General features: G+C 49.9%; 48 protein-coding genes and 1 rRNA gene (1 of these 49 running past the window's edge). 23 read left to right on the top strand and 26 right to left on the bottom strand.

What is annotated here, in order from left to right:
- The 4 genes from parC to CWI70_RS00235 form a co-directional block, all read right to left on the bottom strand.
- Positions 1-1,136: the 5' portion of a DNA topoisomerase IV subunit A gene (parC, locus tag CWI70_RS00250; RefSeq protein WP_126769509.1), read on the bottom strand. The gene continues 1,105 nt to the left of window position 1, outside the view; only the first 1,136 of its 2,241 coding nucleotides appear in the window; its start codon is at positions 1,134-1,136; its stop codon lies off the left edge, out of view.
- A 14-nt stretch (positions 1,137-1,150) separates the two neighbouring features.
- The gene (parE, locus tag CWI70_RS00245) at positions 1,151-3,043 is read right to left on the bottom strand and encodes a DNA topoisomerase IV subunit B (protein WP_126769507.1); all 1,893 of its coding nucleotides are present in this window, start codon (positions 3,041-3,043) and stop codon (positions 1,151-1,153) included.
- 76 nt (positions 3,044-3,119) lie between these two features.
- Complete coding sequence (locus CWI70_RS00240; protein WP_126769505.1) at positions 3,120-3,560, bottom strand: DUF1249 domain-containing protein; 441 nt, start codon at positions 3,558-3,560, stop codon at positions 3,120-3,122.
- Positions 3,557-4,162 carry an NUDIX domain-containing protein gene (locus CWI70_RS00235; RefSeq protein ID WP_126769503.1) on the bottom strand — a complete coding sequence of 202 codons (606 nt, stop codon included), beginning with the start codon at positions 4,160-4,162 and terminating at the stop codon, positions 3,557-3,559. Before CWI70_RS00235 ends, CWI70_RS00240 begins: the two co-directional genes overlap by 4 nt.
- A 222-nt stretch (positions 4,163-4,384) precedes the next feature.
- On the opposite strand from CWI70_RS00235, the gene tolC reads away from it, so the two are divergent.
- On the top strand, positions 4,385-5,743 hold the full coding sequence (gene tolC / locus CWI70_RS00230; protein WP_126769501.1) for an outer membrane channel protein TolC: 1,359 nt from the start codon (positions 4,385-4,387) through the stop codon (positions 5,741-5,743).
- On the top strand, positions 5,736-6,668 hold the full coding sequence (gene lpxL / locus CWI70_RS00225) for an LpxL/LpxP family Kdo(2)-lipid IV(A) lauroyl/palmitoleoyl acyltransferase (RefSeq protein ID WP_126772579.1): 933 nt from the start codon (positions 5,736-5,738) through the stop codon (positions 6,666-6,668). Before tolC ends, lpxL begins: the two co-directional genes overlap by 8 nt.
- Here the strand turns inward: lpxL and glnE are convergent.
- Together glnE and CWI70_RS00215 are read right to left on the bottom strand one after the other, a co-directional pair.
- A complete protein-coding gene (gene glnE, locus CWI70_RS00220; protein ID WP_241967792.1) occupies positions 6,665-9,487 on the bottom strand; it encodes a bifunctional [glutamate--ammonia ligase]-adenylyl-L-tyrosine phosphorylase/[glutamate--ammonia-ligase] adenylyltransferase in 2,823 nt (940 codons plus the stop codon). The two genes, lpxL and glnE, sit on opposite strands and share 4 nt — an antisense overlap.
- Positions 9,475-10,965 (bottom strand): CYTH domain-containing protein, encoded by a 1,491-nt coding sequence (locus CWI70_RS00215; RefSeq protein ID WP_126769499.1) that lies wholly within the window; start codon positions 10,963-10,965, stop codon positions 9,475-9,477. The genes glnE and CWI70_RS00215 overlap by 13 nt, the downstream gene beginning before the upstream one ends.
- Positions 10,966-11,191: 226 nt before the next feature.
- Here CWI70_RS00215 and putA point away from each other — a divergent pair, with 226 nt between their 5' ends.
- Complete coding sequence (putA, locus tag CWI70_RS00210; RefSeq protein WP_126769497.1) at positions 11,192-14,362, top strand: bifunctional proline dehydrogenase/L-glutamate gamma-semialdehyde dehydrogenase PutA; 3,171 nt, start codon at positions 11,192-11,194, stop codon at positions 14,360-14,362.
- Here the strand turns inward: putA and CWI70_RS00205 are convergent.
- The 3 genes from CWI70_RS00205 to CWI70_RS00195 are packed head-to-tail and all read right to left on the bottom strand — an operon-like array spanning position 14,359 to position 18,368.
- Positions 14,359-16,137 (bottom strand): acyl-CoA dehydrogenase C-terminal domain-containing protein, encoded by a 1,779-nt coding sequence (locus tag CWI70_RS00205; protein WP_126769495.1) that lies wholly within the window; start codon positions 16,135-16,137, stop codon positions 14,359-14,361. The two genes, putA and CWI70_RS00205, sit on opposite strands and share 4 nt — an antisense overlap.
- A gap of 54 nt (positions 16,138-16,191) precedes the next feature.
- The gene (locus CWI70_RS00200; protein ID WP_126769493.1) at positions 16,192-16,917 is read right to left on the bottom strand and encodes a general secretion pathway protein GspB; all 726 of its coding nucleotides are present in this window, start codon (positions 16,915-16,917) and stop codon (positions 16,192-16,194) included.
- The gene (locus CWI70_RS00195; RefSeq protein ID WP_126769491.1) at positions 16,917-18,368 is read right to left on the bottom strand and encodes an ExeA family protein; all 1,452 of its coding nucleotides are present in this window, start codon (positions 18,366-18,368) and stop codon (positions 16,917-16,919) included. Before CWI70_RS00195 ends, CWI70_RS00200 begins: the two co-directional genes overlap by 1 nt.
- A gap of 105 nt (positions 18,369-18,473) precedes the next feature.
- On the opposite strand from CWI70_RS00195, the gene CWI70_RS12495 reads away from it, so the two are divergent.
- Positions 18,474-19,580 (top strand): tRNA nucleotidyltransferase/poly(A) polymerase-related protein, encoded by a 1,107-nt coding sequence (locus CWI70_RS12495; RefSeq protein WP_126769489.1) that lies wholly within the window; start codon positions 18,474-18,476, stop codon positions 19,578-19,580.
- A 5-nt stretch (positions 19,581-19,585) separates the two neighbouring features.
- Here CWI70_RS12495 and CWI70_RS00185 read toward each other — a convergent pair whose 3' ends face one another.
- The 3 genes from CWI70_RS00185 to folB are packed head-to-tail and all read right to left on the bottom strand — an operon-like array spanning position 19,586 to position 21,274.
- The gene (locus tag CWI70_RS00185; RefSeq protein WP_126769487.1) at positions 19,586-20,380 is read right to left on the bottom strand and encodes an undecaprenyl-diphosphate phosphatase; all 795 of its coding nucleotides are present in this window, start codon (positions 20,378-20,380) and stop codon (positions 19,586-19,588) included.
- An 18-nt stretch (positions 20,381-20,398) separates the two neighbouring features.
- Positions 20,399-20,920, bottom strand: a complete 522-nt coding sequence (gene folK, locus CWI70_RS00180) for a 2-amino-4-hydroxy-6-hydroxymethyldihydropteridine diphosphokinase (protein ID WP_126769485.1) — start codon at positions 20,918-20,920, stop codon at positions 20,399-20,401.
- A complete protein-coding gene (gene folB / locus CWI70_RS00175; RefSeq protein ID WP_126769483.1) occupies positions 20,921-21,274 on the bottom strand; it encodes a dihydroneopterin aldolase in 354 nt (117 codons plus the stop codon).
- A gap of 98 nt (positions 21,275-21,372) precedes the next feature.
- Here folB and plsY point away from each other — a divergent pair, with 98 nt between their 5' ends.
- On the top strand, positions 21,373-21,963 hold the full coding sequence (plsY, locus tag CWI70_RS00170; protein WP_126769481.1) for a glycerol-3-phosphate 1-O-acyltransferase PlsY: 591 nt from the start codon (positions 21,373-21,375) through the stop codon (positions 21,961-21,963).
- Here the strand turns inward: plsY and tsaD are convergent.
- The 3 genes from tsaD to CWI70_RS00155 all read right to left on the bottom strand — a co-directional run bounded on the left by tsaD (position 21,947) and on the right by CWI70_RS00155 (position 25,223).
- On the bottom strand, positions 21,947-22,975 hold the full coding sequence (gene tsaD / locus CWI70_RS00165; protein WP_126769479.1) for a tRNA (adenosine(37)-N6)-threonylcarbamoyltransferase complex transferase subunit TsaD: 1,029 nt from the start codon (positions 22,973-22,975) through the stop codon (positions 21,947-21,949). The two genes, plsY and tsaD, sit on opposite strands and share 17 nt — an antisense overlap.
- A 64-nt stretch (positions 22,976-23,039) precedes the next feature.
- Entirely contained in the window at positions 23,040-24,182 is a 1,143-nt protein-coding gene (locus CWI70_RS00160) for a PilT/PilU family type 4a pilus ATPase (RefSeq protein ID WP_275540741.1), read from the bottom strand.
- Positions 24,183-24,185: 3 nt separating this feature from the next.
- Positions 24,186-25,223 carry a type IV pilus twitching motility protein PilT gene (locus CWI70_RS00155; protein WP_126769477.1) on the bottom strand — a complete coding sequence of 346 codons (1,038 nt, stop codon included), beginning with the start codon at positions 25,221-25,223 and terminating at the stop codon, positions 24,186-24,188.
- Positions 25,224-25,261: 38 nt separating this feature from the next.
- On the opposite strand from CWI70_RS00155, the gene CWI70_RS00150 reads away from it, so the two are divergent.
- From CWI70_RS00150 to CWI70_RS00135, 4 genes are read left to right on the top strand one after another with little or no spacing between them, the layout of a single operon-like run.
- Positions 25,262-25,954, top strand: a complete 693-nt coding sequence (locus CWI70_RS00150; protein WP_126769475.1) for a YggS family pyridoxal phosphate-dependent enzyme — start codon at positions 25,262-25,264, stop codon at positions 25,952-25,954.
- 10 nt (positions 25,955-25,964) lie between these two features.
- Positions 25,965-26,792, top strand: coding sequence for a pyrroline-5-carboxylate reductase (proC, locus tag CWI70_RS00145; protein WP_126769474.1), 828 nt, complete (start codon positions 25,965-25,967; stop codon positions 26,790-26,792).
- A gap of 12 nt (positions 26,793-26,804) precedes the next feature.
- Entirely contained in the window at positions 26,805-27,329 is a 525-nt protein-coding gene (locus tag CWI70_RS00140) for a YggT family protein (RefSeq protein ID WP_126769472.1), read from the top strand.
- A 13-nt stretch (positions 27,330-27,342) separates the two neighbouring features.
- Positions 27,343-27,789, top strand: a complete 447-nt coding sequence (locus CWI70_RS00135; protein ID WP_126769470.1) for a DUF4426 domain-containing protein — start codon at positions 27,343-27,345, stop codon at positions 27,787-27,789.
- A gap of 1 nt (position 27,790) precedes the next feature.
- On the opposite strand, the gene CWI70_RS00130 is transcribed toward CWI70_RS00135, so the two are convergent.
- Positions 27,791-29,530 carry a potassium/proton antiporter gene (locus CWI70_RS00130; RefSeq protein WP_126769468.1) on the bottom strand — a complete coding sequence of 580 codons (1,740 nt, stop codon included), beginning with the start codon at positions 29,528-29,530 and terminating at the stop codon, positions 27,791-27,793.
- 73 nt (positions 29,531-29,603) lie between these two features.
- Between CWI70_RS00130 and CWI70_RS00125 the strand changes: the two genes are divergently transcribed.
- Together CWI70_RS00125 and hemW are read left to right on the top strand one after the other, a co-directional pair.
- The gene (locus CWI70_RS00125) at positions 29,604-30,197 is read left to right on the top strand and encodes an XTP/dITP diphosphatase (RefSeq protein WP_126769466.1); all 594 of its coding nucleotides are present in this window, start codon (positions 29,604-29,606) and stop codon (positions 30,195-30,197) included.
- The gene (gene hemW / locus CWI70_RS00120; RefSeq protein ID WP_126769464.1) at positions 30,194-31,330 is read left to right on the top strand and encodes a radical SAM family heme chaperone HemW; all 1,137 of its coding nucleotides are present in this window, start codon (positions 30,194-30,196) and stop codon (positions 31,328-31,330) included. Before CWI70_RS00125 ends, hemW begins: the two co-directional genes overlap by 4 nt.
- Position 31,331: 1 nt before the next feature.
- Here hemW and trmB read toward each other — a convergent pair whose 3' ends face one another.
- The gene (gene trmB, locus CWI70_RS00115; protein ID WP_126769462.1) at positions 31,332-32,081 is read right to left on the bottom strand and encodes a tRNA (guanosine(46)-N7)-methyltransferase TrmB; all 750 of its coding nucleotides are present in this window, start codon (positions 32,079-32,081) and stop codon (positions 31,332-31,334) included.
- A 94-nt stretch (positions 32,082-32,175) separates the two neighbouring features.
- Positions 32,176-33,243: an OmpA family protein gene (locus CWI70_RS00110; protein WP_126769460.1), complete on the bottom strand. Its 1,068-nt coding sequence runs from the start codon at positions 33,241-33,243 to the stop codon at positions 32,176-32,178.
- A gap of 170 nt (positions 33,244-33,413) precedes the next feature.
- On the opposite strand from CWI70_RS00110, the gene mutY reads away from it, so the two are divergent.
- From mutY to CWI70_RS00090, 4 genes are all read left to right on the top strand, one after another.
- Positions 33,414-34,457 (top strand): A/G-specific adenine glycosylase, encoded by a 1,044-nt coding sequence (mutY, locus tag CWI70_RS00105; protein ID WP_241967791.1) that lies wholly within the window; start codon positions 33,414-33,416, stop codon positions 34,455-34,457.
- Between the two features lie 42 nt (positions 34,458-34,499).
- Positions 34,500-34,772, top strand: a complete 273-nt coding sequence (locus CWI70_RS00100; protein ID WP_126769458.1) for an oxidative damage protection protein — start codon at positions 34,500-34,502, stop codon at positions 34,770-34,772.
- A 189-nt stretch (positions 34,773-34,961) separates the two neighbouring features.
- Positions 34,962-36,074, top strand: a complete 1,113-nt coding sequence (gene proB, locus CWI70_RS00095; protein ID WP_126769456.1) for a glutamate 5-kinase — start codon at positions 34,962-34,964, stop codon at positions 36,072-36,074.
- Positions 36,071-37,324 (top strand): glutamate-5-semialdehyde dehydrogenase, encoded by a 1,254-nt coding sequence (locus CWI70_RS00090; protein WP_126769454.1) that lies wholly within the window; start codon positions 36,071-36,073, stop codon positions 37,322-37,324. The genes proB and CWI70_RS00090 overlap by 4 nt, the downstream gene beginning before the upstream one ends.
- 18 nt (positions 37,325-37,342) lie before the next feature.
- On the opposite strand, the gene waaA is transcribed toward CWI70_RS00090, so the two are convergent.
- Together waaA and CWI70_RS00080 are read right to left on the bottom strand one after the other, a co-directional pair.
- A complete protein-coding gene (gene waaA, locus CWI70_RS00085) occupies positions 37,343-39,364 on the bottom strand; it encodes a lipid IV(A) 3-deoxy-D-manno-octulosonic acid transferase (RefSeq protein WP_126769452.1) in 2,022 nt (673 codons plus the stop codon).
- A gap of 5 nt (positions 39,365-39,369) precedes the next feature.
- The gene (locus CWI70_RS00080; protein ID WP_126769450.1) at positions 39,370-40,110 is read right to left on the bottom strand and encodes a glycosyltransferase; all 741 of its coding nucleotides are present in this window, start codon (positions 40,108-40,110) and stop codon (positions 39,370-39,372) included.
- Positions 40,111-40,296: 186 nt separating this feature from the next.
- On the opposite strand from CWI70_RS00080, the gene CWI70_RS00075 reads away from it, so the two are divergent.
- On the top strand, positions 40,297-41,895 hold the full coding sequence (locus CWI70_RS00075; RefSeq protein ID WP_126769448.1) for a cryptochrome/photolyase family protein: 1,599 nt from the start codon (positions 40,297-40,299) through the stop codon (positions 41,893-41,895).
- Between the two features lie 47 nt (positions 41,896-41,942).
- On the opposite strand, the gene CWI70_RS00070 is transcribed toward CWI70_RS00075, so the two are convergent.
- Positions 41,943-43,736, bottom strand: coding sequence for a DEAD/DEAH box helicase (locus tag CWI70_RS00070; protein WP_126769446.1), 1,794 nt, complete (start codon positions 43,734-43,736; stop codon positions 41,943-41,945).
- Positions 43,737-44,000: 264 nt separating this feature from the next.
- Here CWI70_RS00070 and CWI70_RS00065 point away from each other — a divergent pair, with 264 nt between their 5' ends.
- The 3 genes from CWI70_RS00065 to trxA all read left to right on the top strand — a co-directional run bounded on the left by CWI70_RS00065 (position 44,001) and on the right by trxA (position 47,746).
- On the top strand, positions 44,001-45,458 hold the full coding sequence (locus CWI70_RS00065; protein ID WP_275540740.1) for an NAD-dependent succinate-semialdehyde dehydrogenase: 1,458 nt from the start codon (positions 44,001-44,003) through the stop codon (positions 45,456-45,458).
- Entirely contained in the window at positions 45,455-46,816 is a 1,362-nt protein-coding gene (locus CWI70_RS00060; RefSeq protein WP_126769444.1) for an aldehyde dehydrogenase family protein, read from the top strand. Before CWI70_RS00065 ends, CWI70_RS00060 begins: the two co-directional genes overlap by 4 nt.
- Positions 46,817-46,897: 81 nt before the next feature.
- On the top strand, positions 46,898-47,746 hold the full coding sequence (gene trxA / locus CWI70_RS00055; protein WP_126769442.1) for a thioredoxin: 849 nt from the start codon (positions 46,898-46,900) through the stop codon (positions 47,744-47,746).
- A gap of 1 nt (position 47,747) precedes the next feature.
- Here trxA and alkB read toward each other — a convergent pair whose 3' ends face one another.
- On the bottom strand, positions 47,748-48,395 hold the full coding sequence (gene alkB, locus CWI70_RS00050) for a DNA oxidative demethylase AlkB (RefSeq protein ID WP_126769440.1): 648 nt from the start codon (positions 48,393-48,395) through the stop codon (positions 47,748-47,750).
- Between the two features lie 146 nt (positions 48,396-48,541).
- Here alkB and CWI70_RS00045 point away from each other — a divergent pair, with 146 nt between their 5' ends.
- The 4 genes from CWI70_RS00045 (at position 48,542) to nspC (ending at position 54,343) form a co-directional block, all read left to right on the top strand.
- A complete protein-coding gene (locus tag CWI70_RS00045) occupies positions 48,542-49,960 on the top strand; it encodes a sodium-dependent transporter (protein ID WP_126769438.1) in 1,419 nt (472 codons plus the stop codon).
- 18 nt (positions 49,961-49,978) lie between these two features.
- Complete coding sequence (locus CWI70_RS00040; RefSeq protein WP_126769436.1) at positions 49,979-51,907, top strand: GNAT family N-acetyltransferase; 1,929 nt, start codon at positions 49,979-49,981, stop codon at positions 51,905-51,907.
- A 92-nt stretch (positions 51,908-51,999) separates the two neighbouring features.
- A complete protein-coding gene (locus CWI70_RS00035) occupies positions 52,000-53,199 on the top strand; it encodes a saccharopine dehydrogenase family protein (RefSeq protein ID WP_126769434.1) in 1,200 nt (399 codons plus the stop codon).
- Positions 53,200-53,203: 4 nt separating this feature from the next.
- Entirely contained in the window at positions 53,204-54,343 is a 1,140-nt protein-coding gene (gene nspC, locus CWI70_RS00030) for a carboxynorspermidine decarboxylase (RefSeq protein ID WP_126769433.1), read from the top strand.
- Positions 54,344-54,398: 55 nt separating this feature from the next.
- Here the strand turns inward: nspC and CWI70_RS00025 are convergent, their stop codons facing one another.
- From CWI70_RS00025 to rrf, 4 genes are all read right to left on the bottom strand, one after another.
- Positions 54,399-55,133, bottom strand: a complete 735-nt coding sequence (locus CWI70_RS00025; protein WP_126769432.1) for a type III pantothenate kinase — start codon at positions 55,131-55,133, stop codon at positions 54,399-54,401.
- Complete coding sequence (gene birA, locus CWI70_RS00020) at positions 55,120-56,109, bottom strand: bifunctional biotin--[acetyl-CoA-carboxylase] ligase/biotin operon repressor BirA (RefSeq protein WP_126769431.1); 990 nt, start codon at positions 56,107-56,109, stop codon at positions 55,120-55,122. Before birA ends, CWI70_RS00025 begins: the two co-directional genes overlap by 14 nt.
- Positions 56,106-57,107: a UDP-N-acetylmuramate dehydrogenase gene (gene murB, locus CWI70_RS00015; RefSeq protein WP_126769430.1), complete on the bottom strand. Its 1,002-nt coding sequence runs from the start codon at positions 57,105-57,107 to the stop codon at positions 56,106-56,108. The genes birA and murB overlap by 4 nt, the downstream gene beginning before the upstream one ends.
- A gap of 196 nt (positions 57,108-57,303) precedes the next feature.
- Positions 57,304-57,418 (bottom strand): 5S ribosomal RNA (rrf, locus tag CWI70_RS00010).
- Positions 57,419-57,671 lie beyond the last annotated feature (253 nt).

Here is a 57,671-nt window from a genome sequence, read left to right as displayed (position 1 = left end):
CCTTCCAAGATATGTAAACGCGCCAAAACTTTATCTAAGCGATGCTGCAGCCGACGAGTAACAGTGGTTTGGCGGAAGGTTAACCACTCTTTAAGTACCGTTAGTATCGGTTTTACCTGTGGTCGTCCATCAAGCCCCAGCATATTCAGGTTTACGCGGTACTGTTTTTCTAAGTCAGTGGTGGCAAACAAATGCTGCATCATTTGCTCCACATCTACCCGGTTTGAGCGCGGCACAATCACTAAACGCGTTGGGTTTTCATGGTCAGACTCATCGCGCAAATCTGCCACCATAGGAAGCTTTTTCGCCTGCATTTGTCCGGCGATTTGCTCTAAGACTTTAGCGCCCGAAGCTTGATGTGGGAGAGCATAAACAACGACTTCGCCATCTTCTAAGTGATACTTAGCACGCATACGAATACTGCCGCGGCCGCTCTCGTAGAGCTTCACAATTTCATCTTGCGGGGTGATAATTTCAGCATCTGTTGGGTAGTCAGGACCTCGTAAGTGCTCCATGACTTCTGCTAAATCTGCGCTTGGCTTTTCCAGCAACAATGCACAAGCATGGGCCACTTCTCGTGCGTTGTGCGGAGGAATGTCGGTCGCCATACCAACCGCAATGCCCGTTACCCCATTGAGCAAAATATGCGGTAAACGCGCCGGCAACATGCGCGGCTCTTTCATTGTGCCATCAAAATTTGGCACCCAGTCCACGGTCCCCTGCCCAAGCTCGCTTAGTAGCAACTCGCTAAAACGCGAGAGTTTCGCTTCGGTATAACGCATTGCCGCAAAGGATTTGGGATCATCTTGAGAGCCCCAGTTCCCTTGGCCATCAACCAATGGGTAGCGATACGAAAACGGCTGCGCCATCAGTACCATGGCTTCATAACAAGCACTATCGCCGTGCGGATGGAATTTACCCAACACGTCACCCACGGTACGGGCTGACTTTTTATATTTCGCGAGAGCTGATAAACCTAACTCTGACATCGCATAGATGATGCGCCGTTGCACCGGCTTAAGGCCATCACCGATATGCGGCAACGCACGATCCATGATCACGTACATGGAATAATTTAGGTAGGCGTCCTCGGTAAAGCGGCGTAGTGGAATTTGTTCAACAGTATCCATCGACATTCTTCTTATACTCCTTACAGCTCAGCCAAATCGACCAGGTTGCCTTTGCTTTCGAGCCATTCACGGCGGTCGCCTGCACGTTTCTTCGCCAGCAGCATATCCATTAATTCTTCCGTTGCCGTAGGTTCGTCAACGGTCAGCTGCACCAAACGTCGGGTGTTGGGATCCATCGTAGTTTCACGCAATTGCAATGGATTCATTTCACCAAGCCCCTTAAAGCGTTGTACATTGACCTTACCTTTGCGCTTCTCGGCATCAATACGATCTAAAATGCCCTGCTTTTCGTCTTCATCGAGTGCGTAAAACACTTCCTTACCCACGTCGACACGATACAGCGGTGGCATCGCCACATACACATGACCATGATCAACAAGTGCGCGGAAATGACGTACAAACAGAGCACACAGCAACGTTGCGATATGGAGTCCATCGGAGTCCGCATCGGCCAATATGCAAATCTTGCCGTAGCGTAATTTTTCAAGGTCGTCGGAGTCAGGGTCGACCCCTAAAGCTACGGAAATATCATGAATTTCTTGTGAACCGAGAATTTGGTCAGACTCCACTTCCCAGGTATTCAGAATCTTCCCTCGCAACGGCATCACCGCCTGGAAGTCACGATCGCGAGCTTGCTTGGCGGAACCACCTGCCGAGTCACCCTCGACCAAAAACAATTCACCGCGCGCTGGGTCTTGGGTCGCACAGTCAGTGAGCTTACCCGGCAACGGTGGCCCTTGGGTCACTTTCTTGCGCACTACCTTCTTACTTGCACGCATCCGTCGTTGTGCATTATTAATACACAGTTCAGCAAGTTGTTCTGCCTGTTCGGTGTGCTCGTTCAACCACAAGCTAAAGGCATCTTTCACTACCCCGGAAACGAAAGCAGCGCATTGCCGCGAGGACAACCGTTCTTTGGTTTGCCCAGCGAACTGAGGGTCCTGCATTTTTACCGAAAGAATATAGGTGCAACGCTCCCAAATATCTTCCGGCGTTAGCCGCACACCACGCGGCAACAAATTGCGAAACTCACAAAATTCGCGCATGGCCTCGAGCAGGCCTTGGCGCAAACCATTCACGTGAGTCCCACCTTGCGGCGTAGGAATAAGGTTAACGTAACTTTCAGCGACACCTTCACCACCTTCCGGCAGCCAAGTAACCGCCCAATCCACAGCCTCTTCGTTGCCACTAAAGCTGCCAATAAAAGGCTCTTCGGGCAGTGTCGGTAACTCTTGTACAGCTTCGACAAGATAATCGCGAAGACCGTCCTCGTACTGCCAAGTGTGTTCGCTATTATCGACAAGGTTCTTAAAAGTGATTTTTAGCCCCGGGCAAAGCACTGCTTTGGCCCGCAGCAAATGCGTCATTTTGAGTACCGAAAACTTCGGCGAATCAAAGTACTTCGGGTCGGGCCAGAAACGTAAAACCGTCCCCGTATTGCGTTTACCGACTGTTCCAGTAACCGTCAACTCTGAGACTTTATCGCCGTTTTCGAAGGCCATTTCGTAGACTTGTCCGTCGCGCTTCACCAATACATCGACACGGGTCGAAAGCGCATTAACGACCGAAATACCTACCCCGTGCAAACCACCAGAAAAGTTGTAGCTCTTATTCGAGAACTTACCGCCAGCATGGAGTTTGGTCATGATCAGCTCAACCCCCGGCAGCCCTTCTTCAGGATGCACGTCAACGGGCATGCCGCGCCCATCATCTTGCACTTCAAGGGACTGATCTGGGTATAGCGTGACGATGAGTTCGCGCGCGTGACCTGCTAAAGCCTCATCGACACTGTTATCGATGACTTCTTGGCCTAAGTGGTTCGGGCGTGTGGTGTCGGTATACATTCCCGGGCGGCGACGCACCGGTTCAAGTCCGTTGAGGACCTCTATCGCATCTGCTTTGTAATCTGACATGCGCTCTTCTTTTCGGTGACAAGAATTGTAGTTATAGGATGCTCATATACTGTTACAGGATGAGCGGAAACTCAAGCTAGTATTCTGTGGCGAGACCTTGTTTTCGGATAAGCTCAAGCCACTCTTGTAAAAAGCGGTTCACCTGAAATTTTTCGTTGCTGTGATGCATTGCGGGATTCGGCTGCTCATAGCTCGGTTGTAGGCGCGAAACATTCTGACTACGCATGACTTCTGCCAACTGCGCATCATGGTACAAACGCACTTCAAGCTCCGTTTCAACGAGGCCTGGTAACCGCTTCTGCAGCGCATGCTGCTGAATCCGAATATCTGTTGTGTAGGGCGCACGCTGCAGCACTTTCACACGAAAGTGTAAATGAGTTCCTACCTTTATAAGCTGTTCTCGGCCCTGCTTAAGCTGCGCCACGAGTTTCGTTAGCGCAGCATAGTTGACCGCCGCCAGCCGTTGCAGGGCTGCCAGGTCAAATTGATAGCGTTGGCGTTTCACGTCTCGAGTCATGACTTACGTATTTGCTCCAAATGTAATTGCAACCATTGTAGTCCAATCACGCTGGCAGCGTTGTTAATTTTTCCTTGTTCGAGCAGGTTCATGACTTCACTGCGCGGCAGTACATGTACCTTGATGTCCTCATTTTCTGTTGGCAAACCACCATGCTCCACGGCCTTGGTACTGTCGACCTCGGCAATGTAAATCGAGATTTTCTCGGTGCATCCCCCAGGGGTCGATAAATAAGTCAACGCATAGTGCAAGTCGTCGGATTGCAACCCCGCCTCTTCTTCAAGCTCCCGTTTGGCAACACTTAAGGCGCTTTCTTCGGGCTTGTCGATCATACCGGCGACAAACTCAAGCAACCAAGGCGAGTCTTGTTGTTGGAGCGCACCAATGCGAAATTGTTCCAAAACCACCAGTTGGTCGCGCGCTACATCATAAGGGATCACCATCACCGCATGCCCTCGCTCCATCACCTCACGCTCAAACTCCGGCGACCAGCCACCGGCAAACAAACGGTGTTTTAAGCGATACTTATAAAGGCTTAAAAAGCCCTCACGAACAGTGGTTTTTTCAATAATTTGATAATCTTCATGATTAAATTTTTGCACTGTAAACCTTTTCTCTCTTTCTAACGTCTATTAGTTTTTACTAAATTAACCACACTACAATCTCATAATTGGTTACATTTAGACCTAAGTTGTTGCAACTCAACACATGAATCCCGCTGGCAATCGGAGTATGCTAGTATTCATTCAAATGTGTATGTAAAATACCGAAAAAGTTTAGCAACGGTCATCTGAGCCAGACGAACCTCCAGGATTACGGAACTCATGAAAAAAACGATTCTTTCAGCAGTTATCGGACTTACTTTTGCAGCAAGCAGCTCGGCAGCATTCGCTGACGACCTTGCCGAAATTTTCCAATTAGCGTTGCAAAATGACCCTACGCTCAAGCAAGCGCAAGCGCAACGTGATGCGGCGAAAAAAGGCGTTGATATCGCTCAAGCCGATTGGTGGCCGCAACTTGGCTTTGAAGCAGGTTATTCGCGTAGTCAGCGTGAAACACTAGACTTCGATAACACCGGCAACACTTTTATGTACGACATCACAACCACCGGTTGGGATGCTGGCATAAGCCTTAGTCAGACTCTGTTTAGCAAAAGCGTTTGGGAACAAACCCAGATAGCTGAAAAGCAAGCTTATCAAGCTGAAGTTAATTATTTGAGCGAGCGCCAGCAATTGATGATTCGCGTCGTCAACGCCTATTTCAGTGTGCTGGAGCGAATGGATGATCTCGAATTTGCACAGGCGGAAAAACGTGCGATTGAGCGCCAACTTGAGCAAACCAAACAACGCTTTTCTGTAGGCCTTACGGCGATCACCGATGTCCACGAAGCTCAGGCGCAGTTTGATAACGCGGTGGCCCGCGAGATCCAAGCGAAGAATGCTGTCGAAATCGCACAAGAAAGCCTACGTGAAATCACTGGTCGCTATCACGAAGACCTCGCCGAGCTTGATACCGATAATTTTTCACCATCATCGCCTAATCCAGAGAAAGCCGATGCATGGGTAACCACGGCTGAAGACAAAAACCTGCAATTATTAGTTCAACGCGTTGCGGTTGAAATTTCCGAACAACAAATCGATCTTGCCCAGGCCGGTCACTATCCTCGTGTGGGTTTGCAAGCTAGTTATGGTACCTCTGACGCTGAACAAGAAGTTCAAGGCCAAACCAACGATAGCCCGCGTATGGATAGCTCGTCTATTGGCGTCACTTTGAATGTGCCGATCTTCAGTGGCTTCCGTACCTCAGCACAAGCTGACCAAGCACGGTCAAACTACGTGGCCAGCAGTCAACAACTTGAATTCACTCGTCGAGGCGTTGAGCGCGAAGTTCGCAACGCCTACTACGATGTGGTTGCAGCAGTAGCGACTATTAAAGCACTCGAGCAGGCCGTGGTTTCTGCGGAAAGCGCCTTAAATGCTACGCAAACAGGCTTTGAAGTCGGTACACGTACTATCGTTGACGTGTTAGATAGCACACGCAACCTGTTCAATGCCCGCCGTAATCTCTCGACTGCGCGTTATAATTACATCCGACAATCACTGACACTGCAGCAAGCTTCAGGTAAGATTAGTGAACAAGATCTGATGGCCATTAACGCAAGTCTCATTAATGAAAATAATTGAAAAACCAAAATTTGAAGCACGGTTTTTACTTCCTAAGTATTGGCTGACCTGGTTAGGGGTCAGCCTTCTTTATTTTATCTCTTGGTTACCTTACAAATGGCAGCTCGCCCTAGGGCGTGGGCTGGGTAAACTTTTTTACAAGTTTGTGCCCAAACGCGCCGAAGTTGCACGACGTAATCTTGAACTTTGTTTTCCTGACAAATCCGCCGACGAAATCGAAGCGCTGGTTCGTGAGAACATGCAAAACACGGGGATCGCCTTCTTCGAGACAGGGATGGCTTGGTGGTGGCCAGATTGGCGCATTCGCCGCAAACTTCATGTGCACGGTGTTGAGCATTTACATGCACCGCTCAATGAAGGTAAAGGCGTACTGTTGCTACTTTTTCACTTTCTCAGCCTGGAAGTGCATGCTCGTCTGCACGGCTTTGTGAAACCAGCCGTAGGACTATATCGCCCCCACAACAACGCCGTCATGGAATACTTGCAAACCCGCGGCCGCGGGCGTTCAAATAAATACATGATTCCACGCAACGACGTCCGCAGCATGAAGCAAGCCATCCAAGATGGGGAAATTGCAGGTTATTTACCTGACCAAGATTATGGTCGTCGTCGGACTTTATTTGCGCCCTTTTTTGCCGTTTCAGAAACCAGTACGACAACCGGTACGCTGCTCTTTGCGAATAGCAAAAAATGCGCGGTATTACCCACCACCTGCTTTCGCCGCAGTGATGGCACTGGCTACGACGTAACCTTCTATCCCGAGTTCGAGAACTTTCCGACGGGTGATGATTTGGCCGACGTTACCCGCGTCAATAAAATGGTTGAATATGCCATTATGCAGCGCCCAGAGCAGTATTTGTGGGTGCACCGACGGTTCAAAACACGGCCAAATGAAGATGATCCAAGTCTTTATCAGCGGAGTTAATGGAGTACCTCGGCAAACCACTCTTGCCAAGCTTTGGCAACTACGGAACGCTCATCTGCGAAAGGTTGGTGGGTGAGCGAACCGCGATCGTCCAGCGCCAACTGATGTAACCATTCGCGTTCACGAATATAAATCTCGGTTAACTGCTGCGCTTGTGCTGCAGGCATCACCTCTAGTTGCCCCGCTTGTTCTAAAATTCTAACGTTGTCGGTATAAGTCGTCAGTGCAGGATGCTCTGTGCTGAAACGTAAAACCAAATACTGCACAAGAAATTCGATATCGGTAATGCCGCCCACGCCTTGCTTCAGATCAAAGCTATGCTGCTCACTACGCTGTTCTTTGTGACTACGCATTTTTTCTCTCATTTCAACAACTTGCATGGCGAGTTCGGTGACATTTCGCGACTGCCGCAGTTGCGCTTGGCGCAGTTGCTGGAACGCCGCGCAAAGTTCTTGGTCGCCAAATACCGGTCGCGCACGAACGAGCGCTTGCAACTCCCAGGTCCAAGCGTCCTCTTGGAGGTAACTGGCATAAGTTGATAAACGCGTCACCAACAGCCCAGCTTTACCGGATGGACGTAGCCGCATATCGACTTCGTAGAGCGTTCCAATAACGGTACGCGTCGTGAATAAATGCAGTATGCGCTGCGCTAAACGCAGATAAAATTGTTGTACTTCAAGGGGCTTGGCGCCGTCGGTTTCGCCTTGGTAATCGCTGTCGGTGATAAAGACCAGATCGAGATCAGAACTGTAGCTTAATTCCAGTCCGCCGAGCTTGCCATAAGCCACAACTGCAAAGCCCATGCGCGACGGTGAACAACCAGGTGGACAGCCATGCCGCGCCGTAAGCTGTTGCCACGCCAAGTGCACTACCGCACCAATAATAGCCTCGGCGAGGTAGCTCAAATGATCACTTACCTTCATCAATGGCAATGCACCGCTAATATCGGCCGCAGCAATTTTCAATTGGCACGATTGCCGCGCTTGCCGCAGTGCATTCATTTGTGCTTCAAGATCATCTTCTTGTTCAGGAATACGCAACAGGTATTCATCGATAATCGCACGATAATCGGTAAGTTCTGGCAGCTCATACAAATGCTGCGGATCAATGAGTTCATCCAGCAAAATGGGAAAATTGGCTAAATGCTGCGCAATCCACGAGCTCGCTCGGCAAAGTTTGACCAGCTGCTCACGTGCACCAAGGTTCTCAACCAGTAACTCAACATACGCCGTACGGCTCATAATCCGCCGTAACAAGGTAAACACGCGTTCGAGAACCACCTCGGCATCAGCAAGCTGAAGGCAACGTTGCACCAACACCGGTACCAATTTTGCCATGGCCTTGCGCCCACGAGGACCACTGCCACGCTTACGTACCTCAAGGCGCAACTCATTCACATGTTGCCAAATCAGTTGCGCGCGCTGCTTATCAAGCCCGTAATCATGTAACACATCAAGCGCAGTGCTGTCTTCGACCATATCTTGCCAAAGTAACTGTAAGGCGCCAGCGTCTTCATCATCGCTGTCATTGTCACCAATGACATTCTGGAAGTGTTGATGAACACGCGCCATTGCTTGTTGAATATCATTTACCAAGGCTTGCCATGTTTGCCCAAAAACCGCAGCCAGCGCCGCTTGTCGTGCGTGATCGTCAGGCAGTGTCTGTGTTTGTTCATCGTTGTACTCTTGCAGCGCATGCTCAACGCGACGCAGAAATTCATAGCTCGCCAGCAACTCCCGTACAGCTGCGGCGGGAAGTAACTCTTGCTCGGCAATCACCTGATAGGCTTGATACAGTGACTGCGTCTGTAATTGTCTTTGCTGGCCGCCGCGAATAAGTTGAAACGTTTGCGCAATGAATTCCACCTCGCGGATACCACCCGGGCCCAGTTTAATATTGTTCTGTACCCCTTGGCGCTTGGTTTCTTGGCTAATCAACGTTTTCATCTTGCGCAGTGCGTCGATTGCCGAAAAATCAATATAACGCCGATAAACAAACGGACGCAGCAAGTCTTTAAAGGCCTGTTCACTCGCTTTATCGGCACCAATCAGGCGTGCCTTCACCATCGCATAGCGCTCCCAATCACGACCTTGCTCTTGGTAGTAATACTCCAGCGCAGCGAGACTCGTAACCACAGGCCCCGACTGACCGAACGGACGTAAGCGCAAATCTACGCGGAAAACACGACCATCCGCAGTGAGCGCATCAAGCAAACTCATCATGCCTTGTACTAACTTGGTAAAAAACACATCGGTTTCAACCGGTTTTCGTGGATGATCGGTTTCACCGCGCTCGGGATAGCAGAAAATGAGGTCAATATCCGACGAGAAATTCAATTCCCGTCCACCGAGTTTGCCCATCCCTAATACCCACAGCGGCTGCGCTTTTCCGTCATTATCAAGCGGCGTACCGTAGCGCTCGGTAAAACGCGGATAAAGCCAATCACGAGCGGCAATAATGAAAGCATCTGCGGCAGCGCTTAAATGCTCAAGCATGTCACGCAATGGTAATTGCCCAGTCAAATCCGCTGCCGCTAATGCCGCAAACCATTGTTTGCGATGACGACGCAATACTCGCTGCGCAGTTGCTTCATCGCTTACCTCGGCAAGAGCTTGCTGTAACCGCGGCAAGTAGTCTGTCGGTGCAATGAGCTCAAGCGTTTCATCATCGGTCAGCGCAATGGTTATCGGTTCGTCCGCCCCACCCTCATGCGCCAATACATCCGCTATAAACGGACTTAGCTGAGCCAATTTTTCAAGTAACGGGGACGATAGCGTCATAACAATAGGTTCGCTCACTGCACGATTTAATTCAGCCAATAAGGCTCTTGTTTCAGAGCCGCCTTGCGCGAGTGCTCAAGCGCATAGAGCAACGTCTCTAGTTGTATGCCTTGCCAGTTTAACAAGCGTTCAGGTTGACTATCTTCATTGTCCTTGATGGCTTCACGTAACAGTTTGAGCGCCATGATCTCGCGAATTCCCCGCACCATGTCCTGCCATGGCGCACGAAAGAGCTCACGATCTTGCTCATCAAATAGGTAGCCAACGCAATAACCGAGTTGCAGCGAGCTCTGTAACAGTGGTAATTGCTTTAAATAATATTCCGGTTTTAATTCATCGTCTTTTGCAAACGCATCAATGACGCTTTGCCAGTCTTCGCGAAGACGCTGTGATGCCCATTGCCGCAGTGGTAACTGCGACACTTGCTCGTGACGTGGTTGCTGCTGGCACAAAGCGCCCAGCTCAAGCAAGGTCAGTTGATAATCGTCGCGAATACTTAAACTTTGGACCAGTTCTAACTGTACGGCATGTTCTTGCTGTTCAAGGATCGCTTCATAAAGCTTGGGATATTGCTTCAGTGCACGATGATAAGCGCCGTCCTCAGCTGTGAGCTCAGTCAAGCCATCGTAGCGACTTAACCAGCCCAAATGACCGAGCATTTGCTCAAGTCGTAAAATATGATCACTGACGTCGACTTCGAGGGTCGCTAACTGCTGCAGCACGACTTTACTCAGGCGGATGCCATCGGTGATTCCAGCAACGGCACGGACACTTGGCGCTTCGCCTAAACAAGCGTCATTGTGTTGCCAGTACTGCAAGGCATAGGTCAATGCCCGATAAAGGCCTGTGCCCACATCGTCATTTGCTTCTTGTGGAACAAAGTGTGCATGGGTAAAGGGTTCGAGTACGGTTTTGCCGGCCAATAGATAGCCACGTGCAGCTTTACTTAAACTCCCCATGCGGGCATTTAAACGCGTTACTAAACGGCGCGCGATCTTATAAGCATCGGCCAGGTTGCCTTGTTGCACTTCAATCTCGACCTCGGCAATCGGACGTTGCTCGGCACCAGCTTGGATCACACCTTCATCATAGACCAACTCAATACGGCCATCCCCACTGGGAATGTGCCAACGGTGTCGAGTAAAGTTGGTAGAAAAAATTTCTTCGAGCTCGCGATTGATATCGAACAAAGGAAAGTCGTCAGGCCAAATATCTTCTTCGAATAATGTTAGATCAGGCTTATCAGCGGTTATGACGGCATTGTATTCGGGACGACTGTGCATGCCGCCAAGGACTTTTCCGGCTAACTTAATCGTTTGTTCGCGCTCTTCGCCCTTTTGGCGAATACGCAGCCCCATATCGTGTTGCCGTAACCGCAAATCGGCAGTATCAAAGTAACGATTGCCCAGCTCAAAGGTGGCCTGCTCCGCATCTTTTGCGAAGCTTTGGCATAATTCCAGTATCTTTTCTTTGCTGGCACCGTCGACCAGTAATTTTAGTTCGATTTCTTGGCTCACACGCGCTCTCACGTCAACATTTTGATCCTGCTAAATACGGTACTCGTAGGCGCTGTGTGGGTCAACTTTAATGGGCTTGACAGGTGCGTACAAAAATTGCACCGTGGGCGGCGACGAAAAGTTTAGAAAAACTGACGAAGTGGGCTTTACGCGCAGTAAAAAAGCAATATACTTGCGCGCAAATTATGTCCCCTCCAGCCAACGGCTGAGTCTTACAGGAGATGCTATGTTCAAAGCCAGTGAAGTACTTCAGGCTCAGTATACCGGTGCCGACCTCGGCACCTTGCAACGCGCCATTACCGACAACTACTTGGTCGATGAAGACGCCTATTTGCAAGAACTGATGCAACTGGTGCCCAACGATGATTCGACGCTCGATCAAGTGACCGAGCGCACGGCAAAGTTGGTCAATACCGTACGTGACCGCGCCGATGGCGGTGGCGTTGATGCCTTTTTGCAAGAGTACAGCCTTGATACGCAAGAAGGTATTATTCTTATGTGCTTGGCTGAAGCCTTATTACGCATCCCTGATGCCTATACCGCTGATGCACTGATTCAAGATCGGTTATCCGGCGGTGATTGGCAAAAGCACATGGGCGAAAGTGCCTCTTGGTTAGTAAACTCAGGTACTTGGGGTTTAGCGCTGACCAATTCGGTGATTAACCCAACAGGTCAACCAATGGCGACACCACGCGGCGTATTCCGCCGTTTGACCCGCCGCTTGGGGATGCCAATCGTGCGCAAGGCAACCTACGCCGCCATGCGTATCATGGGTAAGCAGTTCGTACTAGGACGCACCATTCAAGAAGCGTTAAAAAATAGCCGTGCCAATCGCGACAAGGGCTACACGCACGCCTACGACATGTTAGGCGAGGCGGCTTTGACAATGGCTGACGCACGACGTTATCACGCCGATTATGTGAACTCGATCAACGTTGTTGCGCAAGAAAACTTTAATAACCCTAAAGCGCCACGCCCAACCATTTCGATCAAGTTGTCGGCGCTGCATCCGCGCTATGAGTCGGCAAACCATGAGCGCGTTTTAACGGAGCTCGCGCAAAGCCTAACAGAGTTGGTTAAGCTCGCCAAAGAAGCCGACGTTGGTGTCACTATTGATGCCGAAGAAGCAGACCGCCACGAGCTCTCGTTAGAACTGTTCGAAAAAGTGTATCGCAGTGGTGTTTGCAAAGGCTGGCCGCGTTTCGGCTTGGTGGTACAAGCCTATTCCAAGCGTGCACTGCCAACTTTAGTTTGGCTCACCGCACTAGCGAAAGAGTGTGGTGATGAGATTCCAGTTCGTCTTGTTAAAGGCGCCTACTGGGACACTGAAATCAAACTTTGTCAGGTCAATGGTTTGACGGGCTATCCCGTGTTCACGCGCAAAGCCAATACTGATGTAAGCTACTTGGCCTGCGCCCGTTACCTGCTTTGCGAACAGACCGATGGTGCAATTTATCCGCAGTTCGCCACGCACAATGCGCAAACGGTAATTGCCATTCGCCAGATGAACGAAGCCACGCAGCGCCGTATCGAGTTTCAACGCCTGCACGGCATGGGTGATGATCTTTATGACACACTACTGCAGGAAGATGAAAATACAACGGTGCGCATTTACGCTCCGGTCGGTGCACATAAAGACTTGCTGCCATACTTAGTACGCCGCTTGTTAGAAAACGGCGCCAATACGTCATTTGTGCATAAATTGGTGGACCCAGAGACGCCGGTTGACGAACTCACCCAGCACCCGATGCGCACCATCACCAAGTACGAAAGCTTGGCGAATACCAAAATTCCTTTACCGACGCAGATTTTCAGCGATCGCAAAAACTCGTTAGGATTGAACATGAACATTCACTCTCAAGCAGATGATTTCATTGCTGCCGTGCAGCAATACCGCGACAAACAATGGCAAGGTGGCCCGATCGTTAATGGCGACGTGATTGATGATGCCCACCACCGAGTGAGCATTAATAGTCCGCAAGAGAACCAACGCCAAATCGGTAGCATTTGCTGGGGCGACAAGGCGCTGGCTGAGCAGGCGCTCAATAGTGCTAACGCGGCCTATCGCCGCTGGCGCGACACGGACGTCGAAGTTCGTGCAAAAGCGCTAGAAAAGTTTGCTGATTTAATGGAAGCCAACCGCGATGAGCTCATCGCTTTGTGCTCTCTCGAAGCAGGTAAGAGCTTACAAGACGGTATCGATGAAGTTCGTGAAGCGGTCGACTTTTGCCGTTACTACGCGGTCGAAGCACGCAAACTTATGGGCGAAGGCACTACTTTGCCAGGGCCTACAGGCGAGACCAATGAGTTGTTCGTGCAAGGCCGTGGTACCTTTATCTGCATCAGCCCTTGGAACTTCCCTTTAGCGATTTTCACTGGCCAAGTGGTGGCCGCATTGGTTACCGGTAACTGTGTTATCGCCAAACCTGCAGAGCAGACTGGCTTAATCGCCTTCCGTGCTGTGCAACTGTTACTTGAAGCTGGTATTCCAGGCGACGTGGTGCACTTTATGCCTGGTAGTGGTGCTGAAGTTGGCTCATTCTTGGTCAGCCAAGAAGACATCGGCGGTGTATGCTTTACCGGTTCCACCTATACTGCACAATCGATTAACCGTGCGCTTGCCGCACGTACCGGTGCAATTGTGCCATTAGTTGCAGAAACCGGCGGCCAAAACGCCATGTTGATTGACTCAACAGCGCTACCTGAACAAGCCGTCACCGACATTGTTGCCAGTGCTTTCAAGAGTGCAGGCCAACGTTGTTCGGCCTTGCGCGTATTGTTCGTGCAAGATGACATTGCCGACCGCGTCATCGATCTACTCAAAGGTGCAATGGCTGAACTGAAAGTGGGTGACCCACTGTTACATGAAACTGACGTAGGTCCAGTGATCGACGGTGTGGCCAAGAGTAACCTTGAGCAGCATGTGTCGGACATTTCACAGGCAGGTCGCCTGATAGCCCGTGCACCTATGCCTGACTATACCAATGACGGCACTTTCGTAGCACCGACCGCCATCGAAATCGACAGTATCAATCAGTTGGTGAAAGAGAACTTTGGGCCAATTCTACATGTCATCCGCTACTCTACTGACAAGCTAGATGACGTGATTGATAGCATTAACGCAACTGGTTTTGGTTTAACGTTCGGCATTCATAGCCGTAACGAAACCTTCGCGGCCGATGTTGCCCGTCGTATCGACGTTGGTAATGTGTACATTAACCGCAACCAGATTGGCGCTGTAGTAGGTGTGCAGCCATTTGGTGGCCGCGGCATGTCGGGTACTGGACCCAAAGCGGGCGGTCCACACTACCTTACCCGCTTTATCACCGAAAAAACGCGCACCAACAACATTACTGCTGTTGGTGGTAACGCTACCCTACTCTCGCTGGGCGATTAAAAATCTTCCAATTCGTGTAGGTACAATGACTGGCTGCCGTCGGCAATGGCGGCGGCCAAGCTTTCCACCCGCGGTAACAACCGCGCCATATAAAACTTCGCGGTTTTCACCTTACTGGCTAAATACGGACGCTCAGCAACCAACGGCTGCGCAGTTTTCGCCATGCGTAACCATAAGTAACCGTACGTCACGTAACCAAGTAAGTGCAGATACTCAACCGCAACGCTATTGATGACGTTCTCATCGCCACCCGCAACTTGTTGCAGTACTTGGCCGGTTACTTCTTCGGTGCGCTGTACCGCTTTACCGAGCTGTTCATACTCGGCCGCCAACTCCGCAACCGGCTCAGCTAATAGCGCCTGAATGTCTTCCAGCAGTGGCTTCACCAATTCGCCACGCGACCCAGCGACTTTACGGCCCAATAAGTCTAACGCTTGAATACCGTTAGTACCTTCATAGATTTGGGCAATACGGCAATCGCGGACTAACTGTTCCTGGCCCCACTCACGCACATAACCATGCCCACCAAAGACCTGCTGACCAATCACGGTAGTTTCAAAGCCCGTATCGGTGATGAACGCTTTCGCAATGGGGGTGAGCAATGCGACCAACGCATCAGCACGCGCTTTCTCTTCTGCGTCCTCGCTGTACTTGGCGATATCCAACTGCTGGCCGACATAAGTTGAGAAAGCTCGTCCACCTTCAACAAAAGCTTTCATGGTTAACAGCATGCGTCGAATATCACCATGCACGATCAATGGATCTGCTTCTTTGTCTTGCGCACGAGTCGCTTTTGCACCTCGCCCCTGCAAACGATCTTGTGCATACTCTAAAGCATTCTGGTACGACCGCGCAGCCGCGCCAAGGCCCTGAATACCAACCCCAAGGCGCTCGTAATTCATCATGGTAAACATCGCCGGCAAACCTTGATGCGGCTCGCCAATAAGCCAGCCCGTTGCGCCATCAAAGTTCATCACACAGGTCGCCGACGCATGAATCCCCATTTTGTGCTCGATAGAGCCACACTTTACTGCATTTCGCTCACCTGGATTACCATCGGCATCAGGTAAAAATTTCGGTACTAAAAATAGACTAATGCCTTTACTTCCAGCTGGTGCGTCAGGCAGTTTTGCTAGCACCAAATGAACAATGTTGTCAGTGAGGTCGTGCTCACCACCAGTGATAAAGATTTTGGTACCGCTGATGGCGAAAGTACCATCCTCTTGCGGTTCAGCTTTAGTGCGGATGATACCAAGATCGGTACCCGCATGCGGTTCGGTCAAACACATGGTACCCGTCCATTCACCACTGGTCATTTTCGGCAAATAGAGCTGCTTCAATGCATCGCTGGCATAAGCATCAAGGGTGATGATGGCACCTGCGGTGAGGCCCGGATAAAGGGAAAATGAGATGTCTGCAGCGCATAACATCTCTTCATATTGCGCCGAAACAACTTTGGGTAGGCCCATGCCGCCAAATTCAGGATTGGCGGTCACGCCGACCCAACCTCCAGCGGCCAGTTGCTGATAGTTTTCGCGGTAATTAGCTGGCGTGGTCACCACGCTATCGTTGAAGCGTACGCCTTCTTCATCGGCCGCCCGCGCATGCGGCGCTATCAGGCCTTCGGCCAATTTAGCGGCTTCGTCGATGATGGCGCTTGCCATGTCCATATCAACTTCGTTCAGTGCAGGGAAACGTGCCCAATCCTGATCGACTCGGAATACATCCTGCAGCAAAAACTGCATATCTTCGCGCGGAACACGATAGTCAGCCATACAACACCTCAAAAAAATCAAACAATGAATTTAAACAGGTGTTTTAATATCAACTTACGGCTGAGTTGTCCAGTCTTCTAACGCAGGTTGCTGGAAAGCGTCCTTGCCAAGTGCCAAAACGACATGATTCGGCGCTATAGTAAGCACCTGAATACCCTGCCAATAATCACCTTGGCGCAAGCGTTGCCCCGCAAGCTCGACGAAGCGTTCTGCCGCTCGTGACGAGTATTGGTGACCATCATAAGTAAATGGCGGAATTTGTTGTCTTAAGCTGCGCTCAAGTTCGGCAATACGCGGCAGTACCGACTCTGGTGTCGCTGTCGAAGTACTGTTGCCAGTGGCGACAATGGCTTCTTCAAACGCCGCCAACAAATCTGCGGGCACCTCATCAAGGCTTAATGCTTGATCTGCAGCGACCTCAGGTACCGCTTCAAACGTCGAGCGGGTAGGTTGCGACTGAGACGATTGTGCTACTTCAGGCACTTCTTGCTGCGGCAGTTCAACAACACGTACCTGCTGTGGTTGTCCCAACGTAAGGCTTGGTCCACTGGAGCTTACTTGAGCTGTCGGTACCGTATCAGCTTTATCGGTCGTCAGTGGCGTCGCCCCAAAAAGCCAATAAGCACCGGCCCACCCACCGAGTAACGCGAGAGGTAGCACTAACCACCACCACCGCAAGGTAAAGCGCGACGACGATGTTGCAGCAGTAAGTTGAATCGGTTGTTGCGGCGGAATGAGTTGCGACTGTTGTTGCCTTAACGCTTTCAATACTGACGACATTAGCGCCCCCCCTCTAGCCGTGGTCCCAAGGTGGTGTGGTGACTTGTTAACCACGCCAACGTTACCGCATCAAGTTGGGCGGTGATCGGAAGGCCATGCTCTTGCTGCAGGGTTTGGGCTAAGCGAGTCAGATCATCGGCATCGCTCTGACGGTAACGCTGCAACTGTTTGGCTAACCAGTTTTGGTAGGTGTTAGGGTCATCTAATTGGTAACCAGGAGGCAGTGGCCACAACGCCAGAAATTCACCAGTCCAAGTTTCAGCAGGGCTCATTTGGGCATTCTCGATAAACTGCCAACTGCCATCAGCCAGTTGTAAAAGTGCCGGTAAATTTAACGCCACGATGCGATCGAAACGTAACCGTGCTTGCGCACAGCCAAGTTGATAATCGGTGACCCATTCACAAATAGGCTGATTGGAAGGCGGTTGCGGCAACTGCCACGCCTGTAATAATTGCCGAATCCCTTGCTGAGCGCCAGCAGACGTTGGCTGTTGCGCCTGTACATTGCTCGAACCGGCAGCTGGCAGCGCTGCATCACTGGCCGGAACCAACTGCCAAGCAGCAAGCGCAACGCCAAGGCACAAAGCCACTAAGATGCCTGCGGCGATTGCCAGAGGTGACGAGCTGCGTCGCTGGGTTTGTTCATGCTCACCTAGCTCTCGTGCCGCAGTTTTAATCTGTGCTTTAGTTACCGTTTGGACTTGGTCGTTATACGCCGCGAGCAATGCCCGATCACAAAGTAAATTTAACCGCCTCGGTATTCCACCACTTAGCTCATGTACCTTTTTAATAGCGTTACTATCAAACAGCGCACGTTGCGCCCCTGCCACTTGCAAGCGGTAATTAATGTAGCGTTCAGTATCACTCGCCTGCAGCGGTAATAAATGATAACGAGCGGTAATGCGCTGCGCCAATTGTCTTAACTCACGACGGCGTAATAAGTCTTGTAATTCCGGCTGGCCAATTAAGATGACCCGCAAGAGTTTGTTCTGATTGGTTTCGAGATTCGTAAGTAGCCGTAATTGTTCAAGTACCTGGGGACGCAAATGCTGCGCTTCATCAATCAGTACGACACATTGTTGGCCTTCGGCATTAGCCGCTAAGAGAAACTCTGACAGCTTATCGGTCAACCGTTTATTGGTAATGTTGCGCTTCGCATAACGAATCCCAAACTCATCGCATAAGGTTGCGAGTAACTCAGTTTCGTTGAGCATCGGATTCAAAATAAACGCTGTGCGGGTTTCTTCCGAAAGCTGGTCGAGCAAGGCTCTTGATACCGTGGTCTTACCGGTCCCTACTTCACCCGTCAATAAAATAAAGCCGCCACTACCTTGCAAACCATAACTTAAATGCGCCAGCGCCTCTTGATGGCGCTCGCTCATATACAAAAATGTTGGATCGGGCGCTATAGAAAACGGTTCTGTTTGTAGGCCAAAATAGTTCAGATACATAGTTTGTCTGTCGTTTGCGAAACCAAGTCGAACTCCAGTGTAACGATTGACTTGCATCAGAGCTAGTCATTAGCGATCATCAATGAAACAAAGAAGGAGTTTGCAGTGAAAGTCTATCTTGTCGGTGGTGCTGTACGTGACCAATTGCTTGGTAAAACCGTACATGAAAAAGATTACGTCGTCGTCGGCGCAACGCCACAAGAAATGCTGGCCAAAGGCTACCGCCAAGTCGGCAAAGACTTTCCAGTGTTTTTGCACCCAGAAACCAACGAAGAGTATGCGCTTGCACGTACCGAACGTAAATCGGGAAGAGGTTATACGGGCTTTACCATAGCGGCCGATCCTAACGTCACACTTGAAGAAGATCTCTTACGCCGTGATCTCACCATTAATGCCATCGCCCAAGACCAAGATGGCCACCTAATAGACCCTTACGGCGGCCTCAACGACATCAACGCACGTCAATTACGCCACGTTTCGGCAGCCTTCGTCGAAGATCCGTTACGCATTCTTCGCGTTGCGCGCTTTGCCGCACGCTTTGCCGATGACGGTTTTACCGTGGCACCGGAAACCCTAGAACTCATGCAGAGCATGAGCGCCGCCAATGAGTTGCAAGAATTGGCCAATGAACGCGTCTGGCACGAAACCGTGAAAGCACTCAACAGCGCTAGTCCAGCCACCTACTTTGCGGTTTTAGCGCAGGCTAATGCCCTTGCACCGTGGTTCACTGAACTTACCGATGAACGCACGCTGGACGGCGTCCTAGCGCGGCTTAATCACTGCACAGCCGACCAAGCTGAACTGGTATTTGCTGGGTGGCAAGGAGAGCTCGATAACGAAGCACAAGTCGTCGCGTGCTGTGAGCGTTTGCGGGTACCCACCGACTGGCGGCACATGGCCCTGTTGGCGCACCGTTGGCACGCCGCCAAACATCGGCTTGCCACCAGCACTTGTTTCTTTACTTGTCTAAATCAGGCTGATTGTTGGCGCCGCCCGGAGCGGGTACCGAAGCTAGTCGCAATTTGGCAACTGCAAGGGCTAACAACGTACGACGCACAACGCTTACTCGAGGCTTTTAACGCTGCGCGAAAAGTAGCAACGACAGAGGTGATCGCTGCAGCAAAAACAAGAGGCGAAACCTTGTCTGGCCCAGCAATCGGCGCTGCGGTACAACAAGCTCGTGCCAGTGTTTTGCAAACGCAGCTAGCGTAAGTGAACTACAAAAACATGAGGAATAACACCACGCCAAGTGCTAATCGATAGAGTACAAATGGCAGCATACCCATGCGTTCGATAACCTGTAAAAACAGCTTAATACACAGGTAAGCCGCAACAAACGATACCGCCATGCCTATCAATACGAAGGACCAAGCGACTGGCTCCGCTTGTTGCGCTAACTGCAAGCCTTTATAGCCTCCCGCTAAGGCAATCACCGGAATCGACAATAAGAACGAAAAACGTGCAGCATCAGTGCGCGTTAGGCCCAGCAAGAGTCCTGCGGTAATGGTAATACCTGAGCGCGAGGTGCCAGGAATCAGGGCGATGGCTTGTGCTATCCCGACAAACATCGCTTGCCGCAACGTTAACGTCGCCAAAGCTGCTTTCTCGCTAGCACGGCGATCGGCGTACCATAGGGCAAGACCAAAAACGATAGTTGTGGTGGCAATGACCAACGCTGAGCGGCCGTAGTTTTCTAACAAGTCCGCGCCAAACAACCCCGCAAGGCCTGCCGGAACCGTTGCCCAGATAATAAACCACGCCAATCGGCTCGACTCGGTATACTGGCCACGAAAGGTGCCCAACCATCCCATCAGCAATTCGGTCACCTGTTGGCGATAATAAAACACCACTGCCGCAAGCGTTCCTACATGTACTGCTACGTCAAACGCAAGACCTTGGTCCTGCCAGCCAAGCAGTTGCGACGGCAAGATTAAATGCGCCGAACTCGAAATCGGAAGAAATTCCGTGAGACCTTGAATAAGCGCTAGAATAATGGCTTCAAAAGTAGACAACGTCAGCTTCCTTGTGATCTAAGGCGTAAGTAAATAAGGTAATGGCTCAAAGGCAAAGTCTAACGGCTTTAGACGTTGCTCGCTAGCGTAAGATTGCCAATGTTCTGCAAAGCTTATGCCCGTCTCAGGATGCCGTAATGCGGGCGCCAATTCAGCTAATGGCCACAATACAAAAGCATTTTTTAATACTTCACCACGAGGTAGTTGTATAGGCTGACGACAAATGAAGTCGTCATACAACAAGACATCAATATCAAGTGTGCGAGGACTGTATTTGGGCACATTAGAAGGATGCCCGTGCGCTTGTTCAATGGCTTTACAGGTCTGTACCACTTGCTGAAGCGAGAGGTCCGTACGGAATTCCACCACGGTGTTGTAAAAATCGTGTCCATCAAAGCCAACCGCGGCACTTTCATACACCCGCGACACACGCAATGGATGCGCCGCTGAAGCAAAGGTGTCATGCAAGGCACGAAGGCCAGCTCGAATGTGCTTGCTCCGGTCCCGATTACTCCCAAGCCCTAAGTAAACCACAGCCATTTATGCGCGACTCCGCGTGATTTCGACCCCAACGGTGTTTGCCGCAGCCACTGCTTGAGGTTTTTCGACGCGCACCGTGACTGACGCAACATTGAATTCGGTGAGGATCAGTTGCGCAACTTCAGCAGCGACGGTTTCAATTAACTGTCGCGGACGCGCTTGTATCAACGCCACCACAGCTTTACTCAAGGTGTCGTAATCCAAAGCGTCGGACAGGGCGTCACTGCCGCCAGCAGCCGTTTGGTCCCAAGCCATCGTTAGGTCCAAAAACAAAGGTTGGGTTTGCTCATGCTCCCAATCGTACACACCAATGTAGGCATCCACACGCAAACCTTTGACAAACACTTTATCCATTGAACGCTACTCTTTTTGTCAGCATAGAAATTTTTCTGCAAAGCGCTTATGCTAAGTGCTTTACTTAAGAATGAAAAGCACAGCGGAAACGTTTCCCTATGGGTGGATTAATTATTTTAGCGATCGTGATCGCTTATCTGTTTGGCTCGATTAGCAGCGCTGTGCTGATCTGCAAACTGTTTGGTCTTCCTGACCCACGCCAAAATGGTTCGAATAATCCCGGTGCCACAAATGTTTATCGCCTTGGCGGTAAAGTTCCAGCGATTCTTACCCTCTTTTTTGATGTCCTCAAAGGTATGATTCCAGTCTGGGGATCGTACTTTCTTGGCATTCCACCACTGTTTCTCGGGATGATCGCCGTTGCCGCATGTCTAGGCCACATTTTTCCACTGTACTTCCATTTTCGAGGCGGTAAAGCGGTGGCAACAGCTTTAGGCGCAATGTTTCCAGTGGCATGGGAAATGGCGCTGCTACTTATCTTTACTTGGCTAGTGGTCTTTAAAGTTAGCAAACTATCGTCATTGGCAGCGATTATTACTGTATCGCTAGCGCCGTTTTATGCTTATTGGATTAAGCCGCAGTATACCGTCCCGGTAATTATGATTTCAGCACTCATTATTTGGCGCCACCAATCGAATATCTCGCGCTTACGCCATGGTAACGAACAGCGCATCAAGCGCAATCGCTGACAGGTTCTTTTAGCTGTTCTAATGGCCAGCGCGGATAGGTTTTCACGCGTTCATCAACCTGTTCTCCGGCGGCCAGACGTTGTGCACCAGCATAAGCAATCATCGCGCCATTATCGGTACAAAACTCAGGGCGCGGGAAAAACACTTCACCGCCAATTTTCTCAGCAAATGCATGCAACTGTGCGCGCAACTCTTTATTCGCGCTTACGCCACCAGCAACCACAAGGCGTTTTAAACCGGTTTCTTTCAGGGCGCGGCGACATTTAATCACCAACGTATCAACAACGGCGTCTTGAAACGCGCGCGCGATGTCCGCGCGCGTTTGCGCATCATCATCAGCCGCAGCTATAGTGTTTGCGGCAAAGGTTTTTAACCCGCTAAAACTGAAATCAAGTCCTGGCCGATCGGTCATCGGCCGTGGAAATTTATAACAATCAGCGCGGCCCTGCTCAGCCAATGCTGCCAACCGTGGCCCGCCAGGGTAATCCAACCCCATCAACTTTGCTGTTTTATCAAAGGCTTCGCCGGCGGCATCATCAACAGACTCACCCAGTAGTTGATACTGCCCGATGCCGTCTACGCGCACCAGTTGCGTATGGCCGCCGGACACCAACAGTGCAATAAACGGAAATGCTGGTGGCTTGTCTTCAAGCATCGGTGCCAACAAGTGACCTTCCATATGATGGACGGCCACCGCAGGAACTTGCCAGCCCAGTGCTAAACTGCGGCCAATACAGGCCCCCACCAGCAACGCACCAACGAGGCCAGGGCCAGCGGTGTAGGCAATGCCGTCGATTTGATCGGCGGTGAGGTTTGCTTGTTTTAATGCGGCTTGAATGAGCGGAAGGGTTTTGCGCACGTGGTCGCGTGATGCCAATTCCGGCACCACACCACCATAATCTGCGTGAAGTTTTACTTGTGAGTACAGTTGATGAGCAAGTAACCCATGCTCGGTATCAAAAATAGCGATACCGGTTTCATCACAAGATGTTTCAATTCCTAATACACGCATTGCCAACCTCATACAAACTGCGCCCAAGAGCACTCATTTTGGAAAGGCAATAGTGTAATCGAAGTTACTCTAAATCTACAGTCACACCTTTCAATGGACCATCCTCGCCACCACGCGATTCACCGCTTAGTTTAATGCGTAAGCGAAGGTCATTTGGTGCATCTGCGTGACGAAGCGCTTCTTCAAAGGAAATCTTACGGGCCTTGTAAAGGTCGAAAAGCGCTTGGTCAAAGGTCTGCATGCCAAGTTCTCGCGACTTCGACATGATCTCTTTGATCTCGCCCATATCGTTTTTGGCGATTTTCTCTGCAACGATTGGACTGTTAAGCAAAACTTCTATCGCCGCGACCCGGCCACCGTCGGTGGTTGGCACTAATTGCTGTGCCACAATTCCGCGCAGGTTCAACGACAAATCAAACATTAATTTGCCAATTTTCTCTTTTGGCACCATGTGCATAATACGTTCAATCGCTTGGTTGGCATTGTTGGCGTGCAAGGTCGCAACGCACAAGTGACCGGTTTCAGCAAAGGTTAACGCATACTCCATGACTTCTTGCGAGCGAATCTCACCCACCAGAATAACGTCAGGGGCCTGCCGCAATGAACTCTTCAAGGCCGCCTCGAAACTCTCGGTATCGGTGCCGACCTCACGTTGAGTCACCATTGATTTACCATGTTCATGAACAAACTCGACCGGATCCTCAATCGTCAGAATGTGTCCACGAGAATGCTGATTTCGGAAACCAATTAAGGCCGCAAGACTGGTCGATTTACCGGTACCGGTACCACCCACAACCAGCATTAAGCCACGTTTAGCCATGATCAGCTTGGTTAATACTTCTGGAAGTTTAAGTTGTTCAACCGTCGGAATCTCTGTAACGATACGACGGATAACCATACCTGCGCGTTGGCGCTGCCAAAAAGCACTGACACGAAAGCGCCCGATGCCCTCACGGAAAATCGCGAAGTTCGCTTCTTGCTCTTTAAAGTATTCGTCTTGATGCTTCTCACCAAGCGCCTCTTTGACCAATTCCAGTGCTTGCTCTTCGCTAAGTTTCTGTTCGGTCAAATGGCGCAACTCGCCATTGATTTTTGCACTCGGTGGTAACAGCGCCGAGATGAACAGATCCGAGGCTTCTTTCTCGATCATGACCTTGAGTAGTTTGTCCAACAACATACGGCCTCCTGATTGCTTATCGTTCGCCATGGCTTATTTAAACGCCTCTTTATTGGCAGCTTTAGCACGAGCATCAATGCGCGACACCAGACCTTGGTTGAGCAAATTCAGCAGACCTTGATCGAGCGTTTGCATACCATGAGCAGCACCCGTTTGAATGGATGAATACATCTGCGCGACTTTATCCTCGCGAATAAGATTCTTGATCGCCGGTGTGGCAATCATGATTTCATGCGCAGCCACACGACCACCGCCAACCTTTTTCAGCAGGGTCTGCGAAATAACGGCGCGCAAGGATTCCGAGAGCATTGAACGTACCATCGGCTTTTCATCGCCCGGAAACACATCAATAATACGGTCAATCGTTTTCGGTGCTGAGGTGGTGTGCAAGGTACCAAACACTAAGTGACCTGTTTCCGCAGCAGTCATCGCTAAGCGAATCGTTTCGAGATCTCGCATCTCACCCACCAGAATAACATCAGGATCTTCCCGCAGCGCCGAGCGCAAGGCATTGCTAAAGCTGTGGGTATCACGATGAACTTCCCGTTGGTTGATCAGGCTTTGTTTGTTTTTGTGCACAAACTCGATTGGATCTTCAATGGTGAGAATGTGGTGATGTTTGTTTTCATTAATGAAATCGACCATCGCCGCAAGCGTGGTTGATTTACCTGAGCCGGTGGGTCCAGTAACCAGCACTAATCCCCGAGGTTGGTCGGCAATCGTTTTAAAAATATCAGGAGCACCCAATTGCTCAAGCGTTAAAACATCGCTAGGAATAGTACGTAATACCGCACCACAACCGCGGTTTTGTACGAATACGTTCACCCGGAAGCGAGCTAAATCCGGAACCTCAAAGGAAAAGTCACACTCAAAGTTCTGTTCATACTCTTTGCGCTGGCGGTCATTCATAATGTCATAAACCAGCTCTTGCACTTGTTTATGGTTCAGCGCCGGAATATTGATTTTACGAACGTCACCATCTACCCGTATCATAGGGGGCGAATCCGCCGACAAATGTAAGTCCGAGGAATTATGTTTGACGGCGAAGCCGAGTAACTCAGTAATATCCATACTCTTTCTCTTTGTTGTTATGGGTGAGCCGTTAGCAAATGAATAGCATAGTTGAACGCTTAAAAGAAGTCCGTAGCCAAATCGAAAACGCTTGCCAACAATGCAATCGTAGCCCAGATTCGGTGCAATTGTTAGCGGTAAGCAAAACCAAACCGGCCAGCGCAATACGTGCGCTTTACCAAGCTGGACAACGCAGCTTTGGCGAAAACTACCTGCAAGAAGCCTTGTCGAAACAACAAGAACTGAAAGATTTAGAAGCCCTCGACTGGCATTTTATTGGGCCCATCCAGTCCAATAAGACCCGCGATATTGCCGCTCATTTTGCATGGGTACAAAGTATAGACCGAGTTAAAATTGCGCGCCGCCTGAACGAACAACGCCCGAACTCATTACCGCCCTTGCAGGTACTGATTCAAGTCAATATTGACGACGAAGCAAGCAAATCCGGTGTGGCGCCGGACGAAGTTGCTCACTTAGCCGCAAGCATTGCGCAATTTCCGCAACTTACCTTACGTGGCCTCATGACGATTCCCGCCGCAACAACTTCTGCCAAAGCAGCGAGCGAGAGCTTAAGCGCCATGCAAAGCTTGTATTCTGAGTTAGCGTCCCAATATCCAACAGTAGATACACTTTCAATGGGTATGAGCAATGATCTTGCTCCCGCCATCGCTGCCGGCTCCACAATGGTGCGCGTCGGCACTGCGCTATTTGGCGCCCGCGAGACAACTTAAGGAGTAACCTATGTCCACGCATTCACGTAACATCGCTTTTATCGGCGCCGGTAATATGACGCAAAGTATCGTCGGTGGTATGGTAGCTAGTGGCTACCCCGCTGCTGCTATATCCGTGAGCAACCCAAGCACGGGTAAACTAGAAAAAATGGCGAGTGAACTCAAGGTCAACACCAGCCAAAATAACGCCGAAGTAGCCGCGCAAGCGGACGTTATCGTGTTAGCTGTAAAGCCACAATTAATGGCTGATGTTTGTGCCGCATTGCGTAACGAAGTTGCAAACCTGAGCGATAAGCTTATCGTCACCATTGCGGCGGGGATTCGCATCGAAAAATACCGCCAGTACCTTGGCGATGACATTCGTATGATCCGTGTAATGCCGAATACCCCATCGTTAGTGGGTAAAGGCATGTCAGGCTTAGTTGCCGATAACCGCGTGACCGATGACGACAAAAACTACATCACCGAAGCTTTCGACGGTGTTGGTGCCACGTTATGGGTCGCTGACGAAGACGAGCTCGATATCTTAGGCGCAGTTGCAGGTAGCGGGCCAGCATACTTTTTCGAGTTCATGGCAAGCCTACAAAAAGCCGCTGTGAAGCTTGGTTTTGATCGTGATAAAGCGCGTACCATGGTGCAACAAACAGCTCTCGGTGCAGCTGAAATGGCCATCGCGAGCGAGCTCGAATTAGAAGATTTACGTAAACAAGTCACCAGTAAAGGTGGCTCCACCGCAAAAGGTATCGAACAGTATCAAGCCTATGACATTGATAAAATCTCAGCCGATGCGGTCGAAGCAGCAGTCAAACGAAACCAAGAAATGGCAAAACTCTTTTAAAGGCTAAGCACTATGGAACTTATGGGTTTTCTAATTCGAACAGTCTTTGAACTCTTCTTGATGGTAGTCATCTTGAGAGTTTGGTTACAGGCTGTTCACGCTGACTTCTATAATCCGATGAGTCAATTTGTAGTAAAGTTGACTAATCCGTTAGTTTTACCCTTGCGGAAGTTTATCCCAACAGTCGGTGTTTGGGACCTTGCAACCATTATTTTGGCTCTTTTAGTAAGTATAGGAAAGTACACCGCACTATATGCCCTAGCGGGCGCCCTATTTATGTGGCCTGAGATTCTCTTGAGAGGAGTTATAGGCACCATAACCCAATTTTTGCAGTTATTATTCTGGATTGTCATCATTCGTGCTCTGTTAAGTTGGTTTGCACAAGGTTATAACCCCATGATGGCCATCTTAGTGCAACTCACGGAGCCCTTCTTAGCGCCGATTCGGCGAATTATTCCCCCCATCGGCGGGCTTGACCTGTCGGTACTGGTGCTGGTGATCGCAATTCAGGCATTACGCATTCTGATTGGTATGTAAAAAGGAATGAACCATGAAAAAGTTCTTGTTGGGCTGTGCTTATTTGCTGCTCGTTACTTGGGCCACATTTACCGCAACCACAGTTGCGGCTGAGCAAAGTCAGCGCTTGGGGCCGTGGGAAGTCCATTACAACGCCTTTAACTCAACGGCACTGCGCCCTGAAATGGCTCGCCAGTACAACCTCGAACGTGGCGAGACCATCGCCACGCTCAATATTGCCGTGCTCGCCGCCGAAAAACCTGGCAAGCCCGCCCAGCGGGTCACCGTGGCAGGCTACGCGATGAACCCGTTGAGTATGCAACAGAAGCTCGAATTTAATGAAGTTATCGAAGGCGATGCGGTTTATTACCTGGCACAAACGTCGTTTACCAACCTCGAAACACTGCGCTTTTTTATTACCATAAAACAGGGAAATGAAGTTCAGGAACTACGGTTCTCGAAAGAGTTCTGGCGCAATTAAGCTAGGACTCCCCCAGATCTAGTAACTTCACCCCAACCTTACTGATTTTATCTTGCTCATCCAGCTCGCGTACCGTGAGCTGGACATTTCCGAGCACTAACTGGTCCCCAACCACCATACGTCGATGAAATTTGCGCGAAAAGTAATCATGTAGGCTCAGTTGCCGCTGTTCTGGTGACAGCTCACCCAACGGGTAGAAACTTCCGACGTCACCCAAGGTAAGGTCACCATTCAACGTGAAGTCGCCGAAGAAGTCACTGCTATTCAAGGTTCGTGCTTTACCGCCCGCCGCGAGTACCCGGCTGATCTCATCAATATGTTGAACCTTTGCCACCACCAGAACTCGGTCTTCTTCGCAGAGCTTCAGACGACTCTGTGGGCGTAACCATTCACCTTGGCGAATCACGCCAACGAACTCGAGTGGTACCGACCAGCGTAATTCATGCCAAAAGTGATCGCATGCAGGTGAGCGCTCGCTTATCTCATAGGCCCACAATTCTAACGGGTCTTTACTGCCAACTTGGTCAAGGGCCATGCGCCGATCGGGTTCTGCCTGCGCCGGAACTTCTAACTTTAACCAGCGCGCCATGGGAGCTAGCGTCCAGCCTTGCAACACCAAAGAGACCAGCACAACCACAAAGGCGATATCAAAAAACAGTTCTTGCCCTTCAACGCCGTTAAGCCACGGATAAAGCGCCAAGATAATGGGCACGGCACCACGTAAGCCAACCCAACTAATAAAGAATTGCTCGCGCAGCGGAAAAGAAAACGGTGCCAAACTAATGAACACTGCCAACGGACGAACAATAAAAATCATTAAACCAGCAACAGCGAGCGACAAACCAATATTGTCAACTAAATGAGATGGTGTGACTAAGAGGCCCAAAATCAAGAACATCATGATTTGACTCAGCCAAGCGAGACCATCTTGTACCTGAAGAATATGCATCAGTTGCGGTAAACGAGCGTTACCGATCATGTAGCCCATTAAATAGGCGGCAAGAAATCCACTGCCCCCCAGACCGGAGGTAATCGCAAAGATCACCACCGCACTGGCGGCGGCCAGCAACGGAAAGAAAGTGAACTGCGCAGTGATTTTGCGTGCCATAAAGATAAACAAACGCCCGCCCAGCCAACCGCCTAGATAGCCGAGCACTAATTGTTGCATGACGTTGAAACCAACTGCCGTCAACGAAAACGCCTCGGTCGCGGCAATGATTGAGGTCATGGTGAGGGTTAGAATAACGGCCATCGGATCGTTGGTGCCCGACTCGATCTCTAAGGTTGAAGCAACCCGTTGTTGAATTTTTAAATTCTGGGATTGGAAAATACCAAAGACTGCAGCTGCATCGGTCGAACTTAGAATGGCACCGATCAGCAAGGCAATTGGCCACGGTAGATCAAAGAACCAAACAATGCCTAATGCGGTAAGCGAACAGGTAAGTGCGACACCTAATGTCGCAAGACTGATTGCCGGCCATAACGCCACCCTAAACTTCTCTTTGCGCGTGCGCATGCCACCATCAAATATGATGATCACCAAGGCCAACGAGCCAATAAAGAATGCTATCTCAGGTTGATTGAACTCGATACCAAGCAGGCCTTCTTCACCCGCGAGCATGCCGACAATGAGAAAAACCAGTAACAATGGAGCGCCAAACTGCGATGACACCACCGCAGCCAGAATACTGACCAATAACAATGAGCCCATTAAAAGCATGACACTGTTTACATCAGACAAGTATTTCTCCTTGGGTCGTATTGCCACGATGACGTATAATGTTTTCATTGTGCCGAAAAGCAAGGCAGCTGTCATGCAAGAAGTCGTACTAGCTACTGGAAACCAAGGTAAAGTCCGCGAACTGAGCGAGCTTTTGCGCCCATTTCAATGGCACGTTCGCCCACAGAGCGAATGGCGCTTTAGCGAGGCCGAGGAAACCGGTCTAACCTTCATTGAAAATGCCATACTGAAAGCTCGCCATGCCGCTCAACACACGGGATTACCAGCACTTGCTGATGACTCAGGTCTCGCCGTGCGAGCACTTGGTGGTGCCCCTGGCATCTATTCAGCCCGCTACGCTGGCACTGACGCCACTGATGCAACCAACGTCGCTAAATTGCTGGATGCGTTACAGCAGGTACCAGCGGGTGAGCGACAAGCGGAATTTCACTGTGTACTCGCCTTTTTACAGCATGCCGAAGACCCAACACCACTCATTTGTCATGGCACTTGGCAGGGCGAAATAACGATGCAGCCATCCGGTGACGGAGGCTTTGGTTATGACCCGGTATTTTGGGTAGCGAGTGAAAACTGCACCGCAGCGGAATTAAGCAAGGAACGTAAACAAGCGTTAAGCCACCGCGGCCAAGCCTTGCGCCAGCTAATCCAACAGCTCGAGCAGTCATGAACTTACCGCCACTATCTCTCTATATCCACATTCCGTGGTGCGTGCAGAAATGTCCCTACTGTGACTTTAACTCGCATGCTCTAAAAGGCGGTGTTCCAGAAGATGCTTATGTTGCAAGACTGCTCGACGATCTTCGTGCCGACCACGAATGGGTTCAAGGGCGAACCATTTCTAGTATTTTTATCGGTGGTGGCACACCGAGCTTACTTACCCCGCAAGCCGTAACACGACTACTTCAGGGAGTCGCCGCACAACTGCCCCTAGCGGAGGACTGTGAGATCACTTTAGAGGCGAACCCAGGCACCTTCGAGCAAGAACGTTTCGCTGGTTTCATTACCGCCGGTGTTAACCGCCTGTCGATCGGCGTGCAAAGCCTCAATGCTGAGCAGTTACAGCGCCTTGGCCGTATTCACGATCCTGATCAGGCTCTCACTGCCGCACACTATGCTAAGCAATTACCATTGCAAAGTTTCAACTTGGACTTGATGCATGGCTTGCCTGAACAAAGCATCGAACAAGCTATGGCTGATCTCGATGCCATTATCGCACTCGAGCCACCGCATATTTCTTGGTACCAGCTTACCATTGAGCCCAACACCTCGTTTGCAAGCCGGCCGCCACGCTTGCCAGAAGATGACATTCTTGCCGAAATTAATGAACAAGGGCATGCCAAACTGCTTGCTGCGGGCTATGAAAATTACGAAGTGAGTGCTTATGCGAAACCAAACCACCAGAGTCGACATAATCGCAATTATTGGCAGTTTGGCGACTATTTAGGGATTGGTTGTGGTGCCCATGGAAAAATCACTTTACCGGGCTCCTCTCGCATTGTTCGTAGCGAGAAAATCAAACACCCGCAGGGCTATTTAGATCTCACCCGCCCGCTGCGTTATCGAGTCTGGGACGTGTCAACCGCAGAGCTACCGTTTGAGTTTTTCATGAACCTTCTACGTTTAGCTGAGCCGATTCCCAAAAACTTATTCACCGAGCGCACTGGTCTGCCGCTAGCAGTGGCAGAAACTGCTCTGGCGCCAGCCATCACGAAAGGATTAATGGAAGATAGTCCGACGGAATGGAAAACGACGCCACTTGGACGCCGTTTTTTGAATTCAATTTTGGATGAGATGGTTTAGGTTAGATTCGACGACGGAATTTCAAATCCCACACGCCGTGCCCTAATCGCTCACCACGCTTTTCAAATTTGGTCAGCGGACGTTCTTCTGGGCGAGGAATAAAGTCATTGCTTGCAGAAAGATTTTCCCACTTACCCTCTTGCTCTGCTGCTTGCATAACTTCCAGCATGTGCTCAGCGTAATTCTCCCAGTCAGTCGCAAGATGCAGCACTCCACCAATACGAAGCTTTGCCCGTAATTTCTCGACGAACTCCGGCTGGATTAAGCGACGCTTATGATGACGTTTTTTATGCCAAGGGTCCGGAAAGAATACTTGCACGCCAGCTAAACTGTCTTCCGCTAAACAATCGCGAAACACCTCGACGGCATCATGTTCATATACGCGCAAATTCGTGACGTTCTGCTGCTCAGCTTCCAACAAGCAGGCCCCCACGCCTGGACGGTGAACTTCAATACCAATAAAGTTCTTGTCTGGTGCAGCCGCAGCCATTGCGACCAGCGAATGCCCCATTCCAAAGCCAATTTCAACGATCGTATCAGCAGTGCGACCAAATACCTTGGCCAAGTCGATGGGGCCATTGGCGTGTTCTAAGCCCATACTCGGCCAACTGCGTTCAAGTGCAGCAGCTTGCCCTTTCGTTAGGCGTCCTTCGCGTTTAACAAAGCTGCGAACTTGACGAATATAGCGCCCTTTTTCCTGCGCTGCTTCTAGGTTTTTATGTGTTTCTGGTGGCGTATTGCTGTCGGACATGAGGATTCTACTACTCGATTTACAGACCTAATTTAAAGACAAAAAAGGCGCTACTAAGCGAAGCTTAGCGCGCCTTTTCTTTACCAATTAAAGCTTAGTTGCCTTTTGTCACCGGTTTTTCTTTGGTGATTGACATCTTCGCTTCGATGCGACGGTTCTTCGCACGATTTTCTTTCGTGTCATTTGGAACCAGTGGACGATTCTCACTGTAACCTACAGTGTCAACGCGATCTTGTTCAATGCCATAATCATTGATCAAGCTATCGCCAACCGACTTCGCCCGACGCTCAGATAGACCTTGGTTATACTCAACAGTACCCACGCTATCTGTGTGACCTTCGATAAGAATTTTAACTGCTGGGTATTCATTCAAGAAGTCAGCAGTTTCGCGTACTTCACCCTGCGCTTCCGCTGGGATAGCAGCCGAGTCGAACGCAAAGTTGATCATTAACTCATGAGTAATGGTTTCATCTGCGTACACCACACAACCAGTGTTATCCACTTTGAAGGTAGGCTGAGTGTTTGGACAGAGGTCTTCAGCATCCACCACACCATCGCCATCTGAATCAGCTGGTCCCGCTTGTTGCGGTTGTGGTGAAACTGGAGCCGGTGCTGGCGCTGGTGCCGCTGAACGGCCAAAGTAATAGCGCAGACCTGTCATCAACATAAACTCGGTAAGGTCACCCTCACTTTGTTGCACAGCACCTTCAGCAAAGATATCCCAATTGCGGTTTAACTGCTCACGATACCCTGCTCCAACACGTAAAAAGGTGTCTGAGAACTCACCTAAATCAGTCTCGTTCAAACCAATAGTACCGTAGGCGCTTTCCGAGAAACTATAAACTAAGTCTGCCCCGTAAACGTGACCGGTTGAACTACCACCAACCTCGACATCACCTCGGATATAGTCGAGATAAACACGAGTGCCCCACTCTGGGGTAAACTTGAAGCCAGCTTCTAAACCATAGAAGGCTGTATCGAACCCACCTTTGAACTTGACCAATTGACCATTTTCAAGGGCAAGACGGTCAGAGTCGGTGCCCATTGGACCAATTCGAGGACCGACATACCACTCACCTTCTTCACTAGATTGCGCATAGGCGGTTCCAGTGTATGAAAGACCTGCTAAAACTGCTAATGAAACTGCGGCTAAACGATTCACGAGATGCTCCTTTAATTTCCCAATGAATAGATTCGAATTTCCCTTTACTATATACGAAATATGTAGATTTTGCTTATATTTTAGCGGTTTCTTCGGTTTTTACCAAAGTTTTACGAGAACTTAGTAAGGCTTTAATGAAAATTCTAAAACATTTGCGTGGAGCAGTATAAGTGGTTGATTTTTCAACAACGGCAGCCAAAACGGTCATACCGGCAAAAGAGTTCGCAAAAATTGTTGTTACGTGGCAGCAGCAACATGGTCGCAATGACCTTCCCTGGCAGCAACACAACGATCCGTACCATGTGCTAGTGAGCGAGCTCATGTTGCAGCAAACTCAGGTCACCACTGTCATTCCTTACTTCGAACGTTGGCTGCAGCGTTTCCCAGATGTGACCACGCTGGCTGCCGCCGAAGAACAAGAAGTTATGGCGCATTGGCAGGGGCTTGGCTACTACAGGCGAGCGCGGAATTTACACGCCGCTGCGAAGACCATCGTTGCCGACTATGCGGCGCAGATACCAGAGCAAGCCGTTGAGCTGCGCGAAATACCGGGTATAGGTCCGTACACCGTAGGAGCCATTCGCTCCTTTGCTTTTAACGCTCCAGCGGCAATTGTCGATGGCAACGTCAAACGATTGTTCGCGCGTTTGTTTATGCTGCCTTATGCCGTTAATCATAGTGCCAATGACCGCTATTTTTGGGAACTTGCCGAACACTACACGCCGACATCGCAGAATCGACGTTTTGCCCAAGGGTTACTTGATCTCGGTGCGACAATTTGCAAACCAAAACAACCGCTTTGTCACGCCTGTCCGCTGCAAAGTCGATGCCGCACTTATGCGAATGCATGCGTTGAGGACTATCCTAAACGCAAGCAAAAGAAAGCAATCCCTACCAAAACTGGGCATTTCTTGTTGGCGATTAATCGCTTCGGAGTTTGTCTCGAACAACGTCCCGCCAACGGCATATGGCCGTCACTGTGGTGCTTACCTGAAGTATCTCAAGCACCAGATGCTGAGTTAGGGTACGAGTTCAATCACACTTTTAGTCATTATAAGTTAGCCGGAAAAGTGTGGTTAGCTGAACCAGCAACAACTACCGGCAACTTAATGCAAGTACCTTACAGCGATCTTGCTGACTACGGCCTGCCCGCCCCAATCCGCAAGTTACTTGCTAAGATCGATTGGGATGAAGTTTGTAACACCAAGCAATAGAGCGTAAAATTTTGCTTATACATTGAAGACGTTGAGGTAACCATGAGTCGCACCGTATATTGCCAGTACCTAAAGAAAGAAGCAGAAGGCTTAGATTTCCAACTCTACCCGGGTGAGTTAGGGCAAAAGATTTTTGAGAATATCTCGAAAGAAGCTTGGGCCGAATGGCAAAAGAAGCAAACCATGTTGATTAACGAGAACCGCCTTAATCTTATGGACCCCAAATCTCGAGAATTCCTTGAAGAGCAGATGAAAGCTTTTCTTTTTGAAGGTAAAGACGTAAAAATCGAAGGGTACACCCCGCCCAGCGCATAAATACCTACTGAAGCCCCTTTCATAGGGGCTTTTTTGTACCCCTCGTTGCATATTTTTGCACAATCTTTAAGCACTATTTCCTAAATTTGACTAAGCTATGATCAACATAGGCACGACTTATAGGCCGAACCTAGAGAAACCCCTGCAATTCTGTTAGACTACGAACGAATTTTTCAAAAGGGAGCCACTATGAAAATGCCTTCCTGGCAGCGCGCCGTGGTAAAAGTAGGCAGCGCTTTGATTGCGCCAGACGAAACAGGAACGAGCACTAAATACTTACTAGCTATTGCCCGCTTCATTATAGAGTGCCACGAACGTGGGCAAGAAGTAGTCTTAGTTTCATCCGGCAGCGCTGCGGCCGGACGCAAACATATCGCTTATGATAGCGATACCATCCCAGTCACCGTAAAGAAAGCTATGGCGGCGGTCGGACAAAATGACATGATGGCCAATTGGTCACGTTTTTTTGACTTCCCGTGCGCTCAGGTGCTGATGACTCATGGTGACTTACGTGACCGCGCTAGATATGTGAGTATTCGGAACACCTTGCACACATTGTTAGAACACGATGTATTACCGATTGTGAACGAAAACGATGCTCTAGCAACCGACGAAATGAAAGTAGGTGACAACGACAACCTAGCAGCGATGGTCGCGACCTTAGTTGATGCTGATGCGTTGTTTATTTGCTCAGACATCGACGGTTTGTTCGATGCCGATCCGCGGGTGAAGCCGGACGCGAAAAAAATTCCCGTGGTCGATGAAATCACCGAGGAAATTTTCGCACTTGCAGGCGGTACCACGAACAAAATCGCAACAGGTGGAATGCGTACCAAGATTGAAGCAGCTGAAAAAGCGACATCGCACGGTATCGATACCTATATCGTCAATGGCCGTAAAGGTGAGACCTTTGAATTGATGTTGCAGGGTGAGAACCCAGGTACTCTATTTAAACGTCAGCAAGACCCAATGAGTAATAAGAAACACTGGTTGCGCCATACGTTAGTATCACAAGGTGAAATTGTGGTCGATAGTGCTACCGTGGACAGTTTGCTCGCCGGGGAAGCGTTAACCACTACAGGCATTGTTGACGTTCAAGGTGACTTTAATCGCGGCGACGCAGTAGTCATTCGTAATGGTGAAAATGCAGAGGCTGTGGCCAAAGGGATTTGCCAATATAGCTCCCACGAGCTTCTGCACATCAAAGGTCAAGAAGTTAGCCACATTGCTGAACAGTATGGCTACAGCCCGATCACCGAAGTCATCGAAAGTAACGATTTAATGATATTGGAGGATGTATGAGTAACTCCGTAGCAACTGAAATTTCAAAACGTGCGGCAGTAGCGGCACGGGCAGTAGCAACACTGAGCGAAGAGCAAAAAAATGCTGTTTTACAAAAAATGGCAGATACCATTCGCAAACATCAAGATGAAATTCTTGCGGTAAATGAAAAAGACATGGCCGCTGGCCGCGAAAAGCAACTGTCGGATTCCATGCTGGATCGATTGCAGCTCAACCCTGAACGCATCGAAGGAATGGCAACCGCAATTGAAGAAATCATCGAACTCAAAGATCCAGTAGGTGAGCGTATGCCGTTCACTACTCGTCCTAATGGCATTGAAGTTGAAAAGATGCGAATCCCATTAGGTGTTATCTGTATGATTTACGAAGCGCGACCAAATGTAACTGCCGATGCAGGCGCACTGTGCTTCAAATCAGGCAACGCGGTTATCTTGCGCTGTGGTCGTGAAGCGATTGAAAGTAGTAAAGCGATTGCTGCAGCCTTGCATGAGGCCCTGCGCGAAAGTGGTCTACCTGAAGATGTAATTACCGTGGTACCGACCCCTGACCGCGAGCTAATGCTGGAGCTGCTCCAGCAAGATCAGTACATCGACTTGGTTATTCCGCGTGGCGGGGAAGGTTTGATCCACTTTGTTAGCGACAACAGTAAGATCCCTGTCATCCAGCACTACAAGGGTGTTTGCCACTTGTATGTCGATAAAGATACGGACCTAGATAAAGCGTTGAACTTGTTACTGAACGGTAAAACTCAGCGTACAGGCGTTTGTAACGCGCTCGAAGGCTTGCTGGTACACTCTGAGATTGCCGCTAAATTCTTGCCAATGGCTGCGCAAGCCTTGCAAGAGAAAGGCGTCAAAATCCACAGTGACAAAGCCTCTGCACACTACTTTGCCGATGCTGATGTGATTGCTGACGATGCTTTTGGTGAAGAGTACTTGGCGCTTGAGATTGCCGTACGAACTGTTGCCGATTTTGACGGTGCGATTGCCCACATTCAAGATTTCGGTAGTGGCCATACGGAAGTTATTGCCACCGAAAACGAAGCAACCGCACAACGCTTCATCCGTGAAGTTGATTCAGCAGTAACTATGTGGAACGCATCATCGCGCTTCAGTGATGGTGGTCAGTTAGGTTTAGGTGCTGAAATCGGTATCTCAACCAGTAAGCTGCATGCCTACGGGCCAATGGGCTTACAAGCATTGACCACCGAAAAATTCGTAGTTACGGGTACTGGGCAAATTCGCGACTAAAGTCCATCGCGATTTGGTCTAATTTGCTTGGTAACCAGCAAGTAACAGAGGCCAATCACGTGCTTCCTGCCAATGGAAGTCGTGCCTGGCCTCTTTTGCTTTACCCAGTTCTTTATTAAAGCTCCGCAGTAATCTTGCTAAATTCGCTTGCGTCCAGTCCCCTGGCTCGCGGAAACCACACTTATCAAAGTCAACGATCCAAGCCTTACCGGCCTCATCAAGCATCAAGTTATGGCAGTTCAAATCAGAATGATAAACCCGATGTTCATGTAGCAAGCGGATTGCTTGTCCCAGCGTATTCCATTCCTGCTCACTTAAATGTCGTTCACCAAGCAGTTTGAAGACATCTTTTGCCGTGGGGATCACAGCAACTAAAATATCCGCTCGATAGCCCCAGCCAGGTGCTTTAACATAGCGCGCTGCAAGAGGCTCCGGTACGGGCAGTCCCCGCTCAGATAACTTCAGCAATAATTCAAATTCGGCCATTGCGCGGCTCACAGCCACCGGCTCACGTTTGAAGCGATCTTTATTCAATTTGCCAACCAAGCCACCACGGTAATAATGGCGTAGTAGCATGTCCGTGGGTTGGCTCGCGATAAACCAAGCGGTACTACGACCCGTCGCCGCACCTTTGATTTGGCCTTGTTGACGCCAATAATCCGCACTAAAAAATGCTGCTGAAAACTCGCCAAAACGGTCCTGTCGGTACCAAATCGTCTCGCCTTTGGTCGGTTGTAAAACCTCTACGTTCTGCATCGCCAGCGGTACTCCTTGTTGTGACTGTGAAAACTGCTGTTTGATATCGGCCAACATTGCCGCTGTTGCACCTTGATCCTGGGCAAATTCACGCTGTGCCGCACACTGTAACTTGTGCCGCAATTGTGCATCGCACAACAACTCAAGAGTATGTCGCGCGATTTGCTCGGTAGTGTCCGCAAAACGCACTGCTCGAGCGTTCGTTAGCCGCTGATAAATATCTTTAAAGTTAAATACATGTGGGCCTGATACGACTGGTGTGTGTGTCGCCACCGGCTCTAAAGGGTTATGCCCGCCGCGGGTAATCAGACTGCCGCCAACAAAAGCAACGTCAGCCAACGCATACCACAACAGGAGCTCGCCCATACTATCGCCCAGTAAAACCTGATGTTGCGCTTGCGGCTCGGTACCGGCACTACGAGTGACGTAGGTAAAACCTTCTCGTGCAACGAGTTCACCGACACTGGCAAACCGTTCTGGATGTCGCGGCACTAAAATAAGCAGCGCAGTGGGCAATTCGCTAAGAATCTGCTTAAACGCTGCCAGCAATAACTCATCCTCGCCCTTGTGAGTGCTTGCGGCAACCCAAATCGGACGCTCCAAGCGTTGTTTCATTGCCGTCGCTGCTGCGAGTGTTGCCATGGGTACATGGCTATCAAACTTCAGATTGCCGCGCAGCGCCGACCGTTCTGCTGGCACGCCCAACGCTACAAAACGTTCAAGACTTGCTTGAGTTTGCGCTGCTACCCAACTGAGCTCACGCCAAATAGGGCCCAGTAACCAGGCAAATCGGTGATACGACGAAAATGATTTTTCCGACATTCGGGCGTTTAGTAAAAGCACAGGTACCTTGCGACGTTGCGCTTCACGCACAAAGCAGGGCCATACTTCAGTCTCTAAAATCAGCACTGCACAAGGCGCTAAGTTAGTGAAAAATCGGCGCATAGCACCTGGGGTATCAAAAGGTAAGTACAAATGGTGCACACGATCGCCAAATAGCTTATAGGCCAGTTCGGCCGCCGTTGGCGTCATCGAGGACAGCGTTATCGGTACCTGCGGGTAATCGTTCAGCAACGTCTCGATAAGTTGCCGCGCAGCAACCGTTTCGCCAACCGAAACACAATGAATAAGTAGACCATGACGATAACGGGCAGGTATGGATTGCAGTGCTAAGCGTTCATTCCAACGCTCTCGGTAAGCGGGAGCTTTACGCCCCCGCAACCACAAGTAAACAAAAACAGCCGGCATTAACAGCCGAATGAGCAGTCGATAAACGGCTGTCATAAGCCTTAACGCCAGTACTCTTTAATCCACGATGTTGGCAGAACCTTGCGGTACCACTTGCCACTGCGTCCAGCGATCGCATCGTCAGGGTGTGGGCGACCATGGAAAATAATAACTTTTGCGCCCTCAGGAATACGCGGCTCTTGGAAAAAACTCAATGGGAACGGGCGTAAGCAGTGACGTTTAAAGCTGCGGCACCATTCCGCCGGCCAATACATCAGTTTGTTCTGGCGATCGACATACTGGGTAATATATTCCTGCTCGTTACGCACATTCTTGCGTGCGCCAACGGGGTCGTCTTTCAAGTGCTCTAGTGCATCAACATGAGCACCAATGTTGAAGCGGAAAACCGAAGTGTTGCCAGTCGCATCCGATTTATCCCACTCTTTGATCACCAAGAACTCACCCTCAGGTTCAAAGAATTCGTCCAGGCTACCCACGATGACAATATCAAGATCCAAAAACAGTGTTGGGCCTTCTAAGTCATACAACGGCTGAGCGAATACGGTAAGCTTCAGCCAACCATGCCCGAAAGTCCACGGCTTGCGTTCGTCAAAGTCTTTAAAGCCCACTTCAGGAATTGGCTTAACCTCTACTTCGTCACGGATACCTTCATGATCGTCGGTAAAACAAACGAAACGAAATGGTCGCGATAAATGACGACTCACCATCGAGTAGAGCGTATTGACGTAGTCAGAGCCATATTTTTGGCCCCATTTAATACAAATCACATTAACTGGCTGCATTTTGTCCTGCCTGTAGGTATCTTGTCGTATGCGTGCATTCTGCCAAATATTGCTTATTATGGCTATGTTTAGCCACCGATTTCAGGTATTTATCTGGCCTGTTTGAGCGCGTAAACGGCGATCTTTTCACAATTTTAAAGCGTAGACGTACTACTACTGTAATACACTTTCATTAGGTTGCCATGTATGTCCAAGCCTTCCACCCGTGCGTTGCTCAGCAACGCTTGCCTGCTACAACTTACGCAGCTTCAACAAAACAACTTTAAAACCATCGCGCTCGTACTTGGTGATCAGCTTAACGCTAGCCATAGCTGGTTCAACGATAGAGCAGCTGAGCGGCTTTTTGTGCTGATGGAAATACGTCAAGAAACCGATTATTGCCGGCACCATATACAAAAAATTGTCGGCTTTTTCGCCGCTATGCGTAGGTTCGCTAGCGCCCTTGCCAGAGCAGGCCATAACGTTCTTTACTTAAGCTTGGATAATGGTGATAACCGACAGACGCTCACCGACAACTTAGCGGCCATCATAAGCGCCAGCCAAGCCACAGTAGTGCAGCTACAACAACCCGACGAATACCGTCTCGATCAGCAACTGCAAGACTGGTGTCGCACCACCAAGGCTAAGGTTGAATGGTTTGACTCGGAACATTTCATCACCCAACGCTCGGTATTGCAGGATTGGTTTGGCGACCAAGACAATTATGTCATGGAACACTTTTATCGGCGGGTACGTAAACAAACCGGTTACTTGATGACGGATGGCAAACCCGCCGGCGGCAAATGGAATTTTGATCACGACAACCGCAAGACACCGAACGCTGGACATGACTACCCCAAACCTCTGACTTTCGCCCATGACGTGAGCGCGATTCACGAAATGCTGGTGGCGCAACAAGTACAAACCATTGGTGAAATCGACGTACATCGATTTATCTGGCCATTAGGTCGGCGAGAAGCCCAACAAATGTTGAGCGATTTTGTGCAACGCCTATTGCCAGCTTTTGGCGATTATCAAGACGCCATGGTTACACAACAGTGGAGTCTCTACCATTCGCGTCTATCCTTCGCGCTGAATACCAAGATGTTGAGTCCGCGGCACGTGGTAGAAACAGCGATAGCCGCTTGGCACGCTCGCCCCGAAGAAATCTCACTCAACCAGATCGAAGGTTTTGTCCGCCAAATCATCGGCTGGCGTGAATTTGTTCGCGCCATATATTGGCAGCTCATGCCGTCCTACGGCCAACGTAATCATTTTAACCATCACCGCGAGCTCCCCGACTTTTACTGGACCGGTGCAACAAAGATGAACTGTTTGGCGCAAAGTATTCGACAATCATTGGATTATGCCTATGCCCACCACATACAGCGCCTGATGGTCACGGGTAATTTTGCGTTACTGGCGGGTTGCGATCCCGATGCAGTGGATGCTTGGTATTTGGGGATCTATATTGACGCGATTGAATGGGTAGAACTACCGAACACCAGGGGCATGAGTCAGTACGCTGATGGCGGTGTGCTCGCAACCAAACCCTATGTTTCCAGCGGTAGCTACATTGCTAAAATGTCGAACTATTGTGGTGATTGCCACTATGACGTGAAACGTAAAACCGGTGACGGTGCCTGCCCCTTCAACTTGCTCTATTGGCATTTCATTGATCGCCATTTTGCACAGCTACAAGGTAATGGCCGCATGGGACTCATTTTAAAACAGTGGGACAAGCGTGAAGCGAGCGAAAAGCAACAAATTGTGCGCGAAGCCGAGGCATTTCTCGACCACCTTTAATCAAACAAAAAAAGGGAGCCTGAGCTCCCTTTTTCAACTTCTAGTTGTTATTGAACGCGACGTCCGCGACGTTCGCCACGGGCTTGACGCTCTTTACCACCAGCGAAGCCTTTCGGCGCTGGACGCTCGCCGCGAGGTTTACGTGGACGTGCAGCAATGGCGTTGTCAGAGATTTCCATCCCCATTTGCTGTTGACGCACGCGTGCGCGCTGCAGAATACGCAACACGCCAGTAGGCATACCCTTCGGCAGCTCGACCAGACTGTGGTTATCAAAGAGTTGGATTTGACCGATATATTTACTATCGATATCACCTTCATTGGCGATAGCGCCAACGATATCTTGTGGACGCGCACCATGTTCACGGCCAACTTGAATGCGATAAGTATCGAATTCGACATTAGCATCACGGCGGTCACGACCACCAACACGCTTGTCATTGCGCTTACGGTCACCACGATCAGCACGCTCCGGACGTTCAGCGAACTTCTTCGGAGCAGGATCCGCAGCGACGATAAGTGGACGCTGTTGCTGTTGTTGCGATAACAGTGCAACGGCAATTTCAGTAGCGCTCAGGCCGGTTTCTTCTTGCATCTTTTCGATGATCGCCGTCATTTCATCCAAGCCACCTTTCGCGACTTGTGCGACTAACTTCTCTTGCAAAGAGTTTTGGCGATGCTTACTTAATTCAGCGGCATTAGGCACTTCGAAGAACTCAATTGAGCCGTTCGTTAGACGCTCGTATTGACGCAATAAGTGTTTTTCGCGTGGACGGAAGAACAAAATGGCTTCACCACTTCGTCCAGCGCGACCCGTACGACCAATGCGGTGTACGTAAGACTCGTTGTCACCCGGTAAATCATAGTTAATGACGTGGGTGATCTCTGGTACATCAAGACCACGCGCAACAACGTCAGTTGCTACCAAAATCTCGATATGACCACTACGTAACTGGCTCACCGTCTGTTCACGCTGACTTTGGTTTAAGTCACCACTCAAAGGCGATGCTTTAAAGCCAGATTTTTGCAGTAACTCGGTGAGCTCCATAGTGTCGTTGCGCGTACGCACGAAAATCAGTACCCGTTGGTACTCCATGGTTTCTAGTAACCGTGTTAAGGCGGTCATTTTGGTCAAGCCACGGACTTGCCATGCGCGCTGGCGGATATTGGCTTTATTCTGCGTTTTCGCAGCAATTTTGATATTTACTGGCTGTTCACCTGCTTGATTGACCAAGAAGGTTTTTGCCAATTTACGAATTGCATTTGGCATGGTCGCTGAGAACAATGCACGCTGAGCAGTATTCGGTACCGCACCCATAATGGTTTCGATGTCCTCGATGAAGCCCATGTTGAGCATTTCATCGGCTTCATCAAGCACCGCCATGCGCAGTGCAGAAAGTTTCAACACACCTTTATTCAGCATATCGAGCAAGCGCCCTGGAGTACCCACAATGATTTGTGCTCCAGTTCGTAAGGCTTTAATTTGCGGGCCGAATGCAGCACCACCATAAACGGTAGCGACTTCAAGACCACGCATCTTTTGCCCAAACTCCGAGAGTGCTTCGGCAACCTGAATAGCGAGCTCACGCGTTGGTGCAACCACCAACATCTGCGTTTCACGAGTGTTCGCGTCAAGTAACGAAAGGCCAGGCAAACCGAAAGCTGCGGTTTTACCGGTACCCGTTTGTGCTTCACCAAGCACGTTTTTACCTTCCAGCATGGCTGGAATGGCTTGTAATTGAATAGGGGTAGGAGCAGTAAAGCCCATGCTGTTTAATTGATTAAGCACAGGACTAGGTAGACCCAAGTCGGCAAACGACTGGTCCGCAATAACTTCTGACATAGTTGTCTCACATCATTTCTGTAAAGCATAAAGGGGGAATGTACGCCCGGCTACAGAACACGATGAACACTCTGGCAGGATATAGGCGCTGAACCCCAGCGAATCAGGGGTTGAGCCGCTCCCATCATTAGCGGTAATGACCCTGAGGAGCGCGCACTATACGCTAAATATAACAAAAGTACAAGGTAAACTATCATTGCAACTCCTGCGTATAAGCAACATACTCTTAAAACAATCATTTAGTGAAACAGCAGGGGGAATACTATGTCATCCCATAGCATGCGTTCGTTAACCAAAACCAATGCGTTCATCGATGGACACTGGGTTCCAGTGGATCAGCGTTTCACGGTTACGAACCCAGCCACCGGTGAAACACTTGCTGAAGTTGCCGATGCCGACGCAGCACTTGCCGAACGAGCAGTAGAGGCCGCACACCGCGCGTTACCCGCATGGCGTTCACGACCAGCCCATGAACGCGCCAATCTGCTGTTAAAATGGTTCGAAGCAATGCAAGCAAATAAACAAGCACTTGCCGAACTCATGTGCGCGGAGCAAGGTAAACCCATCGCTGAAGCGGCGGGCGAAATCGATTATGGCGCCAGCTTTGTGAAGTGGTTTGCTGGTGAAGCCGAGCGTAGTTACGGTGATGTGCTGCCGCTACAAAGCACCGATAAGCGGGTTTCGATTGTCAAGCAAGGCGTCGGCGTCTGTAGCGCTATCACGCCTTGGAATTTCCCGAATGCGATGATTACGCGGAAAGTTGCACCTGCCCTCGCCGCAGGCTGCACGATGGTCGTCAAGCCACCACAACTCACGCCGCTTTCCGCACTTGCTATTGCGCAACTTGCCAGCGAAGTAGGTATCCCTGATGGCGTGCTCAATATTGTGCCAAGTACCGACTCCAAAGGTGTTGGCAAGGTGCTTACCGAACATCCATTGATTCGTAAGTTTAGCTTTACTGGCTCAACCGAAGTTGGCAAGCAGCTCATGCAACAATGCGCGACGAATGTGAAAAAAGTATCGTTTGAACTCGGTGGCAATGCGCCTTTTATCGTTTTTGATGATGCCGACATTGAACATGCCGTCGAGCAACTGATGATTTGTAAGTTCCGTAACGCAGGCCAGACGTGTATTAGCGCTAATCGAGTATTGGTGCAAGAAAGCGTGCTTGATGACTTTGTGAATAAGCTTAAAACGGCAATGCAAAACCTTAAAGTCGCTGCCGGTAGCGCAGATGACGTTGACTACGGTCCATTAATTAACCAAGCCGCGATCGAGAAGGTCGAACGTCTCGTGAGCGATGCGCGCGACCAAGGCGCCGAATGCTTACTCGGTGGTGAAGTATTGCAAGATGTCGGCGAGCTGTTCTACGCACCGACGTTATTGACCAACGTGAGCTCAACCATGGACATCGCCCAAGAAGAGATATTTGGGCCAGTTGTTGCGGTGCAAAGTTTTGCCGACGAAGAAGAAGGTATACGCAAAGCCAACGACACGCCGTTTGGACTTGCGGGTTACTTTTGTGCGCAGGACTATCGTCGCATTGAACGTGTCAGCACCGCTCTTGAATGCGGCATGCTCGGCATTAATGCTGGTGCCATATCGCATGCCTACAATGCATTCGGCGGCGTGAAGGAGTCCGGTATTGGCCGCGAAGGTTCGCGTTACGGCCTCGCCGAGTACCAAGAAACCAAAACCCTAACGCTCGGTGGTTTCGCATGAACGACATGATGGAACGTCTGCGCCATAGCTCAATCAGCGGGCTAACGCGCCCGCTGACTTGGCGCCTTGAGCAATTAAAACAGCTCAAACTGATGCTGACTGATCACGAAAACGATTTTCTTAAAGTGCTTGAGCATGATTTGGGAAAAAGCAAAGCGGAAGGTTGGCTTACCGAGCTGGGTTATCTCAATAGTGACATCGATTATACCTGCAAACACTTAGCCAAGTGGATGCGCGGGAAACGCGTTTCACAGCCACTCATGGCTTGGCCGGGCAAGAGTTACCTACACCCCGAGCCATTAGGTGTGGTGCTCATTATTGGCGCTTGGAACTATCCATTACAGCTGTTATTGAGCCCACTCGTAGCGGCGCTGGCAGCGGGCAACTGCGCCGTGGTGAAGCCTTCGGAACTTGCGCCACGAACAGCTGAGCTCATCGCTAAATTGTTGCCTGACTACCTCGCTAATGAAGCGGTACAAGTGGTAACTGGTGGCGCTGAGGTTGCACAAGAGCTGCTTGCGCAACGCTTTGACCATATTATGTATACCGGCGGCGGTCGTGTCGGTCGCATCGTCATGGAAGCGGCAGCGAAACACCTTACTCCTGTCACGCTTGAGCTCGGTGGTAAAAGTCCCGCTGTCGTTTTAGACGATGCTGACATCAAAACTGCTGCGCGCCGAATTGCCTGGGGCAAATGGTTGAATGCCGGACAAACCTGTATAGCACCTGATTATGTGCTGGTGGCCGAAAACCAGCGCGAAGCGTTGATTGCGGCATTGAAAGAGGCCGTCGAAGACTTTTACGGCAGCGACCCAAGTGACGCCGATGACTACGGCCGCATCGTCAACGAACAACACTGGCAACGTCTCGTCAATTACCTCGACGACGGCACCATCGTCCACGGCGGCGACTATGACCGCGAACACTGCTTTTTAGCACCGACCATCCTGACCAACGTGGCGCCTGACAGCCCAGTTATGGCGGAAGAAATTTTTGGTCCGATTCTGCCAATACTAAGTATTCCGAACCTCGCCAGTGCCATTGAATTTATTCGCGAGCGCGATAAACCGCTTGCTCTGTATGGTTTTAGTGCCTCAACGCGGTCGCTCCAACAAATCACCGAACAAACGCACGCCGGCAACCAATGTAACAATGACACGCTCATGTTTATGCTGAATCCAGAGTTACCCTTTGGCGGCGTTGGCCCAAGTGGTATGGGCCGTTATCACGGCAAGTTTGGCTTTGATACGTTCAGCCATCAGAAAGCTGTCATGCAGCGCCCGTTTTGGTTTGATCCGAAGTTCCGTTATCCACCCTACACTTCGTTCAAGCAAAAACTGTTACGTTGGTTTAGTTGAAGCAAGGGCTGGAAGGTAGTTGAAAAACCGCTGACCGCCCCCATTTAATCAACATTCATTTGTCGTTGAGAAGGAATAGCTGTGGCAAATCAAAGTATTAACGTCACGATTGAGAATTTCCAGCAAGTCATCCTAGAAGGCTCTAAGCAGAAGCTGGTCATCGTTGATTTCTGGGCGGACTGGTGTGAGCCCTGTAAGCAGCTCATGCCGATTTTAGAAAAGCTGGCCGACGAATTTAGCGATCGCGTGACGTTGGCAAAAATAGACTGCGAAGATCAGCAACAGCTCGCCGCTCAGTTTGGCATTCGTAGTCTGCCGACCGTCGCTTTCTTTAAAGACGGCCAGCCTGTCGATGGCTTTGCCGGTGTCGAACCGGAAAGCGCAATCCGAGCACGTATCGAGCAGCACATACCGGGACCTGGTGCCGACCTTGTGCAGCAAGCACAAGATTTGTTGCAACAAGAGAGCTACCAAGAGGCATATGCACTCGCAAAACAGGCTTACGATTTGCAGCCGGAAGCTATAACTGCGCAGCTTACGCTCGCTGACGCCGCTTGTAGCGTTGGTCGCCTAGAGCAAACCGAAGAACTTTTAAAAGCTATCGGTTTAGCCGATCAAGACAGTTACTATCAGCATGTTGTCAGCAAGCTTGAACTTGCTAAGCAAGCGGCTGATAGCCCAGAGCTACGCGCCTTGCAAGAGCAAGCAAGCGCGCAACCGGACAACCTCGAATTGCAACTCGAGTTAGCGACTAAGCTTTACGATGCGCAACGAATGGAAGAAGCGCTCGAGCTCGCCTTTAGTGTGTTAGTGAAAGACTTTAATTTCGGTTCGGCGAAAAAGCAGACCTTGGACATGCTGAATGGCTTACCGAAAGGCGATCCTCTTGCTGCACATTATCGGCGCAAACTCTACAGCATGATGTACTAAATTATTTAGCGCGACGAAACGTTAGATTAATCCGCTGCTCGCCGAGCAGCGGGTGGCTGCCGGACATAATCGTCGCTATGCCATGATACTTCAGCCGATCGACGCCGCCCCAGACCACCACATCACCATGGTTTACAACGATGCGCTGCGGTCGGTCACTTCGTGCCTCTCCACCCCAAAGAAACTGTGCGCTTAAACCGAGCGAAACCGACACGATTGGTGCTTCGAGGACGTCTTCGTCGCGGTCTTGATGCAACCCCATACGCGTACCTGGTTGATAGCGATTAATCAGACAGGCATCAGGTTCAAAATTCGCAAAACCAGCCGCTGTAGCCGCTGCTTTAGCAAGTTCCAAAAAGGCTTCAGGCATTGCGGGCCACGGGGCATTGCGTAGCGGGTCTAGCCGTTCATAACGGTACCCTTTCGCATCACTTAACCAGCCCCAACGACCGCAGTTCGTCGTCTGTACCGACATCCGCCGCCCGCCCGGCGTTAACAACTGTCGCCAAGGAGCGACTGCTACGACCTCTTGCACAGCTTGCCACAAAGCATCATCCCGTTCTTGCGCAAAGCCTTTTAACACAAAGGCTTGCGTACTTAACTGTAAAAGTGATTGGTGGCTATCTTGCGAAAAAAGGTCGTGTTGCATAATTTTGTTACGTGTTGAGTGCTTGCCGCAGTTTACGGCATACGCTAGGATTGAGCGAATAACTTTCAAGGGCGCTGTGCGAGCATACTACATGCTATTGAGAGCCCTTCATCGCGCATAATAACTATAAACAAAAGGTCTCCTCTATGAGTACTTCTCGCGAGCACTTTAGCTCGAAAATTGGCTTCATACTTGCTGCTGCAGGTTCTGCAGTGGGTATCGGAAACCTCGTTGGTTTCCCTGTAGCTGCAACCAAAAATGGTGGTGGCGCATTCTTAATCATTTACGCACTGTTTGTTGCTTTCATCTGCCTACCCGTGATGTTAGCCGAAATGGGCTTAGGTCGCCGCGCCCAGCACAGCCCATACAAAGCCTACGCAGAGTTAGGACAAGATACCAAACGCTGGCGGATTGCCGGCTGGTTAGCCACCATTACGCCGTTTATGATTGCGGTGTTTTATATGGTCATCACGGTGTGGATCTTCGGCTACCTGTTCCAAACCCTCTCTGGCAACTTGGATATCATCGCGCAGCCCGATTATTTTGGTAAGTTTGTAAACGACTACTCCTTTGTCGGCTACCTCGTTGCGGTTACCGTAATTATCAATTTCATTTTGGTAGGCGGGGTTCGCAAAGGCATCGAGCGGGCGTCGAAAATCCTAATGCCGACCCTGTTCCTCATGCTCGTGCTGTTAGTTATTTTCGTGCTGACACTCGATAATGCAATGGCAGGCGTTGAGTTTTACTTAGTTCCTGATTTTAGCAAAATCGATGGCAGTGTGATCAATGGCGCTTTAGCGCAAGCGTTCTTCTCGCTGTCGCTAGGTATGGGGATCCTAATCACTTACGGCTCTTATTTCCGTCGTAGCGACGATATTGTAACCTCGGGTAAGTTGGTTGCAATTACCGATACAGCCGTAGCATTCACCGCGGGCCTAATGACACTACCCGCCATTTTTGCCATCTATCCTGACACCAATCCTGAAAGCCTGAGCGATTCATCCGTCTCGATGATTTTCTCATTCTTCCCACAAATATTTATGCAGCTGTCTGACATTGTGGGCTACGGTTTTGCAACGGTAGCGGCGTCAATTTTCTTTTTGCTAGCTTTTGTTGCCGCAATCACCTCGTTGGTTTCCATTATTGAAGTTCCGACCTCATCATTTATGGAGCGTCACAACGTCTCACGAAAGAAGGCGCTGTTGGCGATGGGATTTGCCATCACTTTACTAACTCTACTTGCCGCAACTTCTTTCGGTTTATTACCTTGGGTCAGCAACGTTGCCCATTATGCTGGCGTTGATAAGTCATTGTTTGACGTTATTGTTGACGTCTTCTACGACACCATCCTGCCGCTTAACGGCCTGCTTATCTGCTTATTTGTTCGTTTCCGTTGGAAGCGCAAAAATTTCGCCGCTGAGCTGAGTGAAGGCAACCCCAACTATCAGACGTCATGGTTACACAAGTATGTCGACTTCTCGATCGGTACCTTCATTCCGGTAATTTTAGCCGTCATATTTGCTAACACCGTGGCGACGAAGTTCTTCGGTACTTCGTTCCTTTAAGGTACCTCTGGACAATTTATGTTCGAACAACAGCTCGAACACTGGTTAGAACCCTTCAAGGCAGCGCGGCAACGCGCTGTCTTCATTTTCAGCCCCGCGCATCAACATGAGCGTGATCTCATTCTCGACCAACTGACCCAATTACCAAGTCGCACTTTGTGGCTTTCCGATAGCGCTCGTCAGGTAGCGCAGATGCATCGTTATCGTGATTACTTGGGACAAAACACCCAGCATGTGGTGTTAGATTTTCAACAGTTGATTCACGCTGATGCCCTTGCCGCACTGGCCGGCACTGTTCGTGGAGGTGGTTGTTTATGGCTGGTTCTACCACCGCATTCATCATGCTTTCAACAACGCTTACTAATCCACGCCGAGCAGATTACGGGTTTATTTCATTGCGCCAGATGGCAAGATTTTTTAGCTTTACTCAACACCTCGGCGCCAAGTTTGCCGCCAGCTAGCCCAGCACCAAGCCTGCCAAGTCAGGACCAAGAAGCCATTATTAATACGCTACTGGAGCACCCAACACACACCCATGTTTTGATGGCCGATCGTGGGCGCGGAAAAAGCACTACGCTTGGGCTTGCTATTCGGCAAGCAAAATCAACCAAGCCTATTGTTGTCACCGGTCCCCGTCCATCAGCGCTCACCACTTTGTTGCAAGAAGCCGGCGCAAATGCTGAATTTCGTGCCTGGGACCGCCTGCTTGGAGATGCGTCGAGCCACGGACAAACTCTGGTTATTGATGAAGCCGCGGCGATTCCACTCCATTGCCTGCAAGCGCTCTGTAATAACTATCAAGTGTGGGCTGTCGCAACGACCGTTGAGGGTTATGAAGGCTGTGGTCAAGGTTTTGTTTTGCGTTTTCTTGAATGGCTGACACAACACTTCCAGATCATCCGACACCAACTGACTGAGCCGTTACGCTGGGCGAATGACGACTGCTGTGAAACTTGGTTGAACAGAGCATTATTAATGGTTTCGAGCGATCGTCGCCAACGTTGTCAACCACCGTCCGAAACCTTACGGTTGCAGTTTTGCCACGCCAGTCAACTCGACGAGAGCGCTTTAGCACAGGTCATGGCGTTGCTATTAGAAGCGCATTACCAAAGCAGCCCCAATGACTTGCGGTTGTTGCTTGATGACCCCGATCAACATTTGCTGCTTGCCTGTGACGACGAAGCAATTCTTGGTGTGACCTGGCTTGCCACTGAGGGGCCAATCGCGAACGACTTGCATACACCGATTATGCGCGGCGAACGTCGCATCAAAGGGCAACTCCTCCCGCAAGCTCTTGGCTTTTACCGACAACAAGCACAGAGCCTAGGTTGGGCTTGGTGGCGTATCGTTCGAATAGCGGTCGCACCGCAGCACCGCCGTCAGCGTATTGGTGCGAAAATGCTCAGTGCGACCATCAAACATGCGCAACAACATAATGTTACTGCGATTGGTACCAGCTTTGGCGTAACGCCTGAGGTCGAATGTTTTTGGTCGGACACACCGTTGCAGGAGGTCCGCCGCGGTTTGAAAAAGAACGCAGCAAGTGGCACGGTAAGTGCGTTATGGGCGTTTGGATTAGCACCTGAAGCGCGTGCAATTATTGATGAACTGGCAACCCTTCAACGGCTTGAAAATGCTTGGACAAGGGGCGGCGCAGCAGAATTTGCACACCTTGCTACGCCGTCATTAGCTCAGCATTGCCTTGCGATACTGCAAGGGTTCTGTGGCGGCGCCTTGCCATTTTCCGATGCCCGCTTTGCTTGGTGGTTGCTAGCTCACCTTTCAGGGGACTCGAGAACTATTGCACGTGATGTTCTCCAATCGCAGCAAAGCACTGCAGAATTGGTGCGCAATAGCTCTGCAACGAGCCGCACCGATCTCGAACGAAAGTTACGGCAAGAGGCCGCGCTGTTTTTACGCCATATCGACCAGAACAAATTCCTCTGAATGCTCCTCATTACGGATGCTGTTTCCGTGAAAATATGCTATCTTTCAGCCTTTATATCACCCGTTTACAGATCGGAAAAAAGGGTCATTTCATGTCACGAGTCTTAATTATTGGTGCCGGCGGAGTTGCCGGTGTTGTGGTAAAAAAATGCGCTATGTTGCCGGAGTATTTCTCAGAAATTCACCTTGCTAGTCGCACCGTTTCTAAGTGCGAAAAGCTGCAAGAAGAAGCTGGCAAAGATCGCGTTGTTGGGGTTTATCAAGTCGATGCCGATCAAGCAACTGAAGTTGCTGCGTTGATTCGTAAAGTTGAACCTGCACTGGTTATCAACGTTGCCTTGCCTTACCAAGACTTGCCTATCATGGACGCTTGTCTAGAAACGGGCGTGCACTACCTTGATACTGCTAACTACGAACCGAAAGAAGAAGCGAAGTTCGAGTACTCGTGGCAATGGGCTTACCACGAGCGGTTTAAAGAAAAAGGTATCATGGCACTACTAGGTGCCGGTTTTGACCCTGGCGTAACCAACGTCTTTACCGCCTACGCTGCTAAGCACTACTTCGACGAAATTCATTACTTAGATATCGTCGATTGTAATGGCGGCGACCACGGTCAGGCCTTTGCAACAAACTTTAACCCAGAGATCAATATTCGTGAGATTACGCAACGCGGTAAATTCTGGGAAAACGGTGAGTGGCACGAGACTGACCCTATCAGTGTTCGTGAAGACCTAGACTATCCTAATGTTGGTGTTCGCGCTTCTTACCTGCTCTTTCACGAAGAATTGGAATCATTGGTCAAGCACTTCCCAACTCTGAAACGTGCGCGTTTCTGGATGACGTTCGGTGAACAGTACCTGACCCATTTACGCGTGCTTGAGAACGTAGGTATGACGTCAATTGAACCTGTTGAGTTTCAAGGACAGAAGATTGTCCCGTTGGAATTCTTGAAAGCCGTATTACCAAATCCAGGCTCGCTTGCAGAAGGCTATACCGGCATGACCTGTATCGGTACTTATGTAACTGGCTTGAAGGATGGCAAAGAAAAGACCATTTTCATTTACAACAACTGCGACCACGCAGTATGTAATGCCGAAGTTGGTGCGCAGGCGGTTAGCTACACAACTGGCGTACCAGCTATGATTGGTGCATCGATGATGTTGCAAGGACACTGGATGAAAGCCGGTGTTTGGAATATGGAACAGTTCGATCCAGATGAGTTCATGGAGCGTTTGAACCAGTACGGTCTCCCTTGGCAGGTGGTCGAATGCGACACCCCGTTTAAGCAGTAAGCTCATGACCCAAAACCGCTATTTAACAGATGCAATACCGTCGCCTTGTTACGTATGTGACGAGGCGTTGCTGGAACGCAACTTAAAACTCATGCAGCGTGTCCAGCAAGAAAGTGGCGCTGACATTATTCTTGCCTTAAAAGGGTTCTCGATGTGGAGCACCTTTCCATTAGTGCGAGAATATCTTCAAGGTTGTACTGCAAGCTCTGTTTGGGAAGCCAAATTAGCAGCCTTTGAATTCGGCCGCGAAGTACACGCCTATGCCCCAGGCTACAAAGCAAAAGAAATTGATGAGCTATTACCACTTGTGAATCACATTTCTTTTAATAGCTTAGGCCAATGGCAACGTTACCGTGAGCAAGTAGCTGCGGCAGGAGTTTCGGCCGGCCTTCGGGTCAATCCAGAACATCAAGAAGCCGAGACTGAGTTGTATGATCCAAGCGCGCCCGGTTCGCGTCTCGGTATTCGTGCCGCTGACCTTGCAGATGCCGATTTAACTAGTATCGAGGGCTTGCACGTTCACAACCTTTGCGAATGTGACTCCTATGCCTTGGAGCGCACACTGCAAGCGGTTGAAAGCAAGTTTGGGCAACTGCTTAAGCAAATGAAATGGCTGAACCTTGGTGGCGGTCATTTGATGACGCGTGAGGGTTATGATGTTGAGCATCTAATTGCACAGCTCAAGCGGTTACGTGAAACTTATGACCTGCAAGTCATTCTGGAACCAGGCTCAGCGGTTGCGTGGCAAACCGGCCCATTGATCGCTGAGGTGGTGGATATCGTCGAGAATGATGGTCCAATTGCGATTCTGGATATCTCAGCGACTGCGCATATGCCTGACGTGTTGGAGATGCCCTACCGACCAACCATCACCGATGCGAAGGAACCAGGGGTGCTAGCGCACACGTACAAGCTCGGCGGTAACTCTTGCTTGGCGGGCGATGTCATAGGTCTTTATAGTTTTGCCGAACCGTTACAACCCGGTTCGCGCATTATTTTTGAAGATATGATGCATTACACCATGGTGAAGACGACGTTCTTCAATGGCGTTGAGCACCCTTCAATTGGTATCTTAAGACGCGATGGTCGCTTCGATCTCGTTCGCTCATTTACTTATGAAGACTTCCGTAATCGCTTATCGTAAGCATTTGTGAGTAGCCATAAAAAGGAAAGGCGCCATTAGTTTAATGGCGCCTTTTTTATGTGTTGGCGTAAAGAGCTAAGCCTTGCAAAACCAGCTCACTGCGGTGTTCGCCACGCCGCTTGAGCTCGATCGGTAACAGTGGCGTTGAACCACCGCTAAAGAGTAATCGAAAGTCGAACCAATCTAGCTCAACTTCACTAACGTAAATAGCTTGCCGCACTATTCCAGCGAACATGTTAACGCATCCATCCAACAGACCATCAGGGGTACTTGTACCCAGTTGGTTGACCCGTCCCCACATTTGCTCTTGTCGAGTAAACACTCGCGGTGCGCGGCTCGTCACCGCTGTTTGCATCAGATCGACACCAGGGGCGATCCAGCCCCCCAAATGCCTGCCATCGGCAGTTACCCAGTCAACGGTTATTGCGGTACCAGCGTCAATAATGACCGTTGCTTTAGGTTGTTCGTTATAAGCGCCAAGCATTGCAAGCCAGCGATCAATACCCAAGGTCCTTGGTTCGGCGTAAGCATTGCTCACGCCAAACGCCTGCGCTTCAGATTCTACTTGATGCACTGCAAGCTTGTGACCCAACCACTTCTCAAGTAGTTTGTGTTGCTGTGGGCCGCCGACCAGAGACAGCCAACAAACGTTCACAGTTGCGGGGAGTTGCTGCGCAAGGATGTCCTCATAAGGCAAATTGAACCAAGGTTCAATATGACCATCGGCATCCATTAAGGCGGTTTTTACCCGCGTATTGCCAGCATCGATTAAAAGTTTAATTGGTGTCATAACGCAGACTCACCTCGCCAGCATGAAAATGTTTTACCGTACCATCAATCGCAACACACAAGGCACCGTCACTAGCTATGCCTTTGGCAATACCATGAAGGTTTTTCGACCCCATCGTTAACGTGACATTGCGCTCAAACAAATCATCGTAGTCAAGCCAGCGCTTGATGAAAGGTTCAAGACCTTGCTCATCGAACATCGCCAGACCGCTGCGTATACGAGTTATGAGATCGGCAACCCATTCGTTACGATTGAGCTTGGTCGTAAGTTCAGACTGCAAATCGGTCCATGCTTGATCAATCGGGGTGGCTAACCATTCCGGCATCGACAGATTAACACCAACACCAATGATCGCATGGGCGTCGTCAATAACCTGGCCTTCGAGATCAATAAGAATGCCCGCAAGTTTTTTACCTTTAACAAGAACGTCGTTTGGCCACTTCAGTGCGACATCAGTAACCCCAGCATTTTTTATCGCTTCAGCTAGCAGTGTACCAACGACAATGCTGAGTCCCATCGCTGCACTCATACCACGCCCTAGTGGCCAATACATTGATAAGTAAAGATTGGTCGCGAAGGGTGAGTACCATTGCTTACCTCGCCGACCTCTACCCGCAGTTTGCGCCTCCGCTAATAAGACTTCACCAGCCTTAAAGGTATAACCGTTCTGCAGGCGATCACGCATAACATCATTAGTGGATGTAACGATACGTTCTAACGCAACTGAGCCTTTAGCTTCTCGATTTAATAAGGATTCGATTCGGGCCAAGTCTAACAACTCAATTGCTTGAGAAAGTTTATAGCCTTTGCCGGTTATACGAAACACATCCAAACCTAGAGCCTGTATATTCTTGATGTATTGACTTATTGCAGTTCGCGATACGCCAATTTCCTTACCGATATGCTCACCCGAATGAAACTCACCATCGGCCAACAGCTCTATGACTCTGATCATTCGTTCGTTACGCCTACTCATAATTCGATAAGTCCTTGTTCATTCATCAACCTTACTTCAGGCTCCAGGCTTACTTGAAACTCTGCTGCAACTTTCTGCTGGACATGTCGCGCAAGAGTCAGGACATCATCGCCGTCGGCATCTTCGCAATTGATTAACACCAGCGCCTGCTGACGATGCACCGCTGCACCACCACATTGAAAGCCTTTTAAGCCTAATTGATCAATCAACCAACCGGCTGCTAGCTTGATGTTTCCATTCGCTAACTGATAATGCGCGACATCAGGGTGGCGTTGTTGGATGCTTTTAAACTTTTTAAGGGTAACTTCTGGATTTTTAAAGAAGCTACCAGCATTGGGAATTTCGTGGGGGTTAGGTAGTTTACTGTTTCTTACAGCTATCACCGCCGCCATAATCTCATTAGCACTCGCATCTTTACCGACGTGTGCAAGCGCTCCATAACTCAACTGAGGTTGCCATTCCTTGGGCAGGGTTAAAGACACTTCGGTAATCACAAACTGGTCAGGTTTGCGCTTGAAAATGCTATCACGATAAGCAAATGCACATGCGTCCCTATCGAAAACACGCCACGTGCGTTTTATTCTATCCCAAGCTGTTACATTCTCGATGAACTCACCGACTTCGACGCCGTACGCACCGATATTTTGCACTGGTGCCGCACCCACGCTTCCGGGTATCAATGCTAAGTTCTCTAAACCTGGCATATTGTGCTTGAGCGTATAGATGACAAGTTGATGCCAGTTTACCCCCGCACCGATACGTAAGCGGAAACTATCGTCGGTTTCAGTTACGTTTATATGCTGCAGCGCGATGCGTAGGACAGGTCGCGCAAAATCACAGGTGAAAATAGTATTACTACCTTCCCCGAGCACGAGATAATTTCCTTCAATTTCTTCCAATTCCTCGGCCTTTTGAATTGTAATAACTTCAGAAGCTGAATAAGGAAGTTGAAAAGTATGTAAGGATTTCAGTGAAATAGAGTTTTGATGCATTGTCATGCATGCATTTTAAACTACGCCCGAATGAAAGGCGAGTTAGAAAAGCGAAAAGCGGTGTTTGCTGTTTGCTGTTCGCTGTTTGTTTAAACCAAGAACGAAGAGCGAACGCAGTGAGCGTGCGAAGAGCGAATAGCGCAGTTGTCCGTGAGACATAAAAAAAAACCCAGTCCATTTGGACTGGGGTTCTCTATTTAAAGCCTGGCGGTGTCCTACTCTCACATGGGGAGGCCCCACACTACCATCGGCGCTGAAGCGTTTCACTACTGAGTTCGGAATGGATCAGGTGGTTCCACTTCGCTATGGCCGCCAGGCATAAACTTGTCAAAAATAAGGTCAAAGCTGATTGTGTAGGCTACGTGCCACTCTGCTTGTTTCGTCGTCGCTCGTCGTCGCCCGTCGTTCTACTACGGGTTCAACTTCAAGCGACCCCGTAGTAAAACTACGGGCTACATTTGGTAAAGGGTCGAACATGTGTTCGAGACAACCCTAAACACCTTCGGTGTTGTATGGTTAAGCCTCACGGGCAATTAGTACGGGTTAGCTCAACGCATTACTACGCTTCCA

The sequence above is a fragment of the Pseudidiomarina homiensis genome, from assembly GCF_003987225.1.
In the GTDB taxonomy this organism is placed as follows: domain Bacteria; phylum Pseudomonadota; class Gammaproteobacteria; order Enterobacterales; family Alteromonadaceae; genus Pseudidiomarina; species Pseudidiomarina homiensis.
Note: the sequence above shows the minus strand (reverse complement) of the source record. Positions and strands in the feature narration are given on the sequence as shown.

Excerpts from the sequence above, each read along its gene's own strand:
- CWI70_RS00155 (WP_126769477.1), bottom strand. The coding sequence starts at position 25,223 with ATGGATATTACTGAGTTACTCGGCTTCGCCGTCAAACATAATTCCTCG.
- CWI70_RS00140 (WP_126769472.1), top strand. The coding sequence starts at position 26,805 with ATGGAACTTATGGGTTTTCTAATTCGAACAGTCTTTGAACTCTTCTTG.
- CWI70_RS00125 (WP_126769466.1), top strand. The coding sequence starts at position 29,604 with ATGCAAGAAGTCGTACTAGCTACTGGAAACCAAGGTAAAGTCCGCGAA.
- CWI70_RS00150 (WP_126769475.1), top strand. The coding sequence starts at position 25,262 with ATGAATAGCATAGTTGAACGCTTAAAAGAAGTCCGTAGCCAAATCGAA.
- waaA (WP_126769452.1), bottom strand. The coding sequence starts at position 39,364 with ATGACAGCCGTTTATCGACTGCTCATTCGGCTGTTAATGCCGGCTGTT.
- parE (WP_126769507.1), bottom strand. The coding sequence starts at position 3,043 with ATGTCAGATTACAAAGCAGATGCGATAGAGGTCCTCAACGGACTTGAA.
- CWI70_RS00200 (WP_126769493.1), bottom strand. The coding sequence starts at position 16,917 with ATGTCGTCAGTATTGAAAGCGTTAAGGCAACAACAGTCGCAACTCATT.
- CWI70_RS00240 (WP_126769505.1), bottom strand. The coding sequence starts at position 3,560 with ATGACTCGAGACGTGAAACGCCAACGCTATCAATTTGACCTGGCAGCC.
- CWI70_RS00060 (WP_126769444.1), top strand. The coding sequence starts at position 45,455 with ATGAACGACATGATGGAACGTCTGCGCCATAGCTCAATCAGCGGGCTA.
- proC (WP_126769474.1), top strand. The coding sequence starts at position 25,965 with ATGTCCACGCATTCACGTAACATCGCTTTTATCGGCGCCGGTAATATG.
- CWI70_RS00100 (WP_126769458.1), top strand. The coding sequence starts at position 34,500 with ATGAGTCGCACCGTATATTGCCAGTACCTAAAGAAAGAAGCAGAAGGC.
- CWI70_RS00025 (WP_126769432.1), bottom strand. The coding sequence starts at position 55,133 with ATGACACCAATTAAACTTTTAATCGATGCTGGCAATACGCGGGTAAAA.
- tolC (WP_126769501.1), top strand. The coding sequence starts at position 4,385 with ATGAAAAAAACGATTCTTTCAGCAGTTATCGGACTTACTTTTGCAGCA.
- folB (WP_126769483.1), bottom strand. The coding sequence starts at position 21,274 with ATGGATAAAGTGTTTGTCAAAGGTTTGCGTGTGGATGCCTACATTGGT.
- CWI70_RS00075 (WP_126769448.1), top strand. The coding sequence starts at position 40,297 with ATGTCCAAGCCTTCCACCCGTGCGTTGCTCAGCAACGCTTGCCTGCTA.
- birA (WP_126769431.1), bottom strand. The coding sequence starts at position 56,109 with ATGAGTAGGCGTAACGAACGAATGATCAGAGTCATAGAGCTGTTGGCC.
- hemW (WP_126769464.1), top strand. The coding sequence starts at position 30,194 with ATGAACTTACCGCCACTATCTCTCTATATCCACATTCCGTGGTGCGTG.
- CWI70_RS00065 (WP_275540740.1), top strand. The coding sequence starts at position 44,001 with ATGTCATCCCATAGCATGCGTTCGTTAACCAAAACCAATGCGTTCATC.
- proB (WP_126769456.1), top strand. The coding sequence starts at position 34,962 with ATGAAAATGCCTTCCTGGCAGCGCGCCGTGGTAAAAGTAGGCAGCGCT.
- CWI70_RS00195 (WP_126769491.1), bottom strand. The coding sequence starts at position 18,368 with ATGTATCTGAACTATTTTGGCCTACAAACAGAACCGTTTTCTATAGCG.
- CWI70_RS00045 (WP_126769438.1), top strand. The coding sequence starts at position 48,542 with ATGAGTACTTCTCGCGAGCACTTTAGCTCGAAAATTGGCTTCATACTT.
- murB (WP_126769430.1), bottom strand. The coding sequence starts at position 57,107 with ATGACAATGCATCAAAACTCTATTTCACTGAAATCCTTACATACTTTT.
- plsY (WP_126769481.1), top strand. The coding sequence starts at position 21,373 with ATGGGTGGATTAATTATTTTAGCGATCGTGATCGCTTATCTGTTTGGC.
- trmB (WP_126769462.1), bottom strand. The coding sequence starts at position 32,081 with ATGTCCGACAGCAATACGCCACCAGAAACACATAAAAACCTAGAAGCA.
- CWI70_RS00135 (WP_126769470.1), top strand. The coding sequence starts at position 27,343 with ATGAAAAAGTTCTTGTTGGGCTGTGCTTATTTGCTGCTCGTTACTTGG.
- CWI70_RS00205 (WP_126769495.1), bottom strand. The coding sequence starts at position 16,137 with ATGGCTGACTATCGTGTTCCGCGCGAAGATATGCAGTTTTTGCTGCAG.
- CWI70_RS00040 (WP_126769436.1), top strand. The coding sequence starts at position 49,979 with ATGTTCGAACAACAGCTCGAACACTGGTTAGAACCCTTCAAGGCAGCG.
- tsaD (WP_126769479.1), bottom strand. The coding sequence starts at position 22,975 with ATGCGTGTATTAGGAATTGAAACATCTTGTGATGAAACCGGTATCGCT.
- CWI70_RS00035 (WP_126769434.1), top strand. The coding sequence starts at position 52,000 with ATGTCACGAGTCTTAATTATTGGTGCCGGCGGAGTTGCCGGTGTTGTG.
- CWI70_RS00090 (WP_126769454.1), top strand. The coding sequence starts at position 36,071 with ATGAGTAACTCCGTAGCAACTGAAATTTCAAAACGTGCGGCAGTAGCG.
- folK (WP_126769485.1), bottom strand. The coding sequence starts at position 20,920 with ATGGCTGTGGTTTACTTAGGGCTTGGGAGTAATCGGGACCGGAGCAAG.
- nspC (WP_126769433.1), top strand. The coding sequence starts at position 53,204 with ATGACCCAAAACCGCTATTTAACAGATGCAATACCGTCGCCTTGTTAC.
- CWI70_RS00160 (WP_275540741.1), bottom strand. The coding sequence starts at position 24,182 with ATGGCGAACGATAAGCAATCAGGAGGCCGTATGTTGTTGGACAAACTA.
- CWI70_RS00080 (WP_126769450.1), bottom strand. The coding sequence starts at position 40,110 with ATGCAGCCAGTTAATGTGATTTGTATTAAATGGGGCCAAAAATATGGC.
- putA (WP_126769497.1), top strand. The coding sequence starts at position 11,192 with ATGTTCAAAGCCAGTGAAGTACTTCAGGCTCAGTATACCGGTGCCGAC.
- alkB (WP_126769440.1), bottom strand. The coding sequence starts at position 48,395 with ATGCAACACGACCTTTTTTCGCAAGATAGCCACCAATCACTTTTACAG.
- CWI70_RS00070 (WP_126769446.1), bottom strand. The coding sequence starts at position 43,736 with ATGTCAGAAGTTATTGCGGACCAGTCGTTTGCCGACTTGGGTCTACCT.